Below are 56651 nucleotides of genomic sequence, written 5' to 3'. Positions count from 1 at the left end.
GACGGCTTGCGCGAAGAGTTAATGCAAATTTTCACGTTGTCCAAGGCGCTATGTATCCTGGATTTGGAATCGCATAAAGAAGGTTTGTTGCGTGCCTGTAACGGCTCGCGCCAGATAGAAGAAAAGAAGAATGAATTTGTCTGGAGGGCGTTCGGGGAAGAGTTCGAGAAGCTCTTTGACGGTGCTGAGAAGGATGCACTGCCGCCAGCCTTGGCTACTGTTCCAAACGCACTCTCAAAAGAGGTGGCGGTGAATTCGCCCGCTGCGTTGCACAAGCTCAAAACCCTGAACGGCAAGTCCTGAGCCTACCCCCCCCCCCACCTGGCGCGCAAAGCTGCTATCACGATAGCTGCCGGCGCCGTGCGATCGGCCTCGCTAGTTTAGCGGATTTTTCGCAGCGTCCTTTGAGCGAGCGAGGCTCACCACTCGGCGTTCCGCACTCAGCTCTGAGATCGTGCAGCTGAGTGCAACCGCTCAAACCCTACTATCAAGACTGAAACCCTTGCCGTTACTCGGCTACGGGCGATTCACCCGCGCCCGTTGGATCAGAAAAGGTATCGCCAAAATTGAGCGGCGCACTCTGAAAAAATCCGGGCTAACCCCTATTGCCATTGGGTTATATGCTGCAGTGTGCTGCCAGGGGCGGGCAGTGTTATGTGCAATGGATTTGCATTCCTTTGCAAAACTTTGCACTCAGTGCAATGGCCGATCAGTTGCCAGAGCCCGCAGCGGGCCTGGGCCGGGCATTCAGTTGCACTACCCACGGCCTTTGCACATTTTTGCGACGTAAAGCGCGTCGGCGGGAGGGGGATAAGTGATTTTTCTCCAGCATTTTTTCGAGGCTGCACATTTGGTGACCGCTGGGCTAAGGGTGGATTGACAGCAGCAGCGGTGAATGGCGTACTGCCACCACTAATAGGGAGATTAGCAATGATCATCTTTGTCGCTGGGGTACATGGCGTAGGGAAAACCCACCTATGCCGAGAAATGTCGGGCACCGTCGGCGTGAAACACGCTAGCGCGAGCCAACTCATCAAGGAGGAAAAGCGGGCTGAGACCTGGGGCGATGATAAAATCGTTACAGAAATAGCGAGCAATCAAGATGCTCTCACCATCGCAGTCGATCGGATCTTGGCGCAGGAAGGCGCTCTGGTTCTAGATGGACATTTTGTTCTGAAAAAGGCTCCAGGTGTTTTCGCGGAAATTCCTATGGAGACCTTCCAGCGGCTCGGTCCGTCGGCAATCGTTCTCATCGAAAACGAGCCTCAAGTGGTCGCGCAGCGCCTACTGCAGCGTGATTCGAACGCTAACGCTGGGGATATTAAAAGTTTCATCGACTCAGAGAGACGGGCTGCTCTTCGCACGTCTTTAGAGTTGAAGATTCCACTGTTTGTAATGCATAACCCGTCAGCAGAATCTTTCGTGGATTGCATTGAAACTATTATTAATTTTTCTGCCAGGAATTGAGTTAGATGGAGCTTATTCAGAAGAAGTTTAAAAACATTGATTTGCAAGATGCTTTCTTTGCTTCTCTTTTGAAGGATTACAGTGAGTTCTCAGACTGGTTTGCACGTAAAGCTGAAGATACTGCATACGTGTTTGAGGATGAACGTGGGCATGTGAATGGCTTCCTCTACCTGAAGACCGAAGAGGATGCCGTTACAGATGTGATGCCACCTCTGCCTCCTAAAAGACGTATTAAAGTGGGCACAATGAAGATCAATGCTCGCGGAACCAAGTTGGGCGAGCGATTTTTAAAGAAGATTTTCGATCATGCCCTATATAATGGGGTGGATGAAATTTACGTAACTGTGTTTCCTCATCATGATGTTCTTATTGGGTTATTTCAGAAGTACGGTTTCACCCAGGTTGCAGAAAAGCACTCTGCCAACGGTGTTGAGTTGGTACTTCTCAAGACGCTGAGTAAGCTGCAGGGGGATCTCGTTAAGTCCTACCCTACTGTGAATAATCTAGAAGTAAATAGATACTTGCTTTCATTGAGGCCTGAGTGGCATACACGGCTTCTCCCTGATTCAATTTTAAATAATGAGAATGCGCGCATCATCGAAGATGTTTCTCATACCAATAGTATCCACAAGGTTTATCTCTCAGCGATGAGAGGGCTTGAGCATCTTAAACCAGGTGATATTCTTCTGATCTATCGGACCAGTGATGGCGTCGGTCCCGCTCACTATCGGTCTGTCGCAACCTCCGTCGGTGTGGTCGAGGAGTACCGGTCCATCTACACCTTTGCATCGCGGGATGAGTTCATGGCGTATTGCCAGCCATACAGCGTTTTCAGTGATGCTGAGCTGAATGACTTCTGGGCCAGAAAAAGATACCCTCACGTCTTCAGGTTTACGTATAATGCTGCGCTGAAGCGACGCGTGACCCGTGGCGAAATGATTGAGCAATTCGGACTGGATGCCAACGCATATCCGGGGTTCATGTCGCTCACAAAGAATCAGTTTGATTCCATCATACGGGCGGGCCAAATAGATGAAGGTATTGTTATCAATTAAGCCTGAGTATGCGGAAAAAATACTGCAGGGCAAAAAACGATTTGAATTCAGGAAGTCTATATTTAAGAATCCTGACGTCAAAACGGTGGTGATTTATGCCACCATGCCTGTCGGAAAAGTTATTGGGGAGTTTGACTTTGAAGAAGTACTCACTGATAATCCGAAGGAGATTTGGAGCCTCACAAGCAGGTTTTCGGGGATCACCAAAAAGTTCTTCAATGAATATTTTGATGGTCGAGAACTTGCACATGCTATCAAAGTGGCTGCGGTGAGACGTTACGAAACTCCTCAAAGTCTTAAGGAATATATTCCTAGTGGCTCTGCGCCTCAGTCGTTTTGTTACATAAGAGATTGACTTCGAAGCCCGCCTAGTGCGGGCTTTTTTATGTCTTATAGTGTGAAAGGCTTGGTTATATTGGCTAGTTCGTTTGCGTTAATGACTGCTTAATTGAATGACGCGGCGCTGCTCGGTACAGGGCCACTACCATGAACGTGACCCGGGATATGCAGGTTCACCTGCCCCACTGGGTCGAGCAGATCACACAGCACCTGTAGCACGTTCACCCCTTCATGTTCGGGCCAAGTCCTGGGCGCCTGTAGGTGTGGGTCGCTTCCGGTCGTCGCGTGATGTGGACGAAACGGGGACAAAACGGGGAAAATTCCAGGCCTAAAAGACAAATGGCTTACGCTGATTAGGCGTAAGCCATTGATTTTGTTGGTGGGCCCACACGGACTCGAACCGTGGACCAAAGGATTATGAGTCCTCTGCTCTAACCAACTGAGCTATAGGCCCTCAGTAAGTGGGCGGATTATAACGAGGGTTTCGCACCTGTGCCATCTGAAAGATCCGATAGTGCTATGCGAAGAAACGCGGCTGCGAATTCCTCTGGTGGTAGCGGGAGGCTGACGATGTAGCCCTGGATCTGCTCGCAGCCCTCGGCCGCCAGAAAACGCTGCTGGGCCTGGTTTTCCACGCCTTCGGCAATGATGGTCAACTGCATGCTGCGGCCCAGGGCAATGATCGCCCGGGCGATGGCGGCGTCGTGTGGGTCGTCGGGCAGGCCGCGGATGAACGACTTGTCGATCTTGAGGATGTCCAGCGGCAGGCGCTTCAGGTAGCTCAGCGACGAATAGCCGGTGCCAAAGTCGTCGATGGCCAGCTGTACGCCGAGTTTCTTCAACTGGTACAGCACGGCCAGGGCCTCTTCTGCCTGGCTCATGATGAAGTTTTCGGTGATTTCCAACTGCAGGTCACCGGCCTTCAACTGATGGTGCTTGAGCAGTTGTTCGATGCGCCGTGCCAGGTGTGGGTGGCGCAGCTGGGCGCCGGCAAGGTTGATCGACAGCGGGCCGAAGGGTTCATAGTGCTGCTTCCAGGCCTGCATCTGCCGGCAGGCTTGCTCCAGTACCCAGTCGCCGAGCTGCAGGATGGTGCCGTTCTCTTCCGCCAAGTGGATGAAGTGTTCCGGCGGTACCTCGCCAAAGGTCGGGTGGCTCCAGCGGATCAGCGCTTCAGCACCCACCAGGCTCTGGGTTTTAAGGCTGAGCTTGGGCTGGAAGCACAGGCTCATTTCGTTGCGTTCGACGGCCCGGCGCAGTTCATGCTCCAGGGCGATGCGCTCGCTGGCCTGGGCGGTGAGGTCGCGGGTGTAGGCTTCGACGCGGTTACGGCCTTTGGCCTTGGAGCGGTACATGGCGGCGTCGGCGTTGCGGATCAGTGTGGAGACGTCGGTGCCATCCTGTGGGTAAAGACTGATGCCGATGCTGGCGCTGGTGAAAAACTCGTGCTCGCCGGCCTGGAACGGTGCGTTGAAGCAGGCCAGTAGCTTGTTGGCGATAGTGCTGGCGTCACTGGGCTTGTGCAGGCCGGGCAGCAGAATAATGAATTCGTCGCCACCCAGGCGGGCTACGGTGTCAACGTCGCGTACCTGCTCTTTCAAGCGCTGGGCGATGCCCTTGAGCAGCAGGTCACCGACCGGGTGGCCAAGGCTGTCGTTGATGTGCTTGAAGCGGTCGAGGTCCAGGAACAGCACTGCGCCTTGGCGGTTGGAGACTTGCGCGCAGGTGAGTACGCCCTGCAGCCGGTTTTCGAACAGGGTGCGATTGGGCAGGCCGGTCAGCGGGTCGTGGTGGGCCTGATAGTCGAGTTTGGCCTGGGCGTGCTTGATGCTGGAGATGTCTGCAAAAACCGCCACGAAGTGGGTGATCTCGCGGTCGCTGTTGCGCACGGCACTGATGGTCAGCCAGCTTGGGTAAAGTTCGCCGTTCTTGCGCTTGTTGTAGATTTCGCCCTGCCAGTGGCCCTCGTCGGTAAGCTGGTGCCACATGGCCAGATAGAAAGCGCTGTCGTGCTGGCCAGAGGCGAGCAGGCGCGGGGTCTGGCCGAGGGCTTCGATCTCGCTGTAGCCGGTGATTTCACTGAAGGCGCGGTTGACGGCACTGATGCGCTGGTCAATGTCGGTGATCAACACGCCTTCGGCAGTGTTCTCGAACACGGTGGCGGCCAGTTGCAGCTTTTCTTGCATCAGGTGACGCTCGGTGATGTCGCGGGCGATGGTCAGCATGCAGTCGACGCCGGTAATCGGCAGGGGGCGGGCGGACAGCTCGCAAAGGCGGATCTGCCCGTCGCTGCGACGGATATGGCAGGTGAAGTCGCGCACGAAGCCGTCGCGGTTGAGCTGGTCGACCAGGCGTTTGCGCTCGTTGAGGTCGACCCAGATGCCCAGGTCCAGCGAGGTCTGGTCGATGGTTGGGTTGAGGGCGTAGCCGGTGAGGCGGCAGAAGCCCTCGTTCACCTCCAGCAGCAACCCGTCGCTCTGGCGCGACAGCAGCAGGCCGTCGGGCGAGGCGTGGAAGGCCTTTGCGAACTTTTCTTCTGAAGTTTGCAGCTGCTGCTGGGTCTCCTTCAGCTGGCTGATGTCGCGTACTGCCACAACCAGCGCGGGCGTGCCGTCCAGTTCGAAGGTTTCGGCCGAAGTCAGGCCGGTGAACAGTTGGCCGTTGCTGCGGCGGAAGCTCATTTCCAGGTTGCGGATACCACCTTGGTGCAACCTTTCAAGCAGGAGCGGGCCACTGCCTTCTATGCCCCAAAGGTCAAGGTCGGTGGCGGTGCGGCCAATGACCTGGTCTGGCGGCAGGCCGATCTGCTCTTCAAACGCCTCGTTTACCTCCAGCAGGCAGCCATCGCTGTGGCGGGCGATCAGCAAGATATCGGGGCACTGCTGGAATACCGAGGCGAACTTCTGTTCGGACAGGCGCAGGGCGTCCTCAGTGCGCTTGGTTTCGCTGATGTCGATCATCAGCCCGCGCATCACGGGCTGGTGGCCGTGTTCGATCATGCTGACGATGTTGCGTACCCAGAGGGGCTGGCCGTCAGCCCGGATCACCCGGTAGTCCAGGCTGTGGTCCCGCCCCGCTGCGGTCTCGCTGTCGCAGTAGGCCTGGGCCCAGAGCGCGTCCTCCGGGTGCAGGATGCTGCGCCAGAAACCGGGCCTGAGCCAGTCACTCAATGGGTAGCCGAGCAGGTCCTCGGCATGGGGGGAAACGTAGCTGTAGGTGAAGTCGTTGGCATCGGCTTCCCAGGCGATGGCTGACAGGCTCTCGACCAGGCCGCGATAGTGGTATTCGCTGCTGCGCAGCTCTTGCTCCAGGGCGATGCGCCGGGAAATTTCCGAGCTGAGCCGGCGGTTGATGCGAATGACCGCTGCCAGTACAGCCATCAGCAACAGCACCGCTGGCAGGCCATACACCAGCATGTCGGACCAGAACATCCGCTGGTCGACCACATTGCCTACCCAGTGCTGCTGGATCTGGCTGATTTCGCTGCTGCTCATGTCGGCCATCACTTTATCGAGAATGCCGACCAGCACGCTCTTGTCGCGGGGGACGGCCATCGCCAGCTGATAACGGTAGGGCGTTTCGCCGCTGACGTAGAGGCCTTCGAGCTTGAGTTGGCGCAGGCTCCAGATACTGGAAGCGAGGTCGCCGACCACGGCATCCACCTGGTCGGTGGCCAGGGCTTGCAGCGTGGAGCTGACGTTTGGCAGGGCAACCAGGTTGAGGTCCGGGTGGTGGGTGCGCAGCAACTCGTGCGGGGCGTAGTTTTCTACCACGGCGATTTTCAGGCCGTACAGGTCAGCCAGCTTTCGCGGTTGTGCGCCGCCTTTGTGCGCGAGGATGACAATGGGGAAGTCGAGGTACGGGCGAGTGAAGGCCAGGAAGCCCTGGCGTTCCGGGGTGGACATGATGCCGGGCAGCAGGTCGATACGGCTTTCCCGCGCCTGCGCCAGCACCTCGGTCCAGCTGCTGGGTTCGACCGGTTTGAACGTCACACCCAGGCGCTGCTGGATCATGGCGATGTAGTCGGCGGCCAATCCCTGGTAACGGCCCTCCTGGTCGCGAAACTCGAACGGTGGCCAAGAGGCGTCTACGCCCAGGTTGAGCTGCGGGTGGGCAGCCAGCCAGGTTTTCTCCTCATCTGTCAGGGTCAGGGCGCCGGCCGTTGTGTTCCACAGAATCAGGATCAGCAACAGAATGGCCGGCTTCAAGGACATGGCAGCCTCGCACTCAGGTGGTCTGAAGTCGAGTGTAGACGGGCATTGCTGCAGGCGTGCAACGGAAGGGGGGCTTTATGTGGCGGGCCACTAAAGAAAAACCCCGGCCTGGGCCGGGGTTTTGTCATCACTCGTCGAGGAAGGAGCGCAGGTGCTCGCTGCGAGTCGGGTGGCGCAGTTTGCGCAACGCCTTCGCTTCGATCTGACGGATCCGCTCACGCGTTACGTCAAACTGCTTGCCCACCTCTTCGAGGGTGTGGTCGGTGTTCATGTCGATACCGAAACGCATGCGCAGCACCTTGGCTTCGCGTGCAGTCAGGCCCGAGAGCACGTCACGGGTGGCTTCCTTGAGGCTTTCGACCGTGGCTACATCGATCGGGGACTGCATGGTGGAGTCCTCGATGAAGTCGCCCAGGTGCGAATCTTCGTCGTCACCGATCGGGGTTTCCATGGAGATCGGCTCTTTGGCGATCTTCAGTACCTTGCGGATCTTGTCCTCAGGCATTTCCATGCGCTCGCCCAGCTCTTCCGGCGTCGGTTCACGACCCATTTCCTGCAGCATCTGGCGGGAAATACGGTTGAGCTTGTTGATCGTCTCGATCATGTGCACCGGAATCCGGATGGTGCGTGCCTGGTCGGCGATCGAACGGGTGATCGCCTGACGGATCCACCAGGTGGCATAGGTCGAGAACTTGTAGCCGCGACGGTATTCGAACTTGTCCACCGCTTTCATCAAGCCGATGTTGCCTTCCTGGATCAGGTCGAGGAACTGCAGGCCACGGTTGGTGTACTTCTTGGCGATGGAAATCACCAGACGCAGGTTCGCCTCGACCATTTCTTTCTTGGCGCGGCGGGCCTTGGCTTCACCGATCGACATGCGACGGTTGATTTCCTTGATCTCGGCAACGGTCAGGCCGGTTTCGGTCTCAAGGTCGATCAGCTTCTGCTGGCAAGCGACGATGGCAGCGTTCTTTTCACCCAGGGCGGCTGCCCACTTGGTGTTACGCTTGGCCAGGTCACCGCTCCAGGTCTGGTCGGTTTCGTTGCTCGGGAACATGCGTAGGAAGTCGGCTCGCGGCATGCGGGCGTCACGTACGCACAGCTGCATGATGGCGCGTTCTTGCTGTCGCAGACGGCTCAGGGCGTCACGTACACGCTCGACCAGTACCTCGAACTGCTTCGGTACCAGCTTGATCGGCATGAACAGGTCAGCCAGGGCCTGCAGGGCCTCGATGCTTTCCTTGTGGTTACGACCATTTTTCTTCAGGACCTTGGAGGTTACCTGAAGCTGATCGGATACCGCACCGAAGCGCTGGGCCGCGACGACCGGATCCGGGCCGCTCTCGGCCTCTTCCTCGTCGTCACCGCTTTCGGACTCTTCTTCGTCGTCGTCGGACTCTTCCTTCGCCGCAGCGGCCTTGGCGCCAGGGATCGGCACTTCTTCGGTTGGCGCGGCAATGTTGTCGTCAGGGTCGATGTAACCGCTGAGAACGTCCGACAGGCGGCCACCCTCGGTAGTGACGCGGTCATATTCGCCGAGAATGTAGTCGACAGTGCCCGGGAAGTGAGCGATAGCGCCCATGACTTCACGAATGCCTTCCTCGATACGCTTGGCGATTTCGATCTCGCCTTCGCGGGTCAGCAGCTCGACAGTACCCATTTCGCGCATGTACATGCGCACCGGGTCGGTCGTGCGGCCGATATCGGTTTCAACTGCCGCCAACGCAGCAGCGGCTTCTTCGGCCGCGGCTTCATCGGTGTCGGCTTCCGCCAACAGAAGGGCATCCGCATCCGGAGCACTCTCGAATACGTTGATCCCCATGTCGTTGATCATGCGGATGATGTCTTCCACCTGTTCCGGATCTGAAATATCCTCAGGCAGGTGGTCGTTGACCTCCGCGTAAGTCAGGTAGCCCTGCTCACGACCGCGGGTGATCAACTCTTTGATACGAGACTGCTGTTGCGCTTTTCCGGACATAACACCCTATCCACTGAAGGTCTTGGCGGGCAAAAAACAAGCCGAGGATTATACCCGAGCATGGGCCTCACGCGCCAGATGAGGTCGGCGTTTGTGCGGGAACATTTCGGCTCAGCAGGGCGAGGAGCTGGGTTTTTTCCTCGCTGGTCAATTCGCTTTGACGTGATTTCCTGAGCAATTGTTCCAGGCTGCGCTCGCGTTGGCGGGCGGACAAGCTAGTTATGGTGTCGAAAAACTGTTGTTCAAGGTTGTCGGCCACGATAAGCCATTCCTTTTCCGCCAGGGCCCGCAGCAGGCGGCCCTGTTCGGTGCCATGCCAGCGTGCGATCAACTGCATTGAGCTTAGCCCAGGATTTTTCTGCGCGGCTTCGATCAGTGCAACCAGCAGTTGGCTGTACAGGTGTTCTTCGTCGGCGAAGTGGCTGGCATCCTCCACCTTGCCGGCCAGCAGCGGATGGTGCAGCAGGGTTCGCAGGGCGGCCAGGGTGGGCGGCTCGACCGGTGCTGGCACGCGGGGAGGTGCTTCGTCGCGTTGTTGCCAGGGCTTGCCGCCCTTGCGGTTCTTGTCCCAGGGCTTGTCGCTCCACGGCTTCTTGCTGCCACCCTTGTTGGGTTTCCATGCCTGCTCCTGATGAACGGGGGCAAAGTCGTGCTGCGGCATGTCGCCGTAGTCGGGGGTGTAGCTGGCCATGGCATCGTAGTCGTAGCCAGGGTCGTAGTCCGGCACGCTGCTGCCCGTCGGGGCGTGTTGCGCCAACTGCTCGACCTGCTGCGGGTCGAGGCCGGTGATTTCCCTCAGGCGGTTGCGCATTAGCTGGCGCAGGTTGGCGCCGGGGATTTTTTCGATCAGCGGTGCGGCCAAGGTCGCCATATGCGCCTTGCCTTCCAGTGAGCGCGGGTCGGCTTCGACGCCAAGTTGCTCGAAGAAGTAGTCGGCCAGCGGTTGGGCGTGCTGGTTGATGCGGGCCATGAAGGCGTCGGTACCTTCGGCGCGCACCAGGCTGTCCGGGTCTTCGCCTTCGGGCAGGAACAGGAAGCGCGCGCGACGGCCGTCCTGCAGGTTCGACAATGTCGATTCCAGTGCGCGCCAGGCGGCCTTGCGCCCGGCCTGGTCGCCGTCAAAACAGAACAGCACGCTGGGCACCACGCGGAACAGGCGCTTCAGGTGCTCTTCGCTGGTGGCGGTGCCAAGGGTGGCCACGGCATTGCGCAGGCCTTGCTGGGCCAGGGCAATGACGTCCATGTAGCCCTCGACGACGATGATCTCGTCGAGGTTGCGGTTGTGCTTGCGTGCCTCGTACAGCCCGTACAGCTCCTGCCCCTTGTGGAACACCGGGGTTTCCGGGGAGTTCAGGTACTTGGGCTTGTCGTCGCCGAGCACCCGGCCACCGAAGGCGATGATGCGCCCGCGGCTGTCACGTATCGGGAACATCACCCGGTCGCGGAAGCGGTCGTAGCGCTTGCCGCTCTCGGCGTTTTCGATCAGCAGGCCGGCATCGATCATCACCTTCTGCTGCAAGGTGTCGGCACCCAGGTGCTTGAGCAGGTTGTCCCAGCCGGGCGGGGCAAAGCCCAGGCCGAAGTCGCGGGCAATTTCCCCGGACAGGCCGCGGCCCTTGAGGTAGTCCACCGCTGCCTTGCGGGACGGGTGGCTGCGCAGGGCCTGGCGGTAGAACTCCGAGGCGGCGTCCAGTAGCGGATACAGCGGCGAGTCCGTCGGCTGGCGCGGCTTCTGGTCGCGGCGGCCTTGCTCGCGGGGCACTTCCATGCCCGCGGCGCGGGCCAGTTCCTCGACGGCCTGGGGGAAGTCCAGGTTGTCGTGGTCCATGACAAAGCCCAAGGCGTTGCCACCGGCGCCACAACCGAAGCAGTAGTAGAACTGCTTGTCGGGGCTGACCGTGAAGGACGGGGTTTTTTCTTTGTGGAACGGGCAGCAGGCGGAGTAGTTCTTGCCGGTTTTTTTCAGCTGGACGCGCGAACTCACCACGTCGACGATGTCGAGGCGGTTGATCAGGTCGTCAATGAAACTTTGGGGAATCAGCCCGGCCATGGCAGTCTCGTTATCTGGCAACTGGCAAGTCTAATCGCTCACGCGCCGAAGGGGGCGAGTGCTGCTTGGGGAAGTGCGAGGGAATGTGCTCGTCGCCAGCCCCTAAGGGCTCGTCAGTCGGACGTGCACGTCTGGTCATACAGCAAGGAGGACCAGCTCTGACGTTTCAGGCAGGTTGCCCATGATGCAGTTCGCATGAAGCTTGTGCAGGGCCTTGAGCTAGCTGCTCAAGTTTGAAGCGACCACTGCCATCGCCCGGGGGTTAGCCGGGCAGGGCAGAAGCTTTGCGTTGAACGCCTGTATTAGTACAGACGAACGGCGCGGCGCTGTTCGCGCTGAACTTTCTTGGCGTGACGCTTAACAGCAGCAGCTGCTTTGCGCTTACGCTCTGCGGTCGGCTTCTCGTAAAACTCGCGGCTACGAACTTCAGCCAGTACACCGGCTTTTTCGCAGGAGCGCTTGAAACGACGCAGAGCTACGTCGAAGGGTTCGTTCTCTTTAACTTTGACGGCTGGCATCCAGGGCTACCTTAATTCATTACCGGGGTAGACGTGCTCCTGGCAAAACAAAGGTGTGCTGGAGAACGTCGGTTTTCAAGGGTTGCGGATGTTAACCCTTAGCAAGCCGGAATGCAAAGCCTCTGATCGAAAACCGCTGGTCGGCACCCGACACGGGGACTATCATGCGCGGCTTCGAATTCAGCCCCCACAAGGGACGAGCCCATGCTAGTACTGGGATTGGAAACATCCTGCGACGAAACTGGTGTCGCATTATACGACAGTGAACGCGGTTTGTTGGCCGACGCACTGTTCAGCCAGATCGACCTGCACCGCGCCTTCGGTGGCGTGGTGCCTGAGCTTGCCTCGCGTGATCACGTCAAGCGCATGCTGCCGCTCATCCGCCAGGTGCTGGACGAGGCAGGTTGCGTTGCCACCGAAATCGACGCCATCGCCTACACCGCGGGCCCCGGCCTGGTCGGCGCCTTGCTGGTGGGCGCATCCTGCGCCCAGGCGCTGGCCTTTGCCTGGGACATCCCGGCGATCGGTGTGCATCACATGGAGGGCCACCTGCTGGCGCCCATGCTGGAAGAAAACCCGCCGGAGTTTCCGTTCGTCGCTTTGTTGGTTTCCGGTGGCCATACCCAGCTGGTTCGGGTCGATGGCATCGGTCAATACGAACTGTTGGGCGAGAGCCTGGACGATGCTGCCGGTGAAGCGTTCGACAAGACCGCCAAGCTGATCGGCCTCAATTATCCCGGTGGTCCGGAAATCGCGCGTCTGGCCGAACAAGGTGTGGCCGGGCGCTTCGTGTTCCCACGGCCAATGACCGATCGGCCAGGCCTGGAATTCAGCTTCAGTGGTCTCAAGACCTTCGCCCTGAACACCTGGCAGCAATGCAAGAATGCTGGCGACGACAGTGAGCAAACCCGTTGCGACCTGTCTCTGGCATTCCAGCAGGCGGTGGTGGAGACTTTGACCATCAAGTGCAAGCGGGCGCTCAAGCAGACCGGCCTAAAGCGCCTGGTCATCGCGGGTGGCGTGAGTGCCAACAAGGCCCTGCGCGCGTCCCTGGAGGACATGCTCGGTGGCATCAAGGGCAACGTGTACTACGCGCGCCCGCAATTCTGTACCGACAATGGTGCGATGATCGCCTATGCCGGTTGCCAGCGCCTGTTGGCCGGGCAGCAGCAAGACCTGGGGATCAGCGTGCAGGCACGCTGGCCGATGGAGCAGTTGCCGCCGCTGTAAGGTAGGGCGTCGAAGGTTCAGAAGTGGCGTTCGCGCCCTGCAAACAAGTCGCGCAGGTTGTTGCGGTGGCGCCACACGATCATCACTGTCAGTACGCTGATCGGTAGCAGGGCCTCCGGCTCGCGCCAGGCCAGCAACGGCAAGGTGAGTGGCGTGGCAATCAGTGCCGCCAGTGAGCTGGTGCGCGTGAGGTAGAAGGTCAGCAGCCAGGCGCCGATGGCCAGCAGCGCTGCCGGGAAATACAGGCCCATGAGCATGCCGGCTGCTGTCGCCACGCCCTTGCCGCCCTTGAAACGGAAGTACAGGGGGAACAGATGGCCCAGCACCGCGCATATGCCCACCCAGGCCTGCGCGTGCAGGTCCAGCCCGGCAGCGCGGGCGAGCAATACCGGCAAAAGGCCCTTGCACAGGTCGCCTAGCAGGGTCAGGATCGCCAGTTTACGGCCTGCCAGGCGTAGCATGTTGGTGGCGCCGGCATTGCCTGAACCGCTGGAACGCGGGTCCGGGCTGCCCGAGAGGCGGCTGAGAACAATGGCGAAGGACAGCGAGCCGAGCAGGTAGGCGAGCAACGCCAGTAACCAAAACATGCTAACTATTCCGGGCGAGGACGCCCTGATTCTAACGGCGCCCGTCGCCCTTGTCGTGCTGTGGAGAGAAGTGCTTGGACAGAGTGTTCATCGAAGGCCTGGAAGTCGATACCGTCATCGGTGCCTATGACTGGGAGCGGGATATTCGCCAGTGCTTGCGCCTGGACCTGAGCTTTGCCTGGGACAACCGCCCGGCCGCCGCCGGAGACGACCTGAACCTGGCGCTGGACTATGCCAGTGTGTCGGCGCGCATCCAGGCGTTTGCCGAACAGGCCCGTTTCGAGCTGGTTGAGACATTTGCCGAGCGCCTGGTGGCAACCCTGATGGACGAGTTCCACATCCCCTGGGTGCGGTTGAAGCTGACCAAGCCGGGCGCGGTGCCGGCGGCCCTTGGTGGTGTAGGCGTGGAGATCGAGCGCGGATGTCTCTGAGCACGGTTTACCTGGGACTGGGCAGCAACATCGACCGTGAGGCGCATTTGTGCGCCGGGCTCGATGCGTTGGCTGGCATCCTGACTGACATGCGCTGTTCGCCGGCCTTCGAAAGCCAGGCGGTGGGCATCAAGAGCGGGCCGTTCATCAACTTCGTGGTGACCGGGCAAACCGCGTTGCCGTTGATCGAGCTGGACCGCCGGCTGAAGTTCATCGAGGCCGACAATGGACGCTATGCACCGGACCGCAAGGGGTTGCCGCTGGATATCGACGTGCTGATGTATGGCGATTTGCACGGTACCTTCGATGGGCTGGTGCTGCCCCGGGCCGAGATCCTGAAGAATGCCTTTGTGCTGTGGCCACTGTCGTTGCTGGCACCCGACCTGGTGCATCCGGGGGTGGGCAAACGGATGGCGCAGCTGTGGCAGGAAGCGCAGATCGATCAGGTACTGGCCCCGGTCGCCTTTGAGTGGCGCGGGTTGCAGTTGACGCCCGCTTGAGCCTGTATCGGCCTCTTCGCGGGTGAACCCGCCCCTACAACGGCCTGTGCCCAACCCTAGATGTGTGCCCCCTGTAGGAGCGGGTTTACCCGCGAATACGGTGGTGGCTGCGACGGTGAACAGCGGTTGGAAATTGGCCAGCAGGCCCGGCCCTTTCGCGGGTGAACCCGCTCCTACAACGGCCTGTGCCCAACCCTAGATGTGTGCCCCCTGTAGGAGCGGGTTTACCCGCGAATACGGTGGTGGCTGCGACGGTGAACGGCGGTTGGAAATTGGCCAGCAGGCCCGGCCCTTTCGCGGGTGAACCCGCTCCTACAGCGGCTTCAGCCGCGAAGAGGCGGGTATGTCTAGCCGCGCTGGTAAGCCTCGAGCGCTTTCAGCCGCTCACCTTTGAGTGCTTCGCCCAGGGCCTTGCCCGTGAACCCGGCTTGCACCAACGGCTTCACATCCACCGCTCGCGCCGCCGCTGCTGCGCCTCGCAGGTAATCGGCCTGTGGGTAACCCTGCTCGCCATCGCCCAACGCCGCCATCTCGCAAACGACCACAAAATCCTCGAACCGCTGCGGCCGTCGGTAGACATCGAACTTCTGCAACAGCTCCAGCAGTGCCGTGGCAGGCAGTTCGAGCGCCTGATTGCCCTGCGCCAGGCATTCCCCTGTCAGCATGGCCAGTTCCTGGCACTCACGCGGTGCCTTCAGGCGCTGATTGACGGTTTTGATCGATGTCGGTGCCAACCCGCGCAACAGGCAGGCCCAGCGCACGTGCAGCGGTTGTCCGTGCGCCGCTGCCTGCTCCAGCGCCGACAGTGTCCGGGAGCCGTCATCAAGCTCAGGCAGCAGCTCCTGCAGGGCCCCGCACGCGCTCATTATCTTGAAGAACACCTGCGGTTGCGCTTCCATCAGCGCACGCTCGATTTCCTTCCAGCTGCGCTCGGCAGTGAGTGCCTGTAGTTCTCCCGAGGCGCTGATCTGGCGCATCAGCGCCAAGGTGTCATCGGCAACCCGGAACCCCAAGGGTGCGTAGCGGGCAGCAAAGCGTGCAACACGCAGCACGCGCAATGGATCCTCGGAGAATGCCGGGGAAACATGGCGTAGCAGGCGTTGATCCAGATCTTTCTTGCCTTGGTAGGGGTCGTAGACCGTGCCCGCCTCATCCTCGGCCATCGCATTGATGGTCAGGTCGCGGCGGATCAGGTCTTCTTCCAGGGTTACGTCGGGGCTGGCGTGAAAAGTGAACCCGCCGTAGCCTCGCCCGCTCTTGCGCTCGGTGCGCGCCAGGGCGTATTCCTCGCCGGTTTTCGGGTGCAGGAACACCGGGAAATCGGCACCTACCGGCCGATAGCCCTTGGCGAGCATTTCTTCGACGGTGGCGCCGACCACCAGCCAGTCGATGTCGCTGACAGGGCGGCCGAGCAGGCGGTCGCGCACGGCGCCGCCAACTTTGTAAATGTGCATGTGCAGCTCTCCATAACTGCCGACAGGATAACCCGTCGGCGGTCATGGGGTTGCATCAGAGGTGGTGGATAACGGCCAGGTCCATGCGGCCGTAGTCGGCGCTTTCGCTATGCTCGCCGCGCGGCGGCATGTGGTGAGTACTCATCACTTGCTCGCCCTGCACGGTCTCCAGGTGGATATCGAAACCCCACAGACGATGCAGGTGCTTGAGCACTTCGTCGGTCGAGTCGCCCAGCGGTTTGCGGTTGTGTTGCTGGTGTCGCAGGGTCAGCGAGCGGTCTCCGCGGCGGTCGACGCTCCAGATCTGCACGTTCGGTTCACGGTTGCCGAGGTTGTACTGCGCTGCCAACTGCTCCCGAATCACCCGGTAACCGGCTTCATCATGGATGGCGGGCACCAGCAGGTCGTCGCGTTGGTCGTCATCGAGGATGCTGAACAGCTTGAGGTCGCGCATCACTTTGGGCGACAGGTACTGCAGGATGAAGCTCTCGTCCTTGAAGCTGCTCATGGCGAACTTGATGGTAGAAAGCCAGTCGCTGCCGGCAATGTCGGGGAACCAGTGGCGATCTTCCTCGGTGGGGTTTTCGCACATGCGGCGGATGTCGGTGTACATCGCAAAGCCCAGCGCGTAGGGGTTGATGCCGCTGTAGTACGGGCTGTCGAAGCCGGGCTGGAACACCACGCTGGTGTGCGACTGCAAGAACTCCATCATGAAGCCTTCGGTAATCAGCCCCTCATCGTACAGGTCGTTCATCAGGGTGTAGTGCCAGAAGGTTGCCCAACCTTCATTCATGACCTGGGTCTGGCGCTGCGGGTAGAAGTACTGGGCGATCTTGCGCACGATGCGCACGACCTCACGTTGCCAGGGTTCAAGCAGCGGGGCGTTCTTCTCGATGAAATACAGGATGTTTTCCTGCGGTTCGGCGGGGAAGCGCCCCTCATCGCGGTCGTTACCCTTTTCGGCGTTTTTCGGAATTGTTCGCCAAAGATCGTTGATCTGCCGTTGAAGATGCTCTTCGCGCTCCTGTTGCCGGCGCCGCTCTTCTTCTGCAGAAATAGGATAGGGCCGCTTGTAGCGGTCGACACCGTAGTTCATCAGGGCATGGCAGGAGTCGATCAAGTCCTCCACTGCATCGATACCGTGGCGCTCTTCGCACTGGGCGATGTACTGCTTGGCGAACACCAGATAGTCGATGATCGAGCTCGCGTCAGTCCAGGTGCGGAACAGGTAATTGCCTTTGAAAAAGCTGTTATGGCCGTAGCAGGCGTGGGCAATCACCAGTGCCTGCATGCACATGGTGTTTTCTTCCATCAGGTAGGCGATACAAGGGTCGGAGTTGATCACGATCTCGTAGGCCAGACCCATTTGGCCGCGGCTATAGGACTTTTCCGTGCTGAGGAACTGCTTGCCGTAGGACCAGTGGTGGTAGCCCAGCGGCATGCCGACCGAGGCGTAGGCGTCCATCATCTGCTCGGCAGTGATTACCTCGATCTGGTTGGGGTAGGTGTCCAGGGCGTAACGCTCGGCCAGACGGCTGATTTCCCGGTCGTAGGTCTGGATCAGCTCGAACGTCCACTCGGACCCGGTGGAAATGGGTTGGCGTCTCTGTGCTCTGGCGGTCATGTGGCTAACCTGCGCTGGAAGAGTTCACGGAAGACCGGGTAGATGTCGCCGGCCGATACCAGCTGCTGTTGGGCGAACGTGTCGGGGAAAGCATCGCCGATACGCTCGTACTCATACCACAGCGCCTGGTGTTCACGGGGGGTGATCTCAACGTAAGTGTAGTACTGCACATGCGGCATGATCTGTTTGGAGAGGATGTCGCGGCAGATGGGCGAGTCGTCGTTCCAGTTGTCACCATCAGAAGCCTGCGCGGCATAAATGTTCCAGTCGCTGGCCGGGTAGCGCTCGGCCATGATTTCCTGCATCAGCTTGAGGGCACTGGAGACGATGGTGCCGCCGGTTTCCCGCGAATAGAAGAATTCTTCTTCGTCGACTTCACGGGCGCTGGTGTGATGGCGAATGAACACGACTTCGATGCGCTCGTAGTTACGCTTGAGGAACAGGTACAGCAGGATGAAGAAGCGCTTTGCGATGTCCTTGGTGGCCTGGGTCATCGAGCCGGATACGTCCATCAGGCAGAACATCACTGCCTTCGAGCTTGGGTTGGGTTGCTTGACCAGCAGGTTGTACTTGAGGTCGAAGGTGTCGAGGAAGGGCAGGCGGTTGATACGCGCTTTCAGGCGCTCGATTTCCTGTTCGATTTCCTGGATATCGGTGAAATTGTCCGGCTCTTCGACCCGCAGGCGGTTGAGTTCCTTTTGTGCTTCGCGCAGCAGCGCGCGGCTGCTGCCGGTCAGGGCGATACGGCGGGCATGGGCCGAGCGCAGGGTGCGCACGATGTTGATGCGTGACGGGTTGCCTTCGTTGGCGATGCCGGCGCGAACAGTCTTGAAGGTGTCGGCGCCAGTCAGGTGACGTTTGACCAGGTTGGGTAGCTCAAGGTCTTCGAACATGAATTCGAGAAATTCTTCCTGGGTGATCTGGAAGACGAACTCGTCCATGCCTTCGCCGGAATTGCCGGCCTTGCCGCGACCGCCACCACCTCCACCGCCTTGCGGCCGTGGGATGTGTTCACCGGCAGTGAACTCTTTGTTGCCAGGGTGCACGATGGTCTGTTTGCCCCCACGACCATGATGCAAGACCGGTTCGTCGATGTCGCGCCCGGGAATACTGATCTGCTCGCCGTGTTCCATATCCATGATGGAACGGCGGCTCACCGCCTCTTCGACGGCCTTCTTGATATGTTCGCGGTACCGCCGCAGAAAGCGTTGGCGGTTGACCGTGCTCTTGTTCTTGCCGTTCAGGCGTCGGTCTATAACGTAGCTCATGGTCCCTCCGGTGACTGGATGCAGCTGCAACCCACAAGCTGCAAGCCACAAGCTTCAAGCTGCAAGAAAGAGCAGCCACCGCCGCCGCAAGCTGTGACGCGGGCCGTAGTGCCCGCGCCAGGCAGCTTGCAGCTTGCGGCTAGCAGCTTGCCGCTTTATTGCGATTTCCTGACCCGCAGGTACCATTCCGACAGCAGGCGCACCTGTTTGTCGGTATAGCCACGCTCCACCATCCGGGTGACGAAGTCGTTGTGTTTCTTCTGGTCCTCTTTGCTGGCCTTGGCGTTGAAGCTGATGACAGGCAGCAGGTCTTCGGTGTTGGAGAACATTTTCTTCTCGATCACGACCCGCAGCTTTTCATAACTCAGCCAGCTTGGATTCTTGCCATTGTTGTTGGCGCGTGCGCGCAGTACGAAGTTGACGATCTCGTTGCGGAAGTCTTTCGGGTTGCTGATGCCAGCCGGTTTCTCGATCTTCTCCAGTTCTTCGTTGAGCGCAATGCGGTTGAGAATTTCGCCGGTTTCCGGGTCGCGGTATTCCTGATCCTGGATCCAGAAGTCTGCATACAGCACGTAGCGGTCGAAGATGTTCTGGCCGTATTCGCTGTAGGACTCCAGGTAGGCGGTCTGGATTTCCTTGCCGATAAACTCGATGTAGCGCGGCGCCAGGTATTCCTTCAGGTAGCGCAGATAGCGTTCGCGCACCTCAGCCGGGAACTGTTCCTGTTCGATCTGCTGTTCGAGCACATACAGCAGGTGCACCGGGTTGGCGGCAATTTCGTGTGGGTCGAAGTTGAACACCTTGGACAGGATCTTGAAGGCGAAGCGAGTCGACAGGCCGTTCATGCCTTCGTCGACACCTGCGGCGTCCCGGTATTCCTGGATCGACTTGGCCTTTGGATCGGTGTCCTTGAGGTTTTCCCCGTCGTAAACGCGCATCTTGGAATAGATATTGGAATTCTCTGGCTCTTTCAGGCGTGAAAGCACGGTGAACTGAGCCAGCATCTTGAGCGTATCTGGCGCGCAGTGGGCCTTGGACAGCGAGCTGTTGATCAGTAACTTGTCGTAGATCTTGATTTCATCGCTGACCCGCAGGCAGTACGGCACCTTGACGATATAGATCCTGTCGATGAACGCTTCGTTGTTCTTGTTGTTACGGAAGGTGTGCCACTCCGATTCGTTCGAGTGCGCCAGCAGAATACCGGTATAGGGAATCGCCCCAAGGCCTTCGGTACTGTTGTAGTTGCCTTCCTGGGTGGCGGTGAGCAAGGGGTGCAGGACCTTGATCGGCGCCTTGAACATTTCGACGAATTCCATCAGGCCCTGGTTGGCCCGGCACAGCGCGCCCGAGTAGCTATAAGCATCAGCGTCGTTCTGTGGGTATTCCTCAAGTTTGCGGATATCGACCTTGCCGACCAGGGCAGAGATGTCCTGGTTGTTTTCATCGCCGGGTTCGGTCTTGGCAATGGCGATCTGGTTAAGAATCGACGGGTACAGCTTCACCACCTTGAACTTGGAGATGTCACCGCCAAATTCCTGCAGGCGCTTGGTGGCCCAAGGCGACATGATGGTGTTGAGGTAGCGCCGTGGGATGCCGAACTCTTCCTCGAGAATGGCCCCATCTTCGGTGGCATTGAACAAGCCCAGAGGTGACTCGAATACCGGCGAGCCCTTGATCGCGTAGAACGGCACCTTTTCCATCAGCTGCTTGAGTTTTTCCGCCAGCGAGGACTTGCCGCCGCCTACCGGGCCCAGCAGATAGAGGATCTGTTTCTTCTCTTCCAGGCCTTGGGCGGCGTGGCGGAAGTACGACACGATCTGGTCGATGCACTCTTCCATGCCATGGAAGTCGGCAAAGGCCGGATAGCGGCGGATAACCTTGTTGGAGAAGATTCGCGACAGCCTGGAGTTGGTTGAGGTGTCGATCAGCTCTGGCTCACCGATGGCCAGCAACAGCCGTTCGGCCGCCGATGCGTAGGCACTGCGATCCTCTTTGCACAGCTCGAGGTACTCCTGCAGCGAGAGTTCTTCCTGGCGCGTTGACTCGAAACGTTGTTGGAAGTGGCTAAAAATACTCATGACGTCACCTCGCTCGATACGTGGAGACGACGCCGGATCAGTCAGCTGATGCTGGCATGCAACCGGGTTTGCCGATTGCTGTATACCCCCCAGAACACCCTGTAACGCTACCGATGACCCGCACGCCGGTGTACCGGCTCTCCCCTTTTTGGATGGCCTGAGCTTAAGCGTAGTTGGTTATCTGCAAGGTCAAGGGGCGAGAAACGCAGAAGTTACGAACGACCGTTCGTCAGATAAGCCGCAAGCCCGCGCGGGGCACGGGCTGCAGGGGAAAATAAAAAATTATTCAGCGTTGCCCTGGGCGGTCTCGGCCGGATAGGTCGCGCGCCACAGTTCGAAGCCGCCGTCCACGCTGTACACGTCGGAGAAGCCCTGGCCGACCAGATAGGCGGCAGCGCTTTGGCTGGAATTGCCGTGATAGCAGACCACCAGGGTCGGCGCATCAAGGTCGGCGTTGCGGATGAAATCGGCGACCGAGTGGTTATCCAGATGCCGGGCGCCGGTGATGTGGCCGGCGGCGAAGGCCTGCGGGTCGCGAATGTCGACCACGACCGCTCCGTCTTTCTTGCGAAGCTCCAAGGCCTGCTCAGGAGGGATGCGCTTGAATTCGCTCATGGGTACTGCTTCCTTCAGGTGTGGTCGTTGAGTGTAGTGGGTTGTGCCGGCTGGCGCAGGGTGCCGTCGTCGGCACAGTCGCAGCGGTGATATTCGCCGCTGTCGATGTTGTACAGGGTCATGGCGCCGCCCCACACGCAGCCAGTGTCCAGGGCGATGACGTCGGGCTCGGTGACCTCACCCTGCAGAGCGGCCCAATGGCCAAAGATGATCTTCACGTGGCGTGAGCGACGGTCCTTGTGCGCGTACCAGGCTTTGTAGCCTTTGGGCGCGCTACCCAGGCCTTCCTTGCTCTTGAGGTCGAGTTTGCCATCGGCAGTGCAGAAGCGCATGCGGGTGAAGTAGTTGGTGATGACCCGCAGGCGTTCGACGCCGGCGAGGTTCTTGCGCCACTTGTTCGGCTCGTTGCCGTACATGCCGTCGAGATACAGCTGCAGGCGGGTGTCGTCACGCAGCACTTCCTCGACCTCGGCGGCGAGCTCCAGGGCTTTGCCAAGGGTCCATTGTGGCGGTATGCCGGCGTGAACCAGGGCGATGCCGCGGGGCTCGTCGTAATGCAGCAGCTTTTGCTGGCGCAGCCAGTCGAACAACTGGTCGGCGTCCGGCGCTTCGATGATCTCGCGCAGTGTGTCGCTTTTCTTGAGGCGCTCGACGTTATGCCAGACGGCCAGCAGGTGCAGGTCATGGTTGCCCAGCACGCAGACCAGTGAATGACGGATCGAGTACAGGAAGCGCAGGGTTTCCAGTGACTCGGGGCCGCGGTTGACCAGGTCGCCGACCAGCCACAGGCGGTCGACGGCGGGGTTGAAACTGACGCGATCGAGCAGGCATTTGAGTGGCTGCAGGCAGCCCTGCAGGTCACCGACGGCGTAGGTTGCCATCAGTGCAGCGCCCCGGGCACTGCCAGGCGGAAGGGGGCAATTTCGGCGTCGAAGCGCTTACCGTCTTCGGCGAACATCTGGTAGCTGCCCTGCATGGTGCCAACGCGGGTGCTGATGACGGCACCACTGCTGTAAGTATGGCTTTGGCCAGGGTCTATGTTGGGTTGCTGGCCGACCACGCCGGCGCCGCGTACTTCCTCTACCTCGCCGTCACCGTTGGTGATCAGCCAGTGGCGCGACAGCAACTTGGCCGTGAGCGAACCGTTGTTCTGCACGGTAATGGTGTAGGCGAACGCGAAACGACTGTTTTCGGGGTCGGATTGTTCTTTCAGGTAGCGGGTCACGACGCTGACGTCGATTTGATAGCGGGGGTCGGACATGCAAGGGCCTTGGGCGAACTGACGCAATAATGCAGTCTAGGCCATTGAGAGGGGGGAGGGCCAGCGGTGATCGGGCTTGGGGGGTTACCTGTACCGGCGTCTTCGCGGGTAAACCCGCTCCTACAAGGGTTCGCACAGGATTTGAGGGTTGTGCGATCCCTTGTGGCCCGCGAAGAGGCCGGTACAGGCTAAATCAGGCTTGTTGCTGATCAGCCAGCTGGTCAGCCAGGCGCACGAAGGCTGCCAGGTCGAGCTGTTCAGGGCGCAGGCTGCCATCAACGCCGGCAGCTTCGATGGCGGCGCTGTCCAGCAGGCCTTTCATGGTGTTGCGCAGGGTCTTGCGGCGCTGGTTGAACGCTTCGCGAACGACACGCTCCAGCAGCAGGTGGTCCTTGGCCGGGAACGGCAGCACTTCGTGCGGCACCAGGCGGACGATCGCCGAATCCACTTTCGGGGGCGGGTTGAAGGCACCAGGGCCGACATTGAACAGGTGCTCCACGCGGCAGTGGTACTGCACCATGATCGACAAGCGCCCCCAGTCACCGCCGCCAGGGCCGGCGGCCATGCGCTCGACCACTTCCTTCTGCAGCATGAAATGCATGTCGCGGATCAGCCCGGCGTGGCTTAGCAGGTGGAAGATCAGCGGGGTGGAGATGTTGTAGGGCAGGTTGCCAACGACCTTGAGGCTGCGCGGCGGTACGCCCAGCTGGTTGAAGTCGAACTTCAGGGCGTCACCCTGGTGCAGGCGGAAGTTGCTGCGATCGGCGAACTTGTGCTGCAGGATCGGCACCAGGTCTTTGTCCAGCTCCACCACGTCCAACTGTGCACCGCTGCCCAGCAGGCCTTCGGTCAGGGCGCCCTGGCCCGGGCCGATTTCCAGCAGGTGTTCGCCGGCCTTGGCGTTGATGGCACGCAGGATGCGGTCGATGATACCGGCGTCGTGCAGGAAGTTCTGGCCGAAGCGCTTGCGTGCCCGGTGTTGGTATTGCTCGTTCATGGTCGGTTCTCGGCCATCTGGTAGGCGGTTTCCAGTGCGACGCGCAGGCTGCCGGTGTCGACTTTGCCAGTGCCGGCCAGGTCCAGGGCGGTGCCGTGGTCAACCGACGTGCGGATGATTGGCAGGCCCAAGGTCACGTTCACTGCAGCGCCGAAGCCTTTGTACTTGAGTACGGGGAGGCCCTGGTCGTGGTACATCGCCAGCACCGCATCGCAGTGCTCCAGATATTTGGGGGTAAACAGGGTATCGGCCGGCAGCGGCCCGCGCAGGTCCATGCCTTCGGTGCGCAGGCGGGCCAGGGTCGGCTCGATGATGTCGATTTCTTCGCGGCCCAGGTGGCCGCCCTCGCCCGCGTGCGGGTTGAGGCCGCACACGAGGATACGCGGGTTGGCAATGCCGAACTTGTCGCGCATATCGGCATGCAGGATACGGGTTACACGTTCGACGCGCTCGGCAGTGATAGCGTCGGCAATATCACGCAGTGGCAGGTGCGTAGTCACCAGGGCCACGCGCAGGCCGCGGGTAGCCAGCATCATTACCACTTGTGCGGTGCGGGTCAGTTCGGCTAGGAATTCGGTATGCCCGGAAAAGGCGATACCGCTTTCGTTGATCACACCCTTGTGTACCGGGGCAGTGATCATCCCGGCGAAGTGCCCGTCCAGGCAGCCTTGCCCGGCGCGGGTCAGGGTTTCCAGCACGAACGCTGCGTTGGCCTTGTCGAGCTGGCCTGGCACCACCGGGGCCGCCAGAGGGGTATCCCAGACGTACAGGCTCCCCGCGGGGGCAGGGCGGTCAGGCCATTGGCCCGGGGCTACCGGCAGCAGGCTGACGGCCAGCCCCAGCTGCGTGGCCCGCTCGGCGAGCAGGTCACGGCTGGTGATGGCGATCAGGGGGTGGGGCTGGGCGTCTGCGGCGAGCAGCAGGCACAGGTCGGGGCCTATGCCGGCCGGCTCGCCGGGGGTGACGGCGAAGCGCAGGGGCTTCACTGGGCAGCCTGGTCGGCGCCAGGCAGCTTGATTTCAACGTAGGCTTCGTCGCGGATCTGGCGCAGCCAGGTTTGCAGCTCTTCGTCGTACTTGCGATTGCGCAGTACGCTCAGGGCCTGCTGTTCGCGGGCCTGCTCGGTGCTGTCGGTGGCGCGGCGGCCCAGCACTTCCAGAACGTGCCAGCCGTACTGGGTCTTGAACGGTTTGGTCACTACGCCTTGCTGGGCATTGGCCATCTGTTCACGGAACTCCGGTACCAGGCTGTTCGGATCGACCCAGTTGAGGTCGCCGCCATTGAGTGCCGAACCCGGGTCTTCAGAGAAGCTCTTGGCCAGTTCGCCGAAGTCTTCGCCGCTCTTGATCCGCTCGTACAGGCGCTCGGCCAGCTGCTTGGTGGCCGCCTCGCTGCGGATCTCGCTTGGCTTGATCAGGATGTGGCGTACATGCACTTCGTCACGCAGCACGTTCTCGCTGCCACCGCGCTTTTCCTCGAGCTTGAGGATGATGAAGCCGTTGGGGATGCGAATAGGCTGGGTAATTTCGCCCACCGGCATGCTGCTGAGCATCTTGGCGAAGTCGGGTGGCAGCTGACCGGCTTTACGCCAGCCCATCTCGCCGCCTTCCAGGGCGTTTTCGCTGGCCGAGTTGGCAATCGCCATCTGGCCGAAGTCGGCGCCCTGGCGCAGTTGCTGGTACACGTCACCAACCTTGCGCGCAGCCTTCTGGATGTCGGCCGAGTTGGCGGCTTCCGGGGTCGGAATGAGGATGTTGGCCAGGCGGTACTCTTCCGACATCTGCATCTTGCCCAGGTCCGAGGCCAGGAAGTTCTTCACTTCCTGCTCGGACACCTGAATGCGTTCGGCAACGCGGCGCTGGCGCACGCGGCTGATGATCATCTCGCGCTTGACCTGCTCGCGAGCGTCGTCGAACGACAGGCCGTCCTGGGCCAGCGCCGCGCGGAACTGGTCCAGCGACATGCCATTGCGCTGGGCAATGGTGCCAATGGCCTGGTTCAGCTCTTCGTCGGTGATGCGGATGCCGGAGCGCTCGCCGATCTGCAGTTGCAGGTTCTCGACGATCAGGCGTTCCAGTACCTGCGGTTCCAGGGCGCTGGTCGGCGGTACGCCGCCGCCGCGCTTGGCGATGGTTTGCTGCACCTCATGGACACGCTGTTCCAGCTGGCTTTGCATGACCACGTCGTTGTCGACGATAGCCACCACGCGATCAAGAGGTTGCACCGCGGCATGCACCGCGCCACTCAGCAAAGCGGCGCCCAGCAACACTGGGCGCAGACGATCAATAAGCTTGGTCTTCACGTTCACGGTAACCTTGAATGCCTTGGTCGAGGAAAGACTCGACCTTGTTGCCAACTACGCCGCCGAGGCCTTTCAGGACGATCTGAAGGAAGACACCGTGGTCGCCTTTTTCGTTCTGTGGAAGGGCCTGGCTGAAATCGTCGTAGTCGATCCAGTAACGGTTGATCAGGCGCAGCTTCCAGCAGCAGTTGTCGTATTCGAAACCACCCATGGCTTCCAGGGTACGGTTACGGTTGTAGTCATGCTGCCAGCGAGCGATAACGTTCCACTGCGGCACGATCGGCCAGATGACCGAGAAGTCGTGCTGCTGGATCTTGTAGTAATCCTTGATGTAGTTCGGATCGCCCGGGGTGCCATAGTCACCGCCGCCCACTTTCCAGGTACCCGTGGTCGAGTCGTAGGCAATGGTGTCGTTACGATAGCGATAACCGAGGTTGACGATTTTGTTCGGGTTGTCTTCAGGCTGATAGTGGAACATCGCACTGCCCGAGCGGGTGCTGCGGCTGTCCGGGTCCCAGTTGAAGTCCGAATTGAAGCGCCAGTCGCGGTTGAAGTAGTAGTTGTACACCAGCGCGTACGGCGATACATCGGATTGCGCGTCCTTGCGGGTGCGGTAGTCGATGCCTGGCAGCTGGACCTTGCGGTCCTTGAAGTAGTAGGCCTGGCCGATGCTGAAGTTCTGGCGCTCGAAGCCGTTCTCCTCGATCCAGCGGGTGGTCACGCCCAGCGACAGCTTGTTCTCGTCGCCGATACGGTCGGTACCACTGAAACGGTTGTCACGGAACAGCGAGTCGTAGCTGAACAGGGTTTCACCCGTATCGAACAGCGGGATGTCCATCTGGTCCTTGTGCGGGACATAGAGGTAGAACATGCGCGGTTCGAGGGTCTGGCGGTAGTTGGTGCCGAACAACGAGGTGTTGCGATCGAAATACAGGCCGCTGTCGACGCTGAAAATCGGGATATCGCGGTTCAGGTTGCTTTTGTAGTCGCCGAACACGTCCAGTGTGTCTGCGTTCGCGGCAGCAATGTCGCTCTTGCCCTTGCTATCCAGGTCAAGGTCGTAGTGCGTATACATGTACTTCAGCTTCGGCGTGATGTAGCCGTAGCTGGCCTGCATCGGCAGGCTGATGGACGGGGCGACGTTCAGGCGGGTGCCGTTGGCACGGGCTACGCCGAAGATATTTTCGTCAAGGCGGCGACCGGCTACGCCGGCGCTGGCGTCTGGATTGCCATCTTCGTCCAGAACGAAATCGTCCTTCAGGTCACGATCAAAACGAACAGCCTCAGTCTCGTACCCAAGGTTCAAACCGCCTGGCTGGAACGGCAGCGTACCGTTCAGGGTCAGCTGCGGCAGGCGGTCATACGGCGTGATCTGCGAGATCGTAGCCATCTCGTAGGCATGCACATTCAACCGCGCAGTGTAGCTGTCGCCACGATAGGTCAACGCACCCTGCTGATTCAGCAGGTCGCGACTTTCCACGCCAATCTGGTCGGACTCCAGGTCCTGGAAGTAGAACGGATCGCTGATGTCGGTGTAGTCCACCTCAGTCATCAGGCGTTCGTCCAGGCCACCCTTGTGCTGCCAGTTGACCATCCAGCGCTGATCTTTGTAATCCGTCTGATCTTTGCGGTCGTCGTTCTTGTCGTTCAGGTAGGCGCCGCCGAACTGGCCTTCGCTGGAAGGCGTCAGGTAACGGAACTCGCCTTCCATCAGCAGGCCGCGCTTGGCCATGTAGCGCGGATACAACGTGGCGTCGTAGTTGGGCGCCAGGTTGAAGTAGTACGGCGTGACCAGCATGAAGCCGGTGTCGCTGCTGGTGCTGAACGATGGCGGCAGGAATCCGGACTGGCGACGGTCGTCAATCGGGAAGTAGATGTACGGTGTGTAGAACACCGGGAAATCCTTGACCCGCAGCGTGACGTTGGTCGCGGTACCGAAACCGGTTGCCGGGTTCAGGGTGATGTTGTTGCCCTTCAGCTGCCAGGCGTTGCTGCCCGGTTCGCAGGTGGTGTACGTACCGTCCTTGAGGCGGATGATGGCGTTTTCGCTGCGCTTGGCGTACAGGGCATTGCCGCGGATGTGCGACTTGTGCATCACGTATTCGGCGTTGTCGACCTGGGCTTCGCCAGTGTCGAGCTGGATCTGTGCCTCGTCACCGACCACCAGCGAACCGTTGTCACGGATCTTGACGTTGCCCTTGAGCTCGCCACGGTTTTCGGCCTGGTAGAGGTTGGCCTCGTCGGCTTCGGCCTGCATGCTGCCCTGGCGCATCACCACGTCACCGGCGAGGGTGGCGATCTGCTGCTCCTGCTGGTACTTGGATACCTTGGCATTGATGTAGGTCGGCGACTCGTCCTTCGGCGTGGTGTCGGCCATGCCCGGGCGGGTCGGCTCGATATACGCGCCACCGCAGTAGGGGCCGGTTTCAGCCAGCTGTGCGGCGGTGAGCTTTTCACGCGGAACCCAGTCCAGGTGGCTGTAGTCTTCGCTGCGCGACTTCAGGCCACGGCCCTTGGCCTCGGTGACCAGCATGGGCCGGTCCGCAGTTTCGGCTTCGCCCGCAGCTTCGGTACCGGAGCTGACGGCTGCACCTTCGTGCACCGGGCGCGGTGGCAAGTTGTTGACTGGGGTTTTGGGCTTGCAGTCCCAACCACCGGCGGCGGACACTTGGCAGTCGAATTGTTCGGCTGCCACTACGTATGAGGTGGCCAGAGGTTGCAGGGCCAGCAGACCGCCGGTTACCAGCAACGGAAACTTTCTACGAAACGCGGGGGATTTCAATGCCATCTTATTAGTCCGGGCTTCCTGCGTGCCATCTGCCCGCGTGTGGGGCCGCACGCCTCTCGATGGTCTGAAAAAGATGCTGGATAATAAAGCATGACCCGCTTGACGGCTAGGGCCGTCGGAGACCCTTGCAATGCCTGAACACGATGTACGCCTGCAACAACTGACGGTCTGGCTCGATGAGCAGCTCAATGATCTTTTCCGTGACAACGCCTGGGGCGAGGTGCCTGCAGGCAGCTTGACCGCTGCCAGCAGCGACGCCAGCTTCCGCCGTTATTTCCGCTGGCAGGGCGCTGGCCACAGTTTCGTGATCATGGATGCGCCCCCCCCGCAGGAGAACTGCCGACCGTTCGTCGCCATCGACCACCTGCTGGCCAGCGCTGACGTGCATGTGCCGCTGATCCACGCCCAGGACCTGGAACGCGGCTTTCTGCTGCTTGGGGATCTGGGCACTCGGACATACCTTGACATCATCAGTGCCGACAACGCCGATGGCCTGTTCGCCGACGCCATCAATGCCCTTCTGAAGTTCCAGCGTTTGCCGATGGACGTGCCGCTACCCAGCTACGACGACGCCCTGCTGCGCCGTGAAGTGGAACTGTTCCCCGAATGGTACGTGGGGCGTGAGCTGGGCCTGACCTTCACCGATGCACAGAAGGCCACCTGGCAGCGCGTCAGCCAGTTGCTGATCGACAGCGCCCTGGCGCAACCCAAGGTGCTGGTACACCGTGACTACATGCCGCGCAACCTGATGCAGAGCACCCCCAACCCTGGTGTGCTGGACTTTCAGGATGCGGTATACGGCCCGGTCACCTACGACATTACCTGCCTGTTCAAGGACGCCTTTGTCAGCTGGCCGCAGGCGCGGGTCGAAGGCTGGCTGAGCGATTACTGGCAGCAGGCGCAGGCGGCCGGCATCCCGGTGCATGCTGAGTTCGAAGCCTTCCACCGCGCCAGTGACCTGATGGGCGTGCAGCGCCACCTGAAGGTGATCGGCATCTTCGCCCGTATCTGCCACCGCGACGGCAAGCCGCGTTACCTGGGCGACGTGCCGCGTTTCTTCGCCTATATAAATGAAGTGATCGGTCGCCGGCCCGAATTGGCGGAGCTGGGTGAGCTGATTGCCGAGTTGCAGGCCGGAGCGCGTGCATGAAGGCCATGATCCTGGCTGCGGGGAAGGGCGAGCGTATGCGCCCGCTGACCCTGCACACCCCAAAACCGTTGGTCCCGGTCGCCGGCCAGCCGCTGATCGAGTACCACCTGCGCGCCCTGGCGGCAGCGGGCGTGACCGAAGTGGTGATCAACCATGCGTGGCTTGGCCAGCAGATTGAAGACCACCTGGGTGACGGTAGCCGCTTTGGCCTGAGCATCCGCTATTCACCTGAAGGTGAACCGCTGGAAACCGGTGGCGGCATCTTCAAGGCCCTGCCTTTGCTGGGTGATGCGCCGTTCCTGCTGGTGAATGGCGATGTCTGGACCGACTACGACTTCGCGCGTCTGCAGGCTCCCCTGCAAGGCCTGGCTCACCTGGTGCTGGTCGACAACCCTGGCCATCACGGCCGCGGAGACTTCCGCCTGATGGGCGAGCAGGTCGTTGACGGTGATGACGCGCCAGGCACGCTGACCTTCAGCGGCATTTCGGTGCTGCACCCGGCGCTGTTCGAAGGTTGCCAGGCGGGCGCCTTCAAGCTGGCACCTTTGCTGCGCCAGGCGATGGCGGCCGGCAAGGTGTCTGGCGAACACTACCGTGGGCACTGGGTGGATGTTGGCACGCTTGAGCGCCTGGCCGAGGCTGAGTCTCTGATTGGCGAGCGTGCCTGACATGTGGTGGCCAGGCACGGTGATTGGTGTGGGTGCCGGCTTTGCCGTGGCGAGCATACCGGGTGCCTTGCTCGGTGCGTTGCTTGGGCAGGCCATTGACCGCCGGCTGCGTTTGCAAGGCTGGGAAGACATGCGTGAACGCCTGGGTGGGCGCCCCGCATTACGCGACGACGAGTTGTTGTTCGTAATGCTCGGGCGCCTGGCCAAGTGCGATGGCCGGGTAGCTGAGCAGCACATCCAGCAGGCGCGTCAGGAGATGATGCGCCTGGACTTGGCCGAGGCAGCTCGGCTGCGCGCCATCAATGCGTTCAACCGTGGCAAGGCGGGCAAGGACCGGCTTGGCGGGCACCTGCGGCGCATCAGTCAGCAGCCCCACGCGGCGGAAGGTACCTTGCGGGCCTGTTGGCGCATGGTCTGGGCTGACGGCAAGATGGGCAACAAGGAGCGTGAGCTGCTGCTGGACTGGGGGCAGAAGCTGGGCATGAGCCGACGCCAGGTGCAGGCCATGTCGCTGGAGTACGAGCCGCGCAAGGCCACGGGAGCAGAAAGCGCGCCCATGACCTATGCGGCAGCGTTGCGCTTGCTGGCGGTGGAGACAGATACCGACACTGATAAGGTCAAGCAGGCCTACCGTCGGCTTGTCAGCCGGCATCACCCGGACAAGCTGGCGGGTACCGGTGCCAGCGAGGCACAGGTGCGTGAAGCGACCGCGCGTACCCGTGAGTTGCACCAGGCCTATGCCATGATCCGCAAGCGGCGCGGTCTTTGATGGCCCCCGCACCAGGATCAAGTCGGGCTCAACCCTGAGGGCTCATCCACCCCCGCACCCGGCGGAACAATTGCTCTTGTGCCGCCGCTTTGTTTCCCGGCATGGCGATCAATGACAACTGGCGGTACTGGCTATCCTTCTGCCGCTTGCTGGCCTGCAGGCGTTGCTGGGCTGCATTGCGGTCAGCGCTGCGGGTGGCGTAGTAGATATCGGCTGTCGGTACCTTCAAGGTTGGGGCCAGGCTTTCCAGGTCATGCTCCACCCGTGCAGGGGTCTGAGCAGCGACCATCACCAGTTTTTGTACCTGCGGTGGCTGCTTCTCGCTCAGGTAGCGCGCCGCCCAATATGCACCGCTACCATGGCCGATCAGTACGATGCTGCGGGCGTTGTGTTGCTGGGCGAACGCCACGGCGGCATCCAGGCGGGCGAAGATGCGTTCGGCATCTGCCGGGTCGGACTGCTCGCTGGCTTGTTCGGCATCGGTGCTTTCTGCCGTGTCGGCATCTGCTGCCGTGGCTTGGGCCACGTTGGCGTTGGCGTCGGCCGGTACGTCCTTGACCGGTGCGCTTTCGCCTTTGTCTTGTGCAGGCGCTACAGGTGGTGTGGCTTCGACCCGCGCTTGCGGGCTGTCTGCGAGCAGGTCGGGCAGGCTGACGCTCAGGCTGTGCCAGCCGATATCAGGGAATTTTTGCCGCAGTGGGCCGACTGCATTTGGCCAGTCGGCCGTTTCGCCAGCACCGGGGACGATGATCACTGCCCCTTGCGGATCGTTGTCGTTGGCCGGCTTCCACAGGGCCAGGAAGCTGTCGGCACCGGCCTGCAGGGTCTGCTGCTCAGCCTTGGGCAGCAGCCGTTCCAGCGCCAGGGCATCCTCCTGGCTGCGTTCCAGCAAGGGTGGCCGTGGGGCCTCGGCCGCCGGCGCCACGGTATTTGCAGGTGATTTTTCGGCATCGGCGGCCAGGGCGCCGAGTGGAAGGACCGAGGCCAGGCAGCACACTGCCAGCGTCGTGCGATAAAGTGTGGACATGAGTCAACCCAAGGCCAGAATGAAACCGGCAGCCTAATAGTATTTGCCCGTGACGGCCATGCTGCATGGCCGTCTTTGCCAAGTCGAGCGTATAGATGAAGCGAGTGCGTCGCCTGTTGGTTATCGGCTGCTTGTGGCTGCCCTTGATTGTCTGGGCCAGGCCCGAGGCGCAGCCCTCTGTGGCGCTGGAGCCTGACCAGCAGCAGTGGCTGGACACCCACCGCAGCCTGCGTGTCGGCCTGGTGTTGCAGGCGCCCTACGCCCAGTTCGACCGGCGTCTGCAGCAACTGTACGGGGCCAATGTGGAACTGGTGAACAGCCTGGCACAGGCGCTGCGGCTGGACCTCACCTGGCGTAACTTCAGTGACCAGGCCAGTTTGGAACATGCCCTGCAGAGCGGCGAAATCGACTTCGCCCCTGGCCTTACCCAGACGCCGGCCAGTCTGCGCCTGTGGCTATTCAGCGACCCGTACATGCGCGTGCCACAACTGCTGGTGGGGCCGCGCACCGGGGCCATGGCCGTGGAGCTGGAAAAGCTTGACGCCGAGCAACGCGTGGCGGTGCGCATGCCCAGCCCCCTGGCGGACTACCTGCGCGGCAACTACGGCAACCTCAACCTCCAGGGGGTGCCCGACGAGCGTGAGGCCTTGCAACTGGTGGTCGGTGGCCAGGCCAGCTTCGCCGTGCTGGATGAAGCGCAGCTCAGCCGCCTGTCGCGCGAGAGCGAGTTCGGTGAGCTGGCGGTGGTTGGCGATATTGGCCTGCCGCAGCTGTTGCGTATCGGTTCGCGGCGCGACTGGCCGCTGCTGGCCGATGTACTTGAACGCGGCCTGCAGGCACTGCCGGCCAAGGAGCTGGAACAACTGCATCAGCGTTGGTTGCAGCCGAAAACCCCTCGCCTGAGCGAGTCGCCTGGCTTCTGGCAGAACATCGCCTTGCTGTTCGGTATGTTGCTGCTGTGTGCCTTGGCCACGCTGGTGTGGCAACGCCGGCAGCAGCGCCAGCTGGAGCGCAGCCTGCTGGCCGCGCGGGAGAGCCTTGTGGAGCGCCAGGTGCGTGAAGAGGCGTTGCGCCTGAGCCAGTTCGCCATCGATCAGAGCACCGTGGGTATCCTCTGGGTCAATTGGGACAGCCATGTGCGTTACGCCAACCATGCCGCCGAGCGCATGTTGGGCTACACCGAGGGTGAACTGCTGGAGCGACCGCTGAGCGACTTCGAGCCAAGCCTGAACATGGACCGCTGGCTAGAGCTGTGGAAGGGCGCGCGTACGGGGGCGGGCGGTGTCGGTCAGTTTGAGACGCAGTGCCGGCGGGCTGATCAGAGCTTGCTACCCGTGGAGCTGTCGCTGAGCTTTCTGCGCTTTCGTGATTCCGAATACCTGGTGGTCTACCTCGCCGATGTCACCGAACGGCACCGCGCCCTGGCGGCCCTGCGCGAAAGCGAGGCGCGGTTGAAGGGCATTGCTGGCAACGTACCTGGTTTGGTGTTTCGCCTGGAGCGTGACCCGGCCGAGGGCGATCTGGAGTTCCCCTATATCAGCGAGGGTAGCGAGGCGTTGGTGGGTTATGCACCCAGCGAGATCCAGCACCCACAGATGGGGCTGCGCAACCTGGTACACCCCGAGGACCGTGCGGATTACCACCGGGTGCAGGACCTGGCTTTGGTCAGCGACCAGGACTGGTCCTGGCAGGGGCGCATTCTCACCCGGCAGGGCGAACAGCGCTGGGCCGACATCAAGGCCAGCGCCCGGCGCCTGGGCAACGGTCGGGTGGTGTGGGACGGTATAGTCTGGGACATCACACAGGGCAAGCGGGCGGAGCTGGCGCTGGCGAAGTCCCAGGAGCAGCTGCGCGAACTCTCGGCCCACCTGGAGAGCGTGCGCGAAGAAGAAAAAGCCCGTATCGCCCGGGAAGTGCATGATGAATTGGGGCAGATGCTGACCGTGCTCAAGCTGGAAGTGTCGATGTGCGAGCTGGCCTATGCCGAACTGGACCCGGGACTGAATGAACGCCTGGCGAGCATGAAACGCCTGATCGCCCAGTTGTTCCAGCTGGTGCGCGATGTCGCCACTGCCTTGCGTCCGCCGATCCTCGATGCCGGCATTGCCTCGGCCATCGAATGGCAGGCGCGGCGCTTCGAGGCACGTACGCAAATCCCCTGTCTGGTGCAAGTACCCGACAATCTGCCAGCATTGAGTGATGCCAAGGCCACCGGGCTGTTTCGTATCCTCCAGGAGGCGCTGACCAATGTGATGCGTCACGCCCAGGCGCACAGCGTGGAGATTGAACTGGTACGTGAGGGCGGACAGTTGCGCATGACGGTCAGTGATGATGGTCAAGGCTTTTGCCGCGAGCAGACCCGGCCCACCTCGTTTGGCCTGGTGGGCGTGCGCGAGCGGGTGCTGATGCTGGGGGGGAGCATGGCGCTGGACAGTGAGCCGGGTGAAGGCACCAGCCTGAGCGTGGCCATTCCGTTGGAGTAGGAGAGCAATCGTGATTCGAGTACTGGTGGCCGAAGACCACACCATTGTCCGTGAAGGCATCAAACAGTTGATTGGCCTGGCCAAGGACATGCAAGTGGCGGGGGAGGCCGGTAACGGCGAGCAGTTGCTCGAAACCCTGCGCCACACACCGTGCGAGGTGGTACTGCTGGACATCTCGATGCCAGGTGTCAACGGTCTGGAGGCGATCCCGCGTATCCGGGCGTTGCAGGATGCGCCGGCGATCCTGATGTTGTCGATGCACGATGAGGCACAGATGGCGGCGCGGGCGCTGAAGGCCGGAGCGGCAGGCTATGCCACCAAAGACAGTGATCCGGCGCTGTTACTGACGGCGATTCGGCGGGTGGCGGGTGGTGGGCGTTATATCGACCCGTCGCTGGCCGACCGCATGGTGTTCGAAGTGGGCCTGACCGAATCCCGGCCGTTGCACACACTGCTCTCGGAGCGGGAGTTTTCGGTGTTCGAGCGCCTGGCCCAGGGCGCCAACGTCAACGACATTGCCCAGCAGTTGGCGCTGTCGAGCAAGACCATCAGCACTCACAAGGCGCGTTTGATGCAAAAGCTGAAAGTGAACTCGCTGGCGGAGCTGGTGAAGTACGCCATGGAGCACAAGCTGATCTGATTGCGACATACGGGTGCCCGAAACTTGCCGAAGCCTCTGTGGGAGCGGGCATGCCCGCGAACGGGCCTGGCCTGCTGATCTCTATGGCTGAGCCGGCCTCTTCGCGGGCATGCCCGCTCCCACAGGTTTCGTGGTTGGCTCGCAAGGGCATTCCAAACCCGCCATCCTTGTAGGGCGATCCCTACAACAAATCTTCCACCCGGATGATGGCATTCTCTCAGTACCCCCGATTTTCGGGCGCTTGCGTCTCTTCTACTCTTCTGCCTACGCAGTCATCCAACAAGAAGGTGCAGGCATGAGCGAGGCGAAGTCGAACGCTGCAACCGGCGAAACGCTGGTCAGCTTCCGTGGTGTGCAGAAGAGCTACGACGGCGAGTCGCTGATCGTCAAAGACCTCAACCTGGATATCCGCAAGGGCGAGTTCCTCACCCTGCTTGGCCCGTCCGGTTCCGGCAAAACCACCAGCCTGATGATGCTGGCGGGCTTCGAAACCCCCACCGCTGGTGAAATCCAGCTTGGCGGGCGCTCGATCAACAACGTGCCGCCGCACAAGCGTGATATCGGCATGGTGTTCCAGAACTACGCGCTATTTCCGCACATGACCGTGGCCGAGAACCTGGCTTTTCCGCTGACCGTGCGCAACCTGAGCAAGACCGACATCAGTGAGCGGGTCAAGCGTGTGCTGAACATGGTCCAGCTCGACGCTTTCGCCAAGCGCTACCCGGGCCAACTGTCCGGCGGCCAGCAGCAGCGTGTGGCGCTGGCCCGGGCACTGGTTTTCGAGCCGCAGCTGGTGCTGATGGACGAGCCACTCGGCGCGCTGGACAAGCAACTGCGCGAACACATGCAGATGGAGATCAAGCACATTCACCAACGCCTCGGTGTGACCGTGGTGTACGTGACCCACGACCAGGGCGAAGCGCTGACCATGTCCGACCGCGTGGCGGTGTTCCACCAGGGCGAAATCCAGCAGATCGCCGACCCGCGCACGCTGTACGAAGAGCCCTGCAACACCTTCGTCGCCAACTTCATCGGCGAGAACAACCGCATTAGCGGCACGTTGCTGGCCAGCGATGGCAAACGTTGCCAGGTGCAGTTGCCTCGCGGCGAGCGGGTCGAGGCGCTGGCGGTGAATGTCGGCCAGGCCGGCGAGCCGGTGACCCTGTCGATACGCCCGGAGCGCGTGCGGCTGAACGGCCACAGTGAAAGCTGCGTCAACCGGTTCTCTGGCCGGGTGGCCGAATTCATTTACCTGGGCGACCACGTGCGGGTGCGTCTGGAGGTTTGCGGCAAAGGCGACTTCTTCGTGAAGCAGCCTATTGCCGAGCTCGACCCGGCGTTGGCCGTGGGCGATGTGGTACCGCTGGGCTGGGAGGTGGAGCACGCCCGCGCGCTCGATCCGATTGCCGAAGCCCATTGATGGATTGCTTCACCAACCCTGTACTGTGGAGAGAATAATAATGCGCAAGCCGTTGAAACTGACCGCCCTGGCTTTGGGGCTGTTCACCGCTGGCCAGGCCATGGCCGCAGACCTCACCGTGATCTCGTTCGGGGGCGCCAACAAGGCTGCCCAGGTCAAAGCCTTCTACGAACCCTGGGAAAAAGCGGGTAATGGCAAGATTATCGCTGGTGAATACAACGGCGAAATGGCCAAGGTCAAGGCGATGGTCGACACCAAGAGTGTGTCGTGGAACCTGGTCGAGGTTGAGTCGCCAGAGCTGGCGCGCGGTTGCGACGAGGGCATGTTCGAAGAGCTTGACCCGGCCCTGTTCGGTAACGAGTCTGATTATGTGAAGGGCGCCATCCAGCCGTGCGGCGTAGGTTTCTTCGTTTGGTCCACGGTCATGGCCTACAACGCTGACAAGCTGAAGACCGCACCCACCAGCTGGGCGGATTTCTGGGACACCAAGAAATTCCCTGGCAAGCGCGGCCTGCGCAAGGGCGCCAAGTACACCCTGGAGTTCGCCCTGATGGCCGACGGTGTGGCACCGAAGGACGTGTATCAGGTGCTAAGCACCAAAGAGGGTGTGGACCGCGCCTTCAAGAAACTCGACGAACTCAAGCCCAGCATCCAGTGGTGGGAAGCGGGTGCACAGCCGCCACAGTTCCTGGCCTCTGGCGACGTGGTCATGAGTTCTGCCTACAACGGGCGTATTGCCGCTGTGCAGAAAGAGAGCAACCTCAAGGTGGTGTGGAACGGCGGCATCTACGACTTTGATGCATGGGCGATCCCTAAGGGTGCCAAGAACGTCGAAGAGGCGAAGAAGTTCATCGCCTACAGCGTCAAGCCTGAGCAGCAGAAGATCTACTCCGAGAATATCGCCTATGGCCCGGCCAACTCCAAGGCCGTGAGCCTGCTGTCGGACGAAGTGAAGAAAGACATGCCGACCACGCCTGAGAACATTGCCAACCAGGTGCAGATCGACGTGGCGTTCTGGGCCGACAACAGCGAACAGCTGGAGCAACGCTTCAACGCCTGGGCGGCGAAGAAGTAAACGTCCAGTGTGTGGGGCCGCAAAGCGGCCCCCATTTCAGCCTGTATTGCGGAGTTCGCCATGGCCATTGCAGTGCCCCTCAAAGAAGGCGCAGATCCAAGTCTCAAGCAGCGCCTCAAACACGCCGAGCGGGTTAACCGCTGGAAGGCGCAGGCGTTGATCGCGCCGCTGGCGCTGTTTCTTTTGCTGGTGTTTCTGGTGCCGATTGCGGCGCTGCTGTACAAGAGCGTCGGCAACCCGGAAGTGGTCGGCGGCCTGCCGCGCACGGTGGAAGTCATCAGCCAGTGGGATGGCAAGAGCCTGCCTGGCGAGGACGTTTACAAGGCGCTCAGCCAGGATTTGGCTGTGGCGCGCAAGAACCATACCCTTGGTGACCTTTCCAAACGCTTGAACATGGAACTGGCCGGCTACCGCAGCTTGTTGACCAAGACCGCCCGTGCACTGCCATTCAAGGCTGAGCCTGCCTCTTATAAAGACGCGTTGCAGGCTGTCGACGAGCGTTGGGGCGACCCGGCTTATTGGCAGGCGATACGCCGCAATACCAGTTCGGTGACTTCTTTCTACCTGCTGGCCTCGGTGGACCACCGCATCGATGACCTTGGAGAACTGGCCAAGGCCACTCCGGACCAGGCCATTTACCTGGACATCTTTGTACGTACCCTGTGGATGGGGGTGGTGATTACCACTATCTGCCTGGTACTGGCCTACCCACTGGCCTACTTGCTGGCCAACCTGCCGACCCGGCAGAGTAACCTGCTGATGATTCTGGTGCTGTTGCCATTCTGGACATCGATCCTGGTGCGGGTGGCGGCCTGGATCGTGCTACTGCAGTCGGGCGGCCTGATCAACGGCGCGCTGATGGCCATGGGCATCATTGACCAGCCGCTGGAGCTGGTGTTCAACCGCACAGGCGTTTACATCTCGATGGTGCACATCCTGCTGCCGTTCATGATCCTGCCGCTGTACAGCGTGATGAAGGGTATTTCCCCGAGCTACATGCGTGCGGCGATCTCGCTGGGCTGCCACCCGTTCGCCAGTTTCTGGCGGGTGTATTTCCCGCAGACCTACGCCGGTGTTGGCGCCGGTTGCCTGCTGGTCTTCATCCTGGCCATCGGTTACTACATCACCCCGGCGCTGCTGGGTAGCCCCAACGACCAGATGGTCAGCTACTTCGTCGCCTTCTACACCAACACCAGCATCAACTGGGGCATGGCCACCGCACTGGGCGGGCTGTTGCTGCTGGCGACCGTGCTGTTGTACCTGATCTATAGCTGGCTGGTCGGCGCCAGCCGCCTGCGCCTGAGCTGAGGAGCCTGTCATGCTGAGCCCATACATGTCGCCCGTGGAGCGGGTCTGGTACTACAGCCTGCGCATTCTCTGTGGCTTGATCCTGCTGTTCCTGATCTTGCCGGTGCTGGTGATCGTGCCGCTGTCGTTCAACAGTGGCAGCTTCCTGGTGTACCCGCTGCAGGGCTTCTCGCTGCAGTGGTATCAGGATTTCTTCGGCTCGGCCGAGTGGATGCGGGCGTTGAAGAACAGCATCATCGTTGCCCCGGCGGCCACGGTACTGGCCATGGTGTTCGGCACCTTGGCGGCCATCGGCCTGACCCGTGGCGATTTCCCCGGCAAGTCGCTGGTGATGGCGTTGGTGATCTCGCCGATGGTGGTGCCGGTAGTGATCATCGGGGTGGCCAGTTACCTGTTCTTCGCCCCTTTGGGCATGGGCAACAGCTTCATCTCGCTGATTCTTGTGCATGCGGTACTGGGTGTGCCGTTCGTCATCATTACCGTGTCGGCGACGCTGCAGGGCTTCAACTACAATCTGGTGCGCGCAGCGGCCAGCCTGGGAGCCTCGCCTTTGCTGGCTTTCCGCCGGGTGACCCTGCCGCTGATCGCGCCTGGTGTCATCTCGGGAGCGTTGTTTGCCTTTGCCACCTCGTTTGACGAGGTGGTGGTGACGCTGTTTCTCGCCGGGCCAGAACAGGCAACCCTGCCGCGGCAGATGTTCAGCGGTATTCGCGAGAACCTGAGCCCGACCATTGCCGCAGCGGCGACCTTGCTCATTGCGTTCTCGGTGGTGTTGCTGCTGACCCTGGAATGGTTGCGTGGGCGTAGTGAGAAGTTGAGGACTCAACAGCCGGCTTGATGATGGGTTGCCTGTGCCGGCCTCTTCGCGGCTAAAGCCGCTCCTACAGGGTACTGCGGGCCCGGTAGGACCGGCTTCAAGCCGCGAAGAGGCCGGTACAGGTTGCGCTGGTCGACACCAATTGATACCAATCAGCCTTCATCGCTTTCCCTGAGTTACAATGCGCGCCACCGTGACTCTGCCAACAGGTGCGCCATGCAGCCCTACGCTATTGCCCCCTCCATTCTCTCTGCCGATTTTGCCCGCCTGGGTGAGGACGTCGACAAGGTATTGGCTGCGGGTGCAGACATCGTCCACTTCGATGTCATGGACAATCATTATGTCCCCAACCTGACCATCGGTCCGATGGTCTGTACCGCTCTGCGCAAGTACGGCGTCACTGCGCCGATCGACGTACACCTGATGGTCAGCCCGGTTGACCGCATCATTGGCGACTTTATCGAAGCGGGTGCTACCTACATCACCTTCCATCCTGAAGCCACACAGCACATCGACCGTTCGCTTCAGCTGATCAAGGATGGTGGCTGCAAGGCCGGCCTGGTGTTCAACCCGGCCACCAGCCTGGACGCCCTGAAGTACGTGATGGACAAGATCGACATGGTGCTGCTGATGAGCGTCAACCCAGGCTTTGGCGGGCAGAAGTTCATTCCCGGCACTCTCGACAAGCTGCGCGAAGCGCGTGCGCTGATCGACGCCAGTGGCCGTGATATCCGTCTGGAGATCGATGGTGGCGTGAACGTCAACAACATCCGCGAGATCGCTGCCGCTGGCGCCGACACTTTCGTGGCCGGCTCGGCGATCTTCAACGCCCCGGACTACCAGGAAGTCATCGCCAAGATGCGTGCCGAACTGGCCCTGGCCCGCTCATGAGTGGCTTCGAGCAGCTGTTCCCGGGGACGCTGCCCAGGTTGGTAATGTTCGATCTGGACGGTACCCTGATCGATTCCGTGCCTGACCTGGCCGCGGCTGTGGACCGTATGCTGCTCGAACTGGGGCGCCCGCCTGCTGGCCTTGAGGCAGTGCGCCACTGGGTTGGCAATGGCGCCCAGGTGCTGGTGCGCCGCGCGTTGGCGGGTGGCATCGACCATGCCGAAGTGGACGATGCGCTGGCAGAACAGGCGCTGGCGTTGTTCATGGACGCTTATGCCGAAAGCCATGAACTGACCGTGGTCTATCCCGGCGTACGGGACACCCTGCGCTGGCTGCGCAAGCAGGGCGTGGAGATGGCGCTGATTACCAATAAGCCTGAGCGCTTTGTTGGCCCGCTGCTGGACCAGATGAAGATCGGTAATTTCTTCCGCTGGATCATTGGTGGCGACACCTTGCCGCAGAAAAAGCCCGACCCGGCGGCGTTGCTGTTCGTCATGCAGATGGCCGGTGTTACCCCGCAGCAATCCCTGTTCGTGGGTGATTCGCGCAGTGACGTGCAGGCGGCCAAGGCGGCTGGCGTGCAATGCGTGGGCCTGACCTACGGCTATAACCATGGCAGGCCGATCGACGATGAATCCCCCAGCCTGGTAATCGACGACTTGCGCGCATTGCTGCCCGGTTGCGCAGACCCGGCCACTGGGATAACGTTGGCGGACCTTCAAGCCTCACAAGACAGAGAGTCCACCGTGGCGGTTACTGGCAAATTCTGGATGAAAGTCATCAAGGCCTTGGCCCGTTGGCGTTGGCGCGCCTGACTTCAGCCTGCCGGCGTGTGCCGGCCCGTCCGTTTGCCTGACCTATTGCTGCTTGCCACGAGACTACTCATGAACCGCGAAGAATTCCTGCGCCTGGCTGCTGCCGGCTACAACCGTATTCCCTTGGCCTGTGAAACCTTGGCCGACTTCGACACGCCGCTGTCGATCTACCTGAAACTGGCTGACCAGCCCAACTCGTACCTGCTCGAATCGGTGCAGGGCGGCGAGAAGTGGGGCCGTTACTCGATGATCGGCTTGCCATCGCGCACGGTGATGCGTGTGCATGGCTACCATGTCAGCATCCTGCAGGATGGCGTCGAGGTGGAAAGCTGTGAGGTCGAAGACCCGCTGGCATTCGTTGAAACCTTCAAGGACCGCTACAAAGTTGCCGATATCCCCGGCCTGCCGCGCTTCAATGGCGGCCTGGTCGGCTACTTTGGCTACGACTGTGTGCGCTATGTAGAAAAGCGCCTGGGTGCCAGTCCCAATCCGGACCCGCTGGGCGTACCGGATATCCTGCTGATGGTGTCCGACGCGGTGGTGGTGTTCGACAACCTGGCGGGCAAGATGCACGCCATTGTGTTGGTCGACCCAGCTGAAGATCAGGCTTTCGAACAGGGCCAGGCACGCCTGCAAGGCTTGCTGGAAACCTTGCGCCAGCCAATCACCCCGCGCCGCGGTCTGGACCTGAGCGGCCCGCAGGCAGCCGAGCCGGAATTCCGCTCCAGCTACACCCGCGAGGATTACGAAAACGCCGTCGGTCGTATCAAGGAATACATCCTGGCCGGGGACTGTATGCAGGTGGTGCCGTCGCAGCGCATGTCGATCGACTTCAAGGCTGCGCCTATCGACCTGTACCGCGCGCTACGCTGTTTCAACCCGACGCCGTACATGTACTTCTTCAACTTCGGTGACTTCCATGTGGTCGGCAGCTCGCCCGAGGTGTTGGTACGTGTCGAGGACAACCTGGTCACCGTGCGCCCGATTGCCGGTACCCGCCCGCGTGGTGCGACCGAGGAGGCGGACCGGGCGCTGGAAGACGACCTGCTGTCGGACGACAAGGAAATTGCCGAGCACCTGATGCTGATCGATCTGGGTCGCAACGATGTGGGCCGTGTGTCTTCGACCGGCAGTGTGCGCCTGACCGAGAAGATGGTGATCGAGCGTTACTCCAACGTGATGCACATTGTCTCCAACGTTACCGGCCAGTTGCGTGAAGGCCTCACGGCGATGGATGCACTGCGGGCGATTCTGCCGGCTGGCACCTTGTCGGGTGCGCCGAAGATCCGCGCGATGGAGATCATCGACGAGCTGGAGCCGGTCAAGCGTGGTGTTTACGGCGGTGCAGTCGGGTATTTTGCCTGGAACGGCAATATGGATACCGCAATTGCCATTCGTACTGCAGTGATCAAGGACGGCGAGTTGCATGTGCAGGCCGGTGGCGGCATCGTTGCCGACTCGGTGCCGGCGCTGGAATGGGAAGAAACCATCAACAAGCGCCGGGCGATGTTCCGTGCGGTGGCGTTGGCCGAGCAGACTTCTGCCAGATAAATTTATTGGGGCTGCTGCGCAGCCCATTCGCGGGTAAACCCGCTCCTACAAGGGTTGCGCAAGCCTCAGGCATACGAGGCCGTCGTAGGAGCGGGTTTACCCGCGAAAGGGCCGGCCCTGCTGGCCAATTTCTACCTGCCGTTCACCGTTGCCGCCGCCACCGTATTCGCGGGTAAACCCGCTCCTACAAGGGTTGCGCAAGCCTCAGGCATACGAGGCCGTTGTAGGAGCGGGTTTACCCGCGAATGGGCCGCAAAGCGGCCCCCAGCAATTTAGAAGTCCACGCTAACCCCCACGCTAATGCCCTGCTGCGTCAACTCATCACTCTTGCGCCAGTTGTAGTTCCCGCGCAAATGCACCCCCGCCACCAGTTCATGGGTTACGCCCAGGCTCGCCCGGGTCAGGTCGCTGTGCGGTGTATACCCGGTCAGGGTGAAGTCATTTGCCGGCAAGCTGGTCAGGTGCATCGTCACATCCTGCTCGTCGTCCTCGAACTCATGCTCCTGAGCCACCTCGGCGAAAAGCCGGGTACCTGGCAGTACCTGCACACTGCCCAGCAGCCCCACGCCCAGGCGGCGTGACGTGCGCTCCTGGTCATCGAAGCCAAGCGCCGTCGAGCGCCCGCTCTTCTCGTCGTAGCCATCCACCTTCACCCGCGCATAGTCGGCACTGATGAACGGTGCCAACTGCCAGTTGCTGGTGTCGGCCGCCAGGTTGTAGCCCAGCCGCCCGGACAATGCCCAGGCCTCGCCGTCGGTGTCGCCTTTTTCACTGCGGTCATTCACGCCCAGGGCGAACGTACGCTTGAGGTCGCTGTAGTCCAGGTGCCCGGCGGTCAGCGCCGCGTCGGCCCACCAGCGGTCCTGGCGGTACTGGGCAAAGGCACTGGCCATATAGCTGTTCAGCTTGTAGTCCGAGTCCTGTTCACCGGCTTCCAGCTTCTGCCGGTACGCACCGCCGGCCAGGCCCAGGCGCCAGGCGTCGTTCAGGCGATAGCTGCCGCCCACGGTCAGGTTGTAGCCGCGGCCGTCACCGCTGGCCGCGCTGTGCTGGCCGTCGAAGTCCAGGTCCTGAGCGCCGCTGGCGACAAAGGCTTGCCATTGACCAACTGCTTGCCAAGGCGTCTGCCACTGATTACGCAACTCATCCTGGTGAGCCCGCAGGCTGGCGTGGGCCATTTCCGGTAGCAGGGTCAGTTCCCAGGGGGCTGCGAGGATCGAGTAGGCGTAATCGGCAATCAGCTGCTGACCCGCGATGGTCGGGTGGACCGAGTCGTTGAACAGCAGTTTGGTCGGGTCTGGCGTTGTGCCGTTGATCCCGTACACCGGGTTTTCCACGCAGCTATCGCCGCTGTAGCAGGTGCCGACCAGGTTCTGGTCGCTGGCCAGGCCGAACTGACTGGGGCTGGCCAGCGCCTCGCTCAACAGCGTAGGAATGTTCAGTGGAATGATCTGGGCATCGATCTGCCCTAGCTGGCTGATCAGTGACTGGTTGAACGCAGCGGAGAGCAGTGACAGTGGGTTTTGCTGTGGCGTGCCGCTGAAATTGGGCGTTTGGCCGAGGTCAGGTAGCAGCCAGACCATGATGTAGCGCGCGCCTCCTTGCTGAAGGGCTTGGGCGCTGGCAGCCAGGCGGGCGCCGGCGACTACGGCGTCGGCCGGGCTATTCACCAGGCCCTGCAGGAAGTCGTTACCGCCACCTGTCAGGTAATACAAGGCATTTGGGTCGGCGCGCAGGCCGTTGGCCAGGTAGCCGGGGCGCTCGCGCAGCACCAACCCGGCATTGGGGTTTCCTGGTGGGATGACGGTCTCGGACGTTGTCGTGATCGAGTCCAGGATCTGTTGGGTGGTGTACCCACCAACTGCCCAGTTATTACCATCGGGCTGGATGCCTATGGATGTCGACGGGTTAAGGTCGCCTGGCGCGACGCCCAGGCGGCCACCGAGGATCATCGGTGACACCGGAGCGAAGTTACCGTTGGCATCGCGGTTGGTGAAACGCGCGCCTGGGGTACCGCCGCTCAGGTCGGGAAACTGCCCTGCATCGGCGAGGCTGTCGCCAAACACGATGAGGGTTGAATAGGGCGAAGGGCCGGCCAACGCCTGGCTACAGGCCAGGGCCAGTGAAGCGAGGGTAAAGCGCAATAACGGGGCTTTTCGCATCATGGAACATCCTTTTCTTTGTTTTTATCAGGACAACCCCATCGACCTTAGCAAATCGTCGTGCTTCCCTCCCAAGTCCATTCGTTTCCCCGTGTTTACAGGCATATTGCGCCCGTCGTCCCGGTAGGCTACTGTGCCGGGACGTATGAGCGAGACCTATCCTGTGTTGATCGTCAGCAAACTCTTGATGCGCGTAATCAAGGCCCACGCCCGTTGGCGTTGGCGCGCCTGACTTTATCTCCTGCCGGCCCGCCCGGCCCGTCCCCGTTTGCCTTCTCGTTTACCGCCCGTTGTGGCAAAGCCGCGCCTGTGGCTGGTGCTGGAAGGTTCGAATCATGAAGTCAGTAGATTCAAGAGGTTTAACACCATGTTACTGATGATCGACAATTACGACTCATTCACTTACAACGTCGTTCAGTACCTTGGCGAGCTGGGTGCCGAGGTGAAGGTCATTCGCAATGACGAAATGACAATCGCCCAGATCGAGGCCCTCAACCCTGAGCGCATCGTCGTATCCCCGGGGCCGTGCACTCCAAGTGAGGCAGGCGTGTCCATCGAGGCCATCCTGCATTTCGCCGGGAAGTTGCCAATCCTTGGCGTATGCCTGGGCCACCAGTCAATCGGGCAGGCCTTTGGCGGCGACGTTGTTCGTGCACGCCAGGTCATGCATGGCAAGACCAGCCCGGTATATCACCGCGACCTGGGCGTGTTCGCCAGCCTTAACAACCCGCTGACCGTGACCCGTTACCACTCGCTGGTGGTAAAGCGTGAAACCTTGCCCGACTGCCTGGAAGTTACCGCCTGGACCTCCCATGCTGACGGTTCGGTCGATGAGATCATGGGCCTGCGCCACAAGACGCTGAATATCGAAGGGGTGCAATTCCACCCTGAGTCGATCCTGACCGAGCAGGGCCACGAACTGTTCGCCAATTTCCTCAAGCAGACCGGCGGCCGCCGTTAAGGATCGAACATGGATATCAAGAGTGCGTTGAGCCGTATCGTCGGCCAACTGGACCTTACTACCGAAGAAATGCGCCAGGTCATGCGCCAGATCATGACCGGTCAGTGCAGCGAGGCGCAGATAGGTGCCTTCCTGATGGGCATGCGCATGAAAAGCGAAAGCATCGACGAAATCGTCGGTGCGGTGTCGGTGATGCGTGAACTGGCCGAAAAGGTCGAGCTGCAAAGCCTTGATGGTGTCGTCGACATTGTCGGTACCGGCGGTGACGGCGCCAACATCTTCAACGTATCCACCGCTTCGTCCTTCGTCCTGGCGGCGGCGGGCTGCCCGGTGGCCAAGCATGGTAACCGCGCAGTATCGGGCAAGAGCGGCAGTGCCGACCTGCTGGAAGCTGCCGGCATCTACCTGAACCTGACGCCAACTCAAGTGGCGCGCTGCATCGACAGCCTGGGCATCGGCTTCATGTTCGCGCAAAGTCACCACTCGGCCATGAAACACGCCGCAGGCCCGCGTCGAGAACTGGGGTTGCGCACCCTGTTCAATATGCTCGGCCCGCTTACGAATCCGGCCGGAGTGAAGCACCAGGTGGTCGGTGTGTTCGCGCAAACCCTTTGCCGCCCGCTGGCTGAGGTGCTGCAGCGCCTGGGTAGCAAGCATGTGCTGGTAGTGCACTCGAAGGATGGACTGGACGAGTTCAGCCTGGCGGCACCCACCTTCGTCGCCGAACTGAAAAACGACGAGATCACTGAATATTGGGTCGAGCCGGAAGACCTCGGTATTAAGAGTCAGAGCCTTCATGGCTTGGCAGTCGAGAGCCCGCAGGCTTCGCTGGAGCTGATTCGCGATGCGCTGGGTCGGCGCAAGACCGAGAACGGTCAGAAGGCCGCCGAGATGATCGTGCTTAATGCTGGCGCGGCACTGTATGCCGCTGACCATGCCATGAGCCTGAAAGCCGGTGTAGAACTGGCCCATGATGTACTGCACACCGGCCTGGCCTGGGAGAAGTTGCAGGAATTGGGCGCCTTTACTGCAGTATTCAAGGTGGAGAACGAAGCATGAGTGTGCCGACGGTGCTGGAAAGGATCATTGCCCGCAAATTTCAGGAAGTGGCCGAGCGCAGTGCACGCGTCAGCTTCGCCGAGCTAGAGAGCCTGGCCAAGGCCGCCGACGCCCCGCGTGGCTTCGCCAACGCGCTGATCGAGCAGGCCAAGCGCAAGCAGCCAGCGGTGATTGCCGAAATCAAGAAGGCTTCGCCAAGCAAGGGCGTGATCCGTGAGCACTTCGTGCCGGCGGAAATCGCGGTCAGCTACGAGAAGGGCGGGGCCACCTGCCTGTCGGTGCTGACCGATGTCGATTATTTCCAGGGTGCCGATGAGTACTTGCAGCAGGCCCGCGCAGCGGTTTCGCTGCCGGTGATCCGCAAGGACTTCATGGTCGACCCTTACCAGATCGTCGAAGCCCGGGCCCTGGGGGCAGATTGCGTACTGCTGATCGTGTCGGCGCTGGACGACGTGAAGATGGCTGAACTGGCCGCCACTGCCAAGGACGTCGGCCTCGACGTGCTGGTGGAAGTGCACGATGGCGATGAACTGGAGCGCGCGCTGAAAACCCTGGATACGCCGCTGGTGGGGGTGAACAACCGCAATCTGCACACCTTCGAGGTCAGCCTGGAAACCACCCTTGACCTGCTGCCGCGCATTCCGCGTGACCGTCTGGCGATTACCGAAAGCGGTATTCTCAACCGGGCCGATGTGGAGCTGATGGCAATCAACGAGGTTTACTCGTTCCTGGTGGGGGAGGCGTTCATGCGCGCCGAGCACCCTGGCCTGGAATTACAGCGGCTGTTCTTCCCCGAGCAGGTGAAGAAGACTGTTCAGCACCTGGACTGATCAAATGAAGCCGGCGTTTTTGCCGGCTTTTTTGTACCTGTAATGGCCTCTTCGCGGGCAAGCCCGCTACACGCGCTGTTGTAGGAGCGGGTTTACCCGCGAAGAGACCGGTTAAATCAACATCATAGGTGGATCAATGACCGATCAACCCCTGGCCCTGACTGTCGAACAGGGCCTGCACGCGGAGCAGGAACTGCTGGCCGCCGTCTGCCGCGGCGAACGCGAGAGTGGTGTGCTGTTCTGGCGTCCGACCGACCACGCTCTGGTCATGCCTCGGCGCATGAGCCGGCTGGGCAACTTTGAAGTCGCCTGCGCGGAATTGGCTATTGCTGGCTGGCCGGTGCTGCTGCGAGAAACCGGCGGTGAGCCGGTACCTCAGTCGCATTCGACGGTGAACGTTGCACTGGTCTACGCCGCGCCGCGCAGTGAAGGTGACCACGGCCGTATCGAAAATGCCTATGAGCGCCTGTGTCTGCCGCTGTGCGATGTGCTGCGCGAGTGGGGCGGGGTAGCGTCCGTCGGGGAAATCGACGGGGCCTTCTGCGATGGCCGCTACAACGTCAACCTCAATGGCCGCAAACTGGTGGGTACTGCCCAGCGCTGGCGTCAGGGCCTGGGTGGCAAGCGCCCGGTGGTGCTGGTACACGGTGCGCTGTTGCTGGACAACGAGCGTGAGTCGATGGTGGCGGCGGTCAACCGCTTCAACGAGTGCTGCGAGCTGGAGCAACGCTGTCGCGCTGATGCGCACATCGCCTTGCACGAAGTCGCGCCGGCAGCACCCTGGTTCGAGCGCCTTTCGCAGGCCTACGCCAAGGTACTGGCCGAGTTGCCCAAGGACTAGCGGGTACCGTAGACCACCATGGTCTTGCCCTTGACCTGCACCAGGCTGCGTTCCTCCAAGTCCTTTAGAACGCGGCCGACCATTTCCCGAGAGCAACCGACGATTCGGCCTATTTCCTGACGGGTGATCTTGATTTGCATGCCATCGGGGTGGGTCATGGCGTCCGGCTGCTTGCACAGTTCCAGCAGGCAACGGGCAACTCGCCCGGTCACGTCGAAAAATGCCAAGTCGCCAACCTTGCGGGTAGTGTTGCGCAGGCGCTGGGCCATCTGGCTACCCAGGGCGTAGAGGATTTCAGGGTCCTGGCGCGCCAGTTCGCGAAACTTCTCGTAGCTGATTTCGGCCACTTCGCATTCGGTCTTGGCGCGTACCCAGGCACTGCGCTGCTGTTCGCCATCAATGGGTTCGAACAGGCCTAGCTCGCCAAAGAAATCGCCATTGTTGAGGTAGGCAATGATCATTTCATGGCCGTCGTCGTCCTCGATGAGGATGGTGACCGAACCCTTGATGATGAACGACAGTGTCTCGGCCCGGTCGCCGGCGCAGATGATGTTGCTTTTGGCGGTGTAGCGGCGGCGCTGGCAGTGTACCAGCAGCTTGTCGATGTTCTTTATCTTGGCGGGTAGGGCGGAGGCAACCATCACGAAATCCTGTTCGATATGACGCATAGGCTTTTTATAGAGGTTGGCTGACGGAAAGCGCCAGTCATTTGGCGCCAGCTTATCAGACACTACAGGATGTTTCGGTACTAAACCGACACATCTCGTGCTTTTCCCACAGCCGCACAAGGTCTAAGCTGACACCCTTTTCCGAAAATCAGGAGTCCGGGTAGATGAAGGCACGTATCCAGTGGGCCGGTGAGGCAATGTTCCTCGGCGAATCGGGGAGCGGCCATGTCGTCGTGATGGACGGCCCGCCCGAGGCCGGCGGCCGCAACCTGGGCGTGCGACCGATGGAAATGCTGTTGCTGGGCCTGGGTGGCTGCAGCAGCTTTGACGTGGTGAGCATCCTGAAGAAGTCGCGCCAGGCAGTGGAAAGCTGCGAGGCATTTCTTGAGGCGGAGCGCGCAAACGAAGACCCGAAGGTGTTCACCAAGATTCATATGAACTTCGTGGTGAAGGGGCGTGGGCTGAAAGAAGCGCAGGTCAAGCGGGCGGTGGAGCTGTCGGCGGAAAAGTACTGCTCGGCTTCGATCATGCTTGAGCGTGCCGGGGTTGAGATTACCCATGGGTATGAAATCGTGGAGCTGGGTTAAGGCTGAGATTCCGGCGCCGCTTTGCAGCCCTTGTGGGAGCGGGTGAACCCGCTCCCACATCTGGCCCAGGGCGGCCTTCAGTTGCGCAGGGCCGGAAGGGCCATCCGCAGCCATTGCGGAAGACTGCTTCTTAGCGCCTGGCTCATCCGCTCCCGGTGCTTCTGGTAAATCAGCCCAAGCCAGATAACCCCCAGCCCGATAAAGGTCACCACCACTGGGAACAGTAGCGACTGGGCAAACACCTCATACGCTAGGTACCCCAGGTAAGCGGCCACTCCCAGCGCACCAAACACCATGAACACCGGCCGGCGCAGCAGCACCGCCATGCCCATCAGCGCAATGTTGATCAGGCAGTACAGGGCCTTGCCCAACTCACTGCCGCTGTCCAGCAGCGTCAACCCGCCCCAGAATGCTGCCAGCCCGGCCAGATAACCCCAACGGGCGTAGTCTTCACGCGTGCGGCCGTCTATCACGACGAAAACCACCAGCAAGCCCAACCCAAACCACAGTGATACGTGGCGGCGCTGCTCCCAGCTGAACGGGGAGCCGAAGAACCACTCGCTAAGGTCCATCGACATGAACCACAAGGCCACGGCTACTGGCATGACGACGAACGGGTAGGGGATCAATCGCAGCATTAGCAGGCCGGCAAGCACCGTGGCTGCTTCCATCGCCAGCCAGCCGCCCTGCACGTAGGTGTAGTACTGATGGTAGTCGGCCTGCGTATCGTCCAGTGGCCACCAGCCGAACATGCGTTCGATAGCGAATACCGCCAGCGGCACGATGCTGACTGCAACGGCAGCCAGTACGCCAGCAGCGACGGGTTGGGCGCGGCGCTGCAGATTGAGGGCGAGCAAGGTGATCAGCAGGATGTAGAGGCTGGCGATGATCAACAGCGCGCCGTCACCGAGGCTCATCCAGGCCTCGGTGAGCAACCAGCCCATGGCCGCCATGATCAGCATGGCGCCAAAGTAGAAGGCAACATGGGCCAGCTGGAAGCTGCCACGAGGTGCGGGTTGCTGGCGCAGGAATGCCAGCAGGCTTTGATCCTGACCCGGCTGGAGAATGCCTGCTTGCACGGCGCGCGCCAGGTCCTTGGCGTCGAATCGATCCGTCATGGTGATACCTTCAGATGCGGTATGTGCTCTTGGTCATGACCTTGGCCAGCAAGCTCATGCCAAAGCGGACGGGGGCCGGAAAGCGATAACCACCGGCTTCCAGTGCAGACTCGGCGTGTTGCTCTTCGTCAATGCGCATTTGCTCGAGAATGGCTCGGGATTTTTCATCTTCGTGCGGCAATTGCTCCAGGTGCTCGTCGAGGTGCTTGCACACCTGATGTTCGGTAGCGGCGACGAAGCCCAGGCTGACCTTGTCGCTGACCAGTCCGGCGAGTGCGCCGATGCCGAACGACATGCCGTAGAACAGCGGGTTGAGCACGCTCGGGTGGCTGTTCAGCTGGCGAATGCGCTGTTCGCACCAGGCCAGGTGATCCACTTCTTCCTCGGCGGCATGCTCCATGGCCTTGCGCACTTCCGGGAGCTTGGCGGTCAGGGCCTGGCCTTGGTACAGCGCCTGGGCGCAGACTTCACCGGTATGGTTGATGCGCATCAGCCCGGCAATATGACGGGCCTGTTGCTCGTCCAGGTCGGCATCTGGCTGGACGATGGCCGGCGATGGCCGGGCGGGTTGGCCGCTGAATGGCAGCAAGGTGCGCATGGCAGTATCGGCCTGCAGCAACAAGCGGTCGAGCGGCGAGTAGTGACGTTCGGTAGCCATCGGGCACCTCCGCAAGAATGTGCCCGACAGTTTACCGCAATAGCGGCGGGGTCGCTTGCCGTGGGTCAGCCCGGCGGCCAGTTCATCTGGCGCTGGCCAAGCACGTGCATATGGATGTGGTAGACGGTCTGGCCGCCTTTGGGGTTGCAGTTCATGACCACGCGGAAACCTTCCTCGCAGCCTTGTTCGACAGCCAGGCGCTGGGCGGTGAACAAGATGTGGCCAGCCAGGGCCTTGTCTTCTTCGGTCAGGTCATTGAGGGTGCGAATGTGCTTTTTCGGGATGACCAGAAAATGTACCGGTGCCGCGGGTGCAATGTCCTTGAAGGCCAGGATCTGGTCGTCTTCATAGATGATATCTGCCGGGATTTCCCGGTTGATGATTTTGAGGAATAGATCGTCCACAGCACTTGCTCCATGGTGAGGGTCGGGCCGAGTGTACTCAGCCGGGCGCCGCTCGCCCAGTGGCTATTCCATACCGATGGGGCAATAGCGGCGGTGGATGGCCCCAGCCAGCTTGCGCACCAGCCAGCGCGGCAGCAAACGCGGGGCGAACGCCAGCCAGCGGTTGCGCCGGCCGGGCATGATCAGTGCGCGGTTCTTGTCCAGCGCCCGTACGGTGTACAGCGCCACTTCCTCGGCGCTGAGACAGCGCGACTTGCCATCTAGCCGCGCAATGCGCCGGCGTGCGGAACGTACTGGGCCAGGGCACAGTACAGAGACCTTGATGCCGGTGCGCTTGAGTTCTTCGCGCAGGGCCTGGGAAAAGCTCAACACGTAGGCCTTGCTAGCGGCATAGGCGGCCATCCATGGGCCAGGCGCCACCCCGGCCAGGCCGGCGACGTTGAGAATCTGCCCGCCACCCTGCACAGCCATCAGGTTACCGATGGCGTGGCACAGGCGGCTCAGGGCCAGCACGTTGACCTCCAGCAGGTCTTGTTCGTCTGCCCATTCATGGGCCAGGAACGGCCCATAGGTGCGCAAGCCCGCGCAGTTGACCAGCAAATCGATACGCCGCTCACCTTCTTCCAGCTCTAGCACGAAGCCTGAAAGGCGCAACGGCTGGCTGAGGTCGCAGGCGCGGAACAGTACCTCGACACCGAAACGCTGGGTCAGCTCCATGGCGACAGGCTCCAGCGTTTCTCGTTGGCGTGCCACCAGGATCAGGTTGCGCCCGCGCCGTGCCAGCGCTTCCGCCAAGGCCAGGCCCAGGCCGCTGGAAGCACCAGTGATCATGGCGTAACGGGTCATGCAAGGCTCCTGGGGGCGGAAGAGGGCGCCTAGTGTACAACTTGCCCGTGCAAGGTGTTGCCTTTTGCTACAAGGCGCGGTCCCGCAAAACCTGGCAGCGTTCCAGGGCTTGTCGGTACTCGCCATGCAGGCGCTCGATCAATGCGCTGGCGCTGGGCAGGTCATGGATGGCTCCGACGCCCTGGCCCGCTGACCATACGGTCTTCCAGGCCTTGGCTTCGTCATCGATCGGCTTGAGCTTGCCTTGCACGTGCCCCCCCTTGAGGGCGTTCATGTCGTAGCCGGCCTGCTCCAGGCTCTGACGCAGGAAGCTGGCGGGAATACCGGACACCACGGGTGTGTGGATGATGTCGGCGGCATGGGCATCCAGCAGCATCTGTTTGTAGGCGCCCTGAGCCTGGCTTTCTGTGGTGGCGATGAAGCGCGTGCCCATGTACGCCAGGTCCGCCCCCAGCAGTTGTGCGGCCAGGATTTCGTGGCCGTGGTTAATGCAGCCAGCCAGCAGCAGGGTCTTGCCGAAGAACTGGCGAATTTCTGCGGCCAGGGCGAACGGGCTCCAGGTGCCGGCATGGCCGCCCGCGCCTGCGGCGACGGCGATAAGGCCATCGACACCAGCTTCGGCGGCCTTTTCGGCATGCCGGCGGGTGGTGACATCATGAAACACCAGGCCGCCGTAGCTGTGTACGGCATCGACCACTTCCTTCACCGCGCCCAGGCTGGTGATGACGATCGGCACCCGGTGCTCCACGCACAAGGCTAGGTCGGCCTGCAGGCGCGGGTTGGTCGGGTGGACGATCAGGTTGACGGCGTAGGGCGCTGGCGCCTGCAGTTGAGCCAGGCCAGCCTCGATCTCTTCCAGCCAGGCCTTGAAGCCAGCGCTGTCGCGTTGGTTCAGGGCCGGGAAACTGCCAACCACGCCGTTGGCGCAGCAGGCCAGCACCAGTTGGGGGTTGGAGATGAGGAACATCGGCGCAGCAACCACGGGCAGCCGCAGGCGTTGTTCGAGCGAGGCAGGTAGCGACATGGCAAGGCTCCTTGAGCGGGTGGCTATGTCAGAACGGTTTCACCACCACCAGAATTACGATAGCCAGCAGGATCAGCACGGGCACTTCGTTGAACCAGCGATAGTAGACATGGCTGCGGGTGTTGGTGCCGTTGGCGAAGCGTTTGCGCTGGGCACCGCACACGTGATGGTAGCCGGTCAGCAGGATGACCAGGGTGAGCTTGGCATGCAGCCATCCCTGGCTCAGCCAGCCGGGGGTGAGGTACAGCATCCAGATGCCAAAAACGTAGGTAGCGATCATCGCCGGGTTCATGATGCCGCGGTACAGCTTGCGCTCCATGGTCACGAAGCGATCCTGGCTGATGCTGTCCTGGCTCTGGGCGTGGTAGACGAACAGCCTGGGCAGGTAGAACAGGCCGGCGAACCAGCAGACCACGCTGACGATATGCAGCGCTTTGATCCATAGGTAAAGCATGGAGGAGTTCCTTCAGGTAATCACGGTCGTCAGATAGTAGTGGTCAAGCGCCCGAAGGGTCACCCGAAGAGTTGTTACAGGCGCCCCGCGCCCCTATTATCGTGCGCTTTCCAGACGGCTCGTTGATAAGGGGCAAGCGTTATGATCAAGGTCGGTATCGTCGGCGGCACGGGTTACACCGGCGTCGAACTGTTGCGTCTGCTGGCACAGCATCCACAGGCCGAAGTGGCGGTCATCACTTCGCGCTCCGAGGCGGGCGTGGCGGTGGCGGACATGTACCCGAACCTGCGCGGCCACTATGACGGGCTGGCGTTCAGCGTACCGGACAGCAAGGCTTTGGCTGCCTGCGATGTGGTGTTCTTCGCCACGCCGCATGGTGTTGCCCACGCCCTGGCTGGTGAGCTGCTGGCGGCCGGTACCAAGGTGATCGACCTGTCGGCCGACTTCCGCCTGCAGGATGCGGCCGAGTGGGGCAAGTGGTACGGTCAGCCCCATGGCGCGCCAGAGTTGCTCAAGGACGCTGTGTATGGCCTGCCTGAAGTCAACCGCGAGAAGATCCGCCAGGCTCGCCTGATCGCTGTGCCGGGTTGCTATCCGACCGCCACCCAGCTGGGCTTCCTGCCGCTGCTGGAAGCAGGGCTGGCTGACCCGTCGCGCCTGATCGCCGACTGCAAGTCGGGCGTCAGCGGTGCAGGGCGTGGTGCGGCAGTGGGCTCGCTGTTCTGCGAAGCCGGCGAAAGCATGAAAGCATACGCGGTGAAGGGCCATCGCCACCTGCCGGAGATCAGCCAAGGCTTGCGCCTGGCCGCGGGCAAGGACATCGGGCTGACTTTCGTGCCGCATCTGACGCCGATGATCCGCGGCATCCATGCCACCCTGTACGCGAATGTGGTCGATACCTCGGTCGACCTGCAGGCGCTGTACGAGAAGCGCTACGCCGACGAACCGTTCGTCGACGTGATGCCAGCTGGCAGCCATCCGGAAACCCGCAGCGTGCGCGGCGCCAACGTTTGTCGCATTGCGGTTCATCGTCCGCAGGGTGGTGACCTGGTGGTGGTGCTGTCGGTGATCGACAACCTGGTCAAGGGCGCCTCCGGCCAGGCGGTACAGAACCTCAACATTCTGTTCGGCCTGGATGAGCGCATGGGCCTGGCCCATGCCGGCTTGCTGCCGTAAGCAGCAGTTCGAAAAGGCCCGCGTCGTGCGGGCCTTTTTGTATGTCGCGACTAAAGCCGCACAATTCTTGACCGATTTTCTCGGGAAAGCGGATAATGCGCGTCATCGAGTTTTATGGCGGCTACCGCGCCGGGAGAATCAACATGAGTGTCGAAACCTTCACCCCTACCGGCCTGGAGTTCACCCATGGGGCAGCCCAGAAGGTGAAAAACCTGGTCAATGAGGAAGGCAATGAACGTCTGAAACTGCGGGTGTTCGTGACCGGTGGTGGTTGCTCGGGCTTCCAGTATGGCTTTACGTTTGATGAAGATGTGGCCGAAGATGACACCATCGTCGAGCGCGAGGGCGTTTCCCTGGTGGTCGACCCGATGAGCTTCCAGTACCTGGCCGGCGCCGAAGTGGACTACCAGGAAGGCCTGGAAGGTTCGCGTTTCGTTATCAAGAATCCGAATGCCGCCACCACCTGTGGTTGCGGCTCGTCGTTCTCGATCTG

51 protein-coding genes and 1 tRNA gene (1 of these 52 running past the window's edge) are annotated in these 56651 nt (G+C 61.2%); 26 read left to right on the top strand and 26 right to left on the bottom strand.

Translation table 11 applies throughout. The features are described from left to right. The 4 genes from ACF8EF_RS05960 to ACF8EF_RS05945 all read left to right on the top strand — a co-directional run. Positions 1-303, top strand: the final stretch of a protein-coding gene (locus tag ACF8EF_RS05960) for a hypothetical protein (protein WP_392529017.1). The gene continues 426 nt to the left of window position 1, outside the view; 303 of the gene's 729 nt are visible here — the last part of the coding sequence; its start codon lies beyond the left edge, outside the window; it ends in the stop codon at positions 301-303. A gap of 627 nt (positions 304-930) precedes the next feature. Further along, the gene (locus ACF8EF_RS05955) at positions 931-1467 is read left to right on the top strand and encodes an ATP-binding protein (RefSeq protein ID WP_392529015.1); all 537 of its coding nucleotides are present in this window, start codon (positions 931-933) and stop codon (positions 1465-1467) included. A gap of 5 nt (positions 1468-1472) precedes the next feature. Next, positions 1473-2522, top strand: a complete 1050-nt coding sequence (locus ACF8EF_RS05950) for an N-acetyltransferase (RefSeq protein ID WP_392529014.1) — start codon at positions 1473-1475, stop codon at positions 2520-2522. Next, the gene (locus ACF8EF_RS05945; protein ID WP_392529012.1) at positions 2500-2877 is read left to right on the top strand and encodes an ASCH domain-containing protein; all 378 of its coding nucleotides are present in this window, start codon (positions 2500-2502) and stop codon (positions 2875-2877) included. Before ACF8EF_RS05950 ends, ACF8EF_RS05945 begins: the two co-directional genes overlap by 23 nt. Positions 2878-3238: 361 nt before the next feature. Here ACF8EF_RS05945 and ACF8EF_RS05940 read toward each other — a convergent pair. From ACF8EF_RS05940 to rpsU, 5 genes are all read right to left on the bottom strand, one after another. Further along, positions 3239-3315: transfer RNA gene (locus ACF8EF_RS05940), tRNA-Ile, on the bottom strand. Between the two features lie 16 nt (positions 3316-3331). Further along, on the bottom strand, positions 3332-7075 hold the full coding sequence (locus ACF8EF_RS05935; protein ID WP_392461893.1) for an EAL domain-containing protein: 3744 nt from the start codon (positions 7073-7075) through the stop codon (positions 3332-3334). A 127-nt stretch (positions 7076-7202) separates the two neighbouring features. Continuing rightward, positions 7203-9053: an RNA polymerase sigma factor RpoD gene (gene rpoD, locus ACF8EF_RS05930; RefSeq protein ID WP_176683511.1), complete on the bottom strand. Its 1851-nt coding sequence runs from the start codon at positions 9051-9053 to the stop codon at positions 7203-7205. Positions 9054-9120: 67 nt separating this feature from the next. Beyond that, positions 9121-11103, bottom strand: coding sequence for a DNA primase (gene dnaG, locus ACF8EF_RS05925; protein WP_209968404.1), 1983 nt, complete (start codon positions 11101-11103; stop codon positions 9121-9123). Positions 11104-11405: 302 nt separating this feature from the next. Then, positions 11406-11621 carry a 30S ribosomal protein S21 gene (gene rpsU / locus ACF8EF_RS05920; protein WP_003255575.1) on the bottom strand — a complete coding sequence of 72 codons (216 nt, stop codon included), beginning with the start codon at positions 11619-11621 and terminating at the stop codon, positions 11406-11408. A 204-nt stretch (positions 11622-11825) separates the two neighbouring features. On the opposite strand from rpsU, the gene tsaD reads away from it, so the two are divergent. After that, positions 11826-12851 (top strand): tRNA (adenosine(37)-N6)-threonylcarbamoyltransferase complex transferase subunit TsaD, encoded by a 1026-nt coding sequence (tsaD, locus tag ACF8EF_RS05915; protein WP_176683509.1) that lies wholly within the window; start codon positions 11826-11828, stop codon positions 12849-12851. 17 nt (positions 12852-12868) lie between these two features. On the opposite strand, the gene plsY is transcribed toward tsaD, so the two are convergent. Continuing rightward, complete coding sequence (gene plsY / locus ACF8EF_RS05910) at positions 12869-13438, bottom strand: glycerol-3-phosphate 1-O-acyltransferase PlsY (RefSeq protein ID WP_014589441.1); 570 nt, start codon at positions 13436-13438, stop codon at positions 12869-12871. A 74-nt stretch (positions 13439-13512) separates the two neighbouring features. Between plsY and folB the strand changes: the two genes are divergently transcribed. Together folB and folK are read left to right on the top strand one after the other, a co-directional pair. Further along, entirely contained in the window at positions 13513-13869 is a 357-nt protein-coding gene (folB, locus tag ACF8EF_RS05905; protein WP_176683508.1) for a dihydroneopterin aldolase, read from the top strand. Then, the gene (gene folK / locus ACF8EF_RS05900; RefSeq protein WP_209968398.1) at positions 13860-14369 is read left to right on the top strand and encodes a 2-amino-4-hydroxy-6-hydroxymethyldihydropteridine diphosphokinase; all 510 of its coding nucleotides are present in this window, start codon (positions 13860-13862) and stop codon (positions 14367-14369) included. The genes folB and folK overlap by 10 nt, the downstream gene beginning before the upstream one ends. A 347-nt stretch (positions 14370-14716) precedes the next feature. Here the strand turns inward: folK and ACF8EF_RS05895 are convergent, their stop codons facing one another. The 11 genes from ACF8EF_RS05895 to ACF8EF_RS05845 form a co-directional block, all read right to left on the bottom strand. Continuing rightward, positions 14717-15823 carry a multifunctional CCA addition/repair protein gene (locus tag ACF8EF_RS05895; RefSeq protein WP_176683506.1) on the bottom strand — a complete coding sequence of 369 codons (1107 nt, stop codon included), beginning with the start codon at positions 15821-15823 and terminating at the stop codon, positions 14717-14719. 55 nt (positions 15824-15878) lie between these two features. Next, the gene (locus tag ACF8EF_RS05890; RefSeq protein WP_003255566.1) at positions 15879-17447 is read right to left on the bottom strand and encodes a SpoVR family protein; all 1569 of its coding nucleotides are present in this window, start codon (positions 17445-17447) and stop codon (positions 15879-15881) included. Continuing rightward, on the bottom strand, positions 17444-18715 hold the full coding sequence (locus ACF8EF_RS05885; protein WP_176683504.1) for a YeaH/YhbH family protein: 1272 nt from the start codon (positions 18713-18715) through the stop codon (positions 17444-17446). Before ACF8EF_RS05885 ends, ACF8EF_RS05890 begins: the two co-directional genes overlap by 4 nt. Before the next feature lie 155 nt (positions 18716-18870). Next, positions 18871-20793 (bottom strand): PrkA family serine protein kinase, encoded by a 1923-nt coding sequence (locus ACF8EF_RS05880; RefSeq protein ID WP_021782710.1) that lies wholly within the window; start codon positions 20791-20793, stop codon positions 18871-18873. Positions 20794-21075: 282 nt separating this feature from the next. Next, positions 21076-21408 carry a thiosulfate sulfurtransferase GlpE gene (glpE, locus tag ACF8EF_RS05875; protein WP_103443390.1) on the bottom strand — a complete coding sequence of 111 codons (333 nt, stop codon included), beginning with the start codon at positions 21406-21408 and terminating at the stop codon, positions 21076-21078. A gap of 14 nt (positions 21409-21422) precedes the next feature. Further along, positions 21423-22289 carry a symmetrical bis(5'-nucleosyl)-tetraphosphatase gene (locus ACF8EF_RS05870; protein ID WP_176683503.1) on the bottom strand — a complete coding sequence of 289 codons (867 nt, stop codon included), beginning with the start codon at positions 22287-22289 and terminating at the stop codon, positions 21423-21425. Beyond that, on the bottom strand, positions 22289-22669 hold the full coding sequence (apaG, locus tag ACF8EF_RS05865; protein ID WP_021782712.1) for a Co2+/Mg2+ efflux protein ApaG: 381 nt from the start codon (positions 22667-22669) through the stop codon (positions 22289-22291). Before apaG ends, ACF8EF_RS05870 begins: the two co-directional genes overlap by 1 nt. A 193-nt stretch (positions 22670-22862) precedes the next feature. Further along, on the bottom strand, positions 22863-23666 hold the full coding sequence (gene rsmA, locus ACF8EF_RS05860) for a 16S rRNA (adenine(1518)-N(6)/adenine(1519)-N(6))-dimethyltransferase RsmA (RefSeq protein ID WP_003255558.1): 804 nt from the start codon (positions 23664-23666) through the stop codon (positions 22863-22865). After that, positions 23663-24652, bottom strand: a complete 990-nt coding sequence (pdxA, locus tag ACF8EF_RS05855) for a 4-hydroxythreonine-4-phosphate dehydrogenase PdxA (protein WP_176683502.1) — start codon at positions 24650-24652, stop codon at positions 23663-23665. Before pdxA ends, rsmA begins: the two co-directional genes overlap by 4 nt. Next, positions 24649-25974, bottom strand: a complete 1326-nt coding sequence (surA, locus tag ACF8EF_RS05850) for a peptidylprolyl isomerase SurA (protein WP_209968379.1) — start codon at positions 25972-25974, stop codon at positions 24649-24651. The genes pdxA and surA overlap by 4 nt, the downstream gene beginning before the upstream one ends. Then, positions 25949-28756: an LPS-assembly protein LptD gene (locus ACF8EF_RS05845; RefSeq protein WP_176683500.1), complete on the bottom strand. Its 2808-nt coding sequence runs from the start codon at positions 28754-28756 to the stop codon at positions 25949-25951. The genes surA and ACF8EF_RS05845 overlap by 26 nt, the downstream gene beginning before the upstream one ends. Before the next feature lie 130 nt (positions 28757-28886). Between ACF8EF_RS05845 and ACF8EF_RS05840 the strand changes: the two genes are divergently transcribed. The 3 genes from ACF8EF_RS05840 to ACF8EF_RS05830 are packed head-to-tail and all read left to right on the top strand — an operon-like array spanning position 28887 to position 31343. Then, positions 28887-29906, top strand: a complete 1020-nt coding sequence (locus ACF8EF_RS05840) for an aminoglycoside phosphotransferase family protein (RefSeq protein ID WP_392461891.1) — start codon at positions 28887-28889, stop codon at positions 29904-29906. Further along, positions 29903-30574 carry an N-acetylmuramate alpha-1-phosphate uridylyltransferase MurU gene (murU, locus tag ACF8EF_RS05835; RefSeq protein ID WP_014755130.1) on the top strand — a complete coding sequence of 224 codons (672 nt, stop codon included), beginning with the start codon at positions 29903-29905 and terminating at the stop codon, positions 30572-30574. The genes ACF8EF_RS05840 and murU overlap by 4 nt, the downstream gene beginning before the upstream one ends. 1 nt (position 30575) lies before the next feature. Beyond that, a complete protein-coding gene (locus tag ACF8EF_RS05830) occupies positions 30576-31343 on the top strand; it encodes a TerB family tellurite resistance protein (protein WP_176683498.1) in 768 nt (255 codons plus the stop codon). Positions 31344-31371: 28 nt separating this feature from the next. On the opposite strand, the gene ACF8EF_RS05825 is transcribed toward ACF8EF_RS05830, so the two are convergent. Then, positions 31372-32370 (bottom strand): alpha/beta hydrolase family protein, encoded by a 999-nt coding sequence (locus tag ACF8EF_RS05825; RefSeq protein WP_176683497.1) that lies wholly within the window; start codon positions 32368-32370, stop codon positions 31372-31374. A gap of 95 nt (positions 32371-32465) precedes the next feature. Between ACF8EF_RS05825 and ACF8EF_RS05820 the strand changes: the two genes are divergently transcribed. From ACF8EF_RS05820 to trpE, 9 genes are all read left to right on the top strand, one after another. Next, positions 32466-34853 (top strand): PAS domain S-box protein, encoded by a 2388-nt coding sequence (locus ACF8EF_RS05820; RefSeq protein WP_176683496.1) that lies wholly within the window; start codon positions 32466-32468, stop codon positions 34851-34853. Between the two features lie 7 nt (positions 34854-34860). Next, positions 34861-35493, top strand: a complete 633-nt coding sequence (locus ACF8EF_RS05815) for a response regulator transcription factor (RefSeq protein ID WP_176683647.1) — start codon at positions 34861-34863, stop codon at positions 35491-35493. Between the two features lie 295 nt (positions 35494-35788). Further along, complete coding sequence (locus ACF8EF_RS05810) at positions 35789-36913, top strand: ABC transporter ATP-binding protein (RefSeq protein ID WP_003255547.1); 1125 nt, start codon at positions 35789-35791, stop codon at positions 36911-36913. A gap of 40 nt (positions 36914-36953) precedes the next feature. Then, the gene (locus tag ACF8EF_RS05805; RefSeq protein WP_392461890.1) at positions 36954-37988 is read left to right on the top strand and encodes an ABC transporter substrate-binding protein; all 1035 of its coding nucleotides are present in this window, start codon (positions 36954-36956) and stop codon (positions 37986-37988) included. A gap of 60 nt (positions 37989-38048) precedes the next feature. Continuing rightward, complete coding sequence (locus ACF8EF_RS05800) at positions 38049-39296, top strand: ABC transporter permease (protein ID WP_176683494.1); 1248 nt, start codon at positions 38049-38051, stop codon at positions 39294-39296. Between the two features lie 10 nt (positions 39297-39306). After that, a complete protein-coding gene (locus ACF8EF_RS05795; protein WP_209968361.1) occupies positions 39307-40134 on the top strand; it encodes an ABC transporter permease in 828 nt (275 codons plus the stop codon). A 195-nt stretch (positions 40135-40329) separates the two neighbouring features. Beyond that, on the top strand, positions 40330-41004 hold the full coding sequence (gene rpe / locus ACF8EF_RS05790; RefSeq protein ID WP_176683492.1) for a ribulose-phosphate 3-epimerase: 675 nt from the start codon (positions 40330-40332) through the stop codon (positions 41002-41004). Further along, the gene (locus ACF8EF_RS05785) at positions 41001-41819 is read left to right on the top strand and encodes a phosphoglycolate phosphatase (RefSeq protein WP_176683491.1); all 819 of its coding nucleotides are present in this window, start codon (positions 41001-41003) and stop codon (positions 41817-41819) included. The genes rpe and ACF8EF_RS05785 overlap by 4 nt, the downstream gene beginning before the upstream one ends. 69 nt (positions 41820-41888) lie before the next feature. Then, positions 41889-43370 carry an anthranilate synthase component I gene (gene trpE / locus ACF8EF_RS05780; RefSeq protein WP_392461887.1) on the top strand — a complete coding sequence of 494 codons (1482 nt, stop codon included), beginning with the start codon at positions 41889-41891 and terminating at the stop codon, positions 43368-43370. Positions 43371-43642: 272 nt separating this feature from the next. On the opposite strand, the gene estP is transcribed toward trpE, so the two are convergent. Next, complete coding sequence (gene estP / locus ACF8EF_RS05775) at positions 43643-45532, bottom strand: esterase EstP (protein ID WP_392461664.1); 1890 nt, start codon at positions 45530-45532, stop codon at positions 43643-43645. 367 nt (positions 45533-45899) lie between these two features. On the opposite strand from estP, the gene ACF8EF_RS05770 reads away from it, so the two are divergent. The 4 genes from ACF8EF_RS05770 (at position 45900) to ACF8EF_RS05755 (ending at position 49223) form a co-directional block, all read left to right on the top strand. Continuing rightward, a complete protein-coding gene (locus ACF8EF_RS05770) occupies positions 45900-46493 on the top strand; it encodes an aminodeoxychorismate/anthranilate synthase component II (protein WP_003255531.1) in 594 nt (197 codons plus the stop codon). Positions 46494-46502: 9 nt separating this feature from the next. Continuing rightward, on the top strand, positions 46503-47552 hold the full coding sequence (gene trpD / locus ACF8EF_RS05765; RefSeq protein WP_176683488.1) for an anthranilate phosphoribosyltransferase: 1050 nt from the start codon (positions 46503-46505) through the stop codon (positions 47550-47552). Beyond that, positions 47549-48382 carry an indole-3-glycerol phosphate synthase TrpC gene (gene trpC / locus ACF8EF_RS05760; protein ID WP_176683487.1) on the top strand — a complete coding sequence of 278 codons (834 nt, stop codon included), beginning with the start codon at positions 47549-47551 and terminating at the stop codon, positions 48380-48382. The genes trpD and trpC overlap by 4 nt, the downstream gene beginning before the upstream one ends. Before the next feature lie 136 nt (positions 48383-48518). Next, complete coding sequence (locus ACF8EF_RS05755) at positions 48519-49223, top strand: lipoate--protein ligase family protein (protein ID WP_209968346.1); 705 nt, start codon at positions 48519-48521, stop codon at positions 49221-49223. Here ACF8EF_RS05755 and crp read toward each other — a convergent pair. Continuing rightward, on the bottom strand, positions 49220-49864 hold the full coding sequence (crp, locus tag ACF8EF_RS05750; protein WP_176683485.1) for a cAMP-activated global transcriptional regulator CRP: 645 nt from the start codon (positions 49862-49864) through the stop codon (positions 49220-49222). The two genes, ACF8EF_RS05755 and crp, sit on opposite strands and share 4 nt — an antisense overlap. Before the next feature lie 191 nt (positions 49865-50055). Between crp and ACF8EF_RS05745 the strand changes: the two genes are divergently transcribed. Beyond that, positions 50056-50478 carry an OsmC family protein gene (locus ACF8EF_RS05745; RefSeq protein ID WP_176683484.1) on the top strand — a complete coding sequence of 141 codons (423 nt, stop codon included), beginning with the start codon at positions 50056-50058 and terminating at the stop codon, positions 50476-50478. Between the two features lie 77 nt (positions 50479-50555). On the opposite strand, the gene ACF8EF_RS05740 is transcribed toward ACF8EF_RS05745, so the two are convergent. From ACF8EF_RS05740 to hemJ, 6 genes are all read right to left on the bottom strand, one after another. Then, positions 50556-51596, bottom strand: a complete 1041-nt coding sequence (locus tag ACF8EF_RS05740) for a DUF2157 domain-containing protein (RefSeq protein ID WP_176683483.1) — start codon at positions 51594-51596, stop codon at positions 50556-50558. 10 nt (positions 51597-51606) lie between these two features. Then, positions 51607-52254 (bottom strand): 2-polyprenyl-3-methyl-6-methoxy-1,4-benzoquinone monooxygenase, encoded by a 648-nt coding sequence (gene coq7, locus ACF8EF_RS05735; protein WP_176683482.1) that lies wholly within the window; start codon positions 52252-52254, stop codon positions 51607-51609. Between the two features lie 65 nt (positions 52255-52319). Further along, the gene (locus ACF8EF_RS05730; RefSeq protein ID WP_003255518.1) at positions 52320-52658 is read right to left on the bottom strand and encodes a histidine triad nucleotide-binding protein; all 339 of its coding nucleotides are present in this window, start codon (positions 52656-52658) and stop codon (positions 52320-52322) included. A gap of 63 nt (positions 52659-52721) precedes the next feature. Beyond that, on the bottom strand, positions 52722-53504 hold the full coding sequence (locus tag ACF8EF_RS05725; protein WP_392461662.1) for an SDR family NAD(P)-dependent oxidoreductase: 783 nt from the start codon (positions 53502-53504) through the stop codon (positions 52722-52724). Between the two features lie 67 nt (positions 53505-53571). Next, positions 53572-54528, bottom strand: coding sequence for a nitronate monooxygenase family protein (locus ACF8EF_RS05720; RefSeq protein WP_176683480.1), 957 nt, complete (start codon positions 54526-54528; stop codon positions 53572-53574). 28 nt (positions 54529-54556) lie between these two features. Beyond that, positions 54557-54982, bottom strand: coding sequence for a protoporphyrinogen oxidase HemJ (hemJ, locus tag ACF8EF_RS05715; RefSeq protein ID WP_176683479.1), 426 nt, complete (start codon positions 54980-54982; stop codon positions 54557-54559). 141 nt (positions 54983-55123) lie between these two features. On the opposite strand from hemJ, the gene argC reads away from it, so the two are divergent. Both argC and erpA read left to right on the top strand, forming a co-directional pair. Then, entirely contained in the window at positions 55124-56158 is a 1035-nt protein-coding gene (gene argC, locus ACF8EF_RS05710; protein ID WP_176683478.1) for an N-acetyl-gamma-glutamyl-phosphate reductase, read from the top strand. A gap of 143 nt (positions 56159-56301) precedes the next feature. Next, positions 56302-56651: iron-sulfur cluster insertion protein ErpA (gene erpA, locus ACF8EF_RS05705; protein ID WP_003255511.1), on the top strand; the 350-nt coding region annotated here is incomplete at its 3' end.

Source organism: Pseudomonas sp. zjy_15 (genome assembly GCF_043101865.1).
Lineage (GTDB): Bacteria > Pseudomonadota > Gammaproteobacteria > Pseudomonadales > Pseudomonadaceae > Aquipseudomonas > Aquipseudomonas putida_Y.
This window is presented reverse-complemented; position numbering and strand designations above follow the sequence as displayed.

Bases quoted from the DNA above. Each gene is read 5' to 3' on its own strand.
- ACF8EF_RS05950 (WP_392529014.1), top strand. From the start codon at position 1,473: ATGGAGCTTATTCAGAAGAAGTTTAAAAACATTGATTTGCAAGATGCT.
- ACF8EF_RS05785 (WP_176683491.1), top strand. From the start codon at position 41,001: ATGAGTGGCTTCGAGCAGCTGTTCCCGGGGACGCTGCCCAGGTTGGTA.
- ACF8EF_RS05955 (WP_392529015.1), top strand. From the start codon at position 931: ATGATCATCTTTGTCGCTGGGGTACATGGCGTAGGGAAAACCCACCTA.
- ACF8EF_RS05725 (WP_392461662.1), bottom strand. From the start codon at position 53,504: ATGACCCGTTACGCCATGATCACTGGTGCTTCCAGCGGCCTGGGCCTG.
- plsY (WP_014589441.1), bottom strand. From the start codon at position 13,438: ATGTTTTGGTTACTGGCGTTGCTCGCCTACCTGCTCGGCTCGCTGTCC.
- ACF8EF_RS05845 (WP_176683500.1), bottom strand. From the start codon at position 28,756: ATGGCATTGAAATCCCCCGCGTTTCGTAGAAAGTTTCCGTTGCTGGTA.
- ACF8EF_RS05895 (WP_176683506.1), bottom strand. From the start codon at position 15,823: ATGCACATTTACAAAGTTGGCGGCGCCGTGCGCGACCGCCTGCTCGGC.
- folK (WP_209968398.1), top strand. From the start codon at position 13,860: ATGTCTCTGAGCACGGTTTACCTGGGACTGGGCAGCAACATCGACCGT.
- coq7 (WP_176683482.1), bottom strand. From the start codon at position 52,254: ATGGCTACCGAACGTCACTACTCGCCGCTCGACCGCTTGTTGCTGCAG.
- estP (WP_392461664.1), bottom strand. From the start codon at position 45,532: ATGCGAAAAGCCCCGTTATTGCGCTTTACCCTCGCTTCACTGGCCCTG.
- argC (WP_176683478.1), top strand. From the start codon at position 55,124: ATGATCAAGGTCGGTATCGTCGGCGGCACGGGTTACACCGGCGTCGAA.
- ACF8EF_RS05720 (WP_176683480.1), bottom strand. From the start codon at position 54,528: ATGTCGCTACCTGCCTCGCTCGAACAACGCCTGCGGCTGCCCGTGGTT.
- ACF8EF_RS05820 (WP_176683496.1), top strand. From the start codon at position 32,466: ATGAAGCGAGTGCGTCGCCTGTTGGTTATCGGCTGCTTGTGGCTGCCC.
- ACF8EF_RS05825 (WP_176683497.1), bottom strand. From the start codon at position 32,370: ATGTCCACACTTTATCGCACGACGCTGGCAGTGTGCTGCCTGGCCTCG.
- rpsU (WP_003255575.1), bottom strand. From the start codon at position 11,621: ATGCCAGCCGTCAAAGTTAAAGAGAACGAACCCTTCGACGTAGCTCTG.
- murU (WP_014755130.1), top strand. From the start codon at position 29,903: ATGAAGGCCATGATCCTGGCTGCGGGGAAGGGCGAGCGTATGCGCCCG.
- ACF8EF_RS05840 (WP_392461891.1), top strand. From the start codon at position 28,887: ATGCCTGAACACGATGTACGCCTGCAACAACTGACGGTCTGGCTCGAT.
- ACF8EF_RS05800 (WP_176683494.1), top strand. From the start codon at position 38,049: ATGGCCATTGCAGTGCCCCTCAAAGAAGGCGCAGATCCAAGTCTCAAG.
- dnaG (WP_209968404.1), bottom strand. From the start codon at position 11,103: ATGGCCGGGCTGATTCCCCAAAGTTTCATTGACGACCTGATCAACCGC.
- ACF8EF_RS05745 (WP_176683484.1), top strand. From the start codon at position 50,056: ATGAAGGCACGTATCCAGTGGGCCGGTGAGGCAATGTTCCTCGGCGAA.
- trpC (WP_176683487.1), top strand. From the start codon at position 47,549: ATGAGTGTGCCGACGGTGCTGGAAAGGATCATTGCCCGCAAATTTCAG.
- ACF8EF_RS05740 (WP_176683483.1), bottom strand. From the start codon at position 51,596: ATGACGGATCGATTCGACGCCAAGGACCTGGCGCGCGCCGTGCAAGCA.
- trpD (WP_176683488.1), top strand. From the start codon at position 46,503: ATGGATATCAAGAGTGCGTTGAGCCGTATCGTCGGCCAACTGGACCTT.
- ACF8EF_RS05805 (WP_392461890.1), top strand. From the start codon at position 36,954: ATGCGCAAGCCGTTGAAACTGACCGCCCTGGCTTTGGGGCTGTTCACC.
- trpE (WP_392461887.1), top strand. From the start codon at position 41,889: ATGAACCGCGAAGAATTCCTGCGCCTGGCTGCTGCCGGCTACAACCGT.
- ACF8EF_RS05810 (WP_003255547.1), top strand. From the start codon at position 35,789: ATGAGCGAGGCGAAGTCGAACGCTGCAACCGGCGAAACGCTGGTCAGC.
- ACF8EF_RS05890 (WP_003255566.1), bottom strand. From the start codon at position 17,447: ATGACCGCCAGAGCACAGAGACGCCAACCCATTTCCACCGGGTCCGAG.
- crp (WP_176683485.1), bottom strand. From the start codon at position 49,864: ATGGTTGCCTCCGCCCTACCCGCCAAGATAAAGAACATCGACAAGCTG.
- ACF8EF_RS05795 (WP_209968361.1), top strand. From the start codon at position 39,307: ATGCTGAGCCCATACATGTCGCCCGTGGAGCGGGTCTGGTACTACAGC.
- ACF8EF_RS05770 (WP_003255531.1), top strand. From the start codon at position 45,900: ATGTTACTGATGATCGACAATTACGACTCATTCACTTACAACGTCGTT.
- ACF8EF_RS05935 (WP_392461893.1), bottom strand. From the start codon at position 7,075: ATGTCCTTGAAGCCGGCCATTCTGTTGCTGATCCTGATTCTGTGGAAC.
- ACF8EF_RS05830 (WP_176683498.1), top strand. From the start codon at position 30,576: ATGTGGTGGCCAGGCACGGTGATTGGTGTGGGTGCCGGCTTTGCCGTG.
- ACF8EF_RS05755 (WP_209968346.1), top strand. From the start codon at position 48,519: ATGACCGATCAACCCCTGGCCCTGACTGTCGAACAGGGCCTGCACGCG.
- apaG (WP_021782712.1), bottom strand. From the start codon at position 22,669: ATGTCCGACCCCCGCTATCAAATCGACGTCAGCGTCGTGACCCGCTAC.
- ACF8EF_RS05945 (WP_392529012.1), top strand. From the start codon at position 2,500: ATGAAGGTATTGTTATCAATTAAGCCTGAGTATGCGGAAAAAATACTG.
- rpe (WP_176683492.1), top strand. From the start codon at position 40,330: ATGCAGCCCTACGCTATTGCCCCCTCCATTCTCTCTGCCGATTTTGCC.
- hemJ (WP_176683479.1), bottom strand. From the start codon at position 54,982: ATGCTTTACCTATGGATCAAAGCGCTGCATATCGTCAGCGTGGTCTGC.
- ACF8EF_RS05880 (WP_021782710.1), bottom strand. From the start codon at position 20,793: ATGAGTATTTTTAGCCACTTCCAACAACGTTTCGAGTCAACGCGCCAG.
- ACF8EF_RS05885 (WP_176683504.1), bottom strand. From the start codon at position 18,715: ATGAGCTACGTTATAGACCGACGCCTGAACGGCAAGAACAAGAGCACG.
- glpE (WP_103443390.1), bottom strand. From the start codon at position 21,408: ATGAGCGAATTCAAGCGCATCCCTCCTGAGCAGGCCTTGGAGCTTCGC.
- rsmA (WP_003255558.1), bottom strand. From the start codon at position 23,666: ATGAACGAGCAATACCAACACCGGGCACGCAAGCGCTTCGGCCAGAAC.
- tsaD (WP_176683509.1), top strand. From the start codon at position 11,826: ATGCTAGTACTGGGATTGGAAACATCCTGCGACGAAACTGGTGTCGCA.
- rpoD (WP_176683511.1), bottom strand. From the start codon at position 9,053: ATGTCCGGAAAAGCGCAACAGCAGTCTCGTATCAAAGAGTTGATCACC.
- ACF8EF_RS05870 (WP_176683503.1), bottom strand. From the start codon at position 22,289: ATGGCAACCTACGCCGTCGGTGACCTGCAGGGCTGCCTGCAGCCACTC.